Here is a 56,454-nt window from a genome sequence, read left to right on the forward strand (position 1 = left end):
TGATTCGATGCTGCGCCGTCTGGCCGAGCAGTTCATGAACAAACTGCAGGCGTCCAGTGAGTTCGTGAAGACGTATTTCGAGCATACGCATACCCGGTATGCGACTGGGAACTGTGGTGTTTAGTTAGACTGTTAATAACAAGCATCATGAGTCAGCCCCGAGCAACCGACGAAAAAATTGTATTAAATTTTGACAATAAAACCATAAATGTCGGGAAGGCCGAAAATTCAAATATCATCGGTGGCAATGTAACGGACAGCATTGTCAGCTCAATTTAAAAAGGAAATATCATGGTAACAATAAATGTAGGTCACGCCGCCAACTCAATTATTGTTGGGCATGCAACATCGTCCACCCTAGTAACAGGTGGACCCACATCATCTGGAATTGATGCAGCCCTTCAACGCCTCAAAAACGAATGCGAAGCACAAGCAAAAAATCTCCCTCAAAATGAGCTAGATGAGCTTCGTGAAGACTTAACCAAGGTTGAAAACGAAGCACGCCAGAGCAAACCAGACCCAAAAAAAGTCAAGGACACTATGGCAAAAGTGGTGGATCGCATCAATAAAGTCACCGACTTTGCGACCCCAATTGTCAAAATTGCAAAAGATATATTAGAAATAGTTTCGAAACTATCTAACAGCACGACATAAATACAGCGCATGTGACCCGGATAAAAATAGCAAAACTACCGAAGCAATGATCATAACCTCCACCATGAACCCCCGCACTCACACCGAATTGCAAAGCTTCCTGGAAAAGGTGCATCAACTCTTCTCAGAAATTGAATCCTGGTGCGCCAGCGAAAACCTGTCATCCCAGAGAACACCCATCACCATTTCGGAAGAAGAATATGGCCACTACCAGACAGACCAGCTAAAAATAACCACAAAAGACGGCACCCACATTGCTGATGTCACCCCCATCGGCGCATCCATCCTCGGCGCCAACGGTCGCATCGACATCAAAGGCCCGCACGACAAAATCATCCTCGTGGACCTCGACGCCGGCGGCCCGACCACCACAAGAACCACCACCACCGAAGACGGCCCCAGCACCCGGACACGCCACTTCTACAAAGGCATCGACACGCCGGGTTGGTACTGGATCGACAACCGAGCCAGCAGCCGAGGCCACAAGATTGACCGCGATCTCTTCCTGAATTTGCTGGCAGAAGTATCCGATCATGAGCGAAATCAAGTGCTTGACGCGATCTGAACATCCCGCACAGCGACAGACGCCAGACTTGTGAATGCAATCACTTTTCGCTAGCATCACACGGTGAACACCAGACACCGAAAAACGCTCCGCGCCCTCTTCGCCAAACCGACTTCGGCCACGATCGTCTTTGCCGACATCGAGGCGCTGCTGGTGGCCCTCGGCGGTGAAGTGCATGAGCGTGAAGGCTCGCGGGTCAAGGGTCAAGATCATCATCGCCAACGAACAGTGGCGCTGCCACCGCCCACACCCCGGCAAAGAGGCCAAGCGGTATCAGGTCGAGGAGATTCGCGAACTGCTGGAACGAATTGGAGTGCGCCCATGAACACCATGCAACACAAAGGCTATACCGCCCGCATCGACTACGACGAGCGGGACAACATCCTCGTCGGCCGGGTGCTCGGTATCCGCGCCATCATCAGTTTCCACGGGGAAACCGTCTCGGAAGTACGTCGCGAATTCGAGGCAGCCATTGAGGACTTCCTGAACGACTGTCAGGCACAGGGCATCAAACCAGAAAAACCGGCCTCCGGGAAACTCATGCTGCGTGTGCCGCCGCAGGTCCACGGTGCCGCACTCGTGGCAGCGGAAGCAGCAGGGAAAAGCCTCAACCAGTGGGCAACGGAAGTCATCCAGTCGGCTGCTCAACCGCATTGAAGCCAATCGAGCGGCAAGACATTGCACTGGCACTGGAACTCGCTCGAAATCTCCAGGAGTAACGGCCATGCCCAAGTCCACCCACAACGCCGCCACGGTCACTCGAACGGTTGACTACGATGTCGCAGAACAACTGCGTACCCCCGAGGAGATGGCCGCCTATCTCGACGCCTGGCTGACCGAAGCGCCCGACGACATCGCCGGCATTGCCCGTGCGCTCGGCGACATCGCCCGCGCCAAGGGCATGTCACAAGTCGCCAAGGACGCGGGACTGAGCCGCGAAAGCCTCTACAAGGCGCTCAGCGAAAACGGCAATCCCAGCTTTGCCACCATCATGAAAGTCACCCAAGCCTTGGGGATTGGATTGCACGCAGGAACAACAGTCCGGGCGTGAACTGGAGTTCCGCCATGAAAACCCAGTTCTACACCGCCTCCAGCCTCGACGGCTTCATCGCCACCGAAGACGACTCCCTCGACTGGCTGTTCCCGCTGGGTGACATCAACGAAACGGGCTACCCGGCCTTCATCGCCGAGGTCGGCGCCCTGGCGATGGGGTCCAGCACCTACGAATGGATGCTGCGCCACGCCCAGACGGTCACCGCTGAAACCGGCTCGGCATGGCCGTACACCCAACCCACCTGGGTATTCTCGACCCGCACGCTGCCCGCCATCCCCGGCGCCGACCTGCGTTTCGTCCAAGGCGACGTGCGGCCCGTCCACGCCGCCATGCGCAGCGCCGCCGGAGACGACAAGAATCTCTGGATCGTCGGCGGTGGCGATCTGGCAGGGCAGTTCTTCGATGCCGGACTGCTGGACGAAATCATCGCGCAAGTCGGCTCCGTCACGCTCGGCAAGGGCAAGCCGATCTTTCCACGCCGGATCACCCAGCCGCCGCTGACGCTGGCGTCCGTCCGGCAGATGGGGACGGGGTTTGCGGAGTTGCGCTATCAGGTGCCCAAGCGACCCGAGAGCAGTGATCACCGATAAAAGGCAACGCCATGCAGACCCAGCCGATCCAAAGCGAAGCCGATCTTCAAGACGCCTTCAAGCGACTGGAAGCCATCTTCCAGGCAGAAGAAGGAACACCGGAATTTGCTGAAATGCAGGCGCTGGCCACGCGGATCGAGGTCTACGAGCGCACGCACCATCCCATCAGCACGGCAAGCGCGAGTGACGCCATCAGATTCCGAATAGAGCAGCGAACAGCGGCTTTGGACCGTCAGGCCGAATACCTCACGGCCGCCCTGCGAGATGCCGATCCCAGCGTATTTCTGGCCGCCGTCCGAGACGTGGCACGCGCTCGCGGCATGGCGCAAGTTGCCAAGGACGCCGGGTTGAGCCGGTACGCCCTCTACCGGGCTTTGCGTGAGACGAGCAATCCCAGCTTCGCCACCGTTCTGAAAATCGTCACGGCCCTGGGGATCAGGTTGCACGCAGGCACGGCATGAACACATGCCCCGCAACTTGAAGCCGTCCCGCGGCCGATAGCTCCACAGAGCCACCCATCCACACTCGCAGCCCCCGGTAGCTACCGGCGTGGCTCCTCGCCTTCGCGAGGATGACGGCGGTGGCGGCAGCGCGGTCGTGGGTGTGACCTGCGGCCGACCCTTACGGGATTCCCCGTTAACCACACGTCATCATTCATCATACGATAACGCCACTTTTCCTCACCATGACCGACGCCAGGAGACAGGCACATGCAATTCAAGACATGGATGACCGGCACCCTCGCCGCCGCCGCGCTGGTCGCGATGGCGCCAGCACAAGCGGATGAAACCCTCACCGTCTGGTGGGGCAAGGGCTACTACAAGTCCGAGGACGACGCGCTGTTCAACGCGATCAAGAAGTTCGAGGCCAAGAACAAGGGCGTCAAGATCGAGCTGTCGCTCTACGCGCCCCAGGAAATGATCCCGAAGTCGGTCGCCGCGCTCGACGCCGGCAACCCGCCCGACGTGGCCTATGGCGACGTGTACGACTTCCAGGTCACGGCCAAGTGGGCCTATGACGGCAAGCTCGAAGATGTCTCGTCCATCATCGACCCGCTGCGCAACAAGTTCGAGGCGCAGGCGCTGTCCACCACCTTCCTGCTGAACAACGCCGAAGGCGGCAAGCGCGCGTACTACGCCTTCCCGATCAAGCAGCAGACCATGCACATCCAGTACTGGAAGGACATGCTGGCCGACGCGGGCTACAAGGAGAGCGACATCCCGACCGGCTGGAAGGACTACTGGAACTTCTGGTGCGAGAAGGTCCAGACCGGCTACCGCCAGAAGACCGGCAAGCGCGCCTTCGGCACCGGCTTCCCGATGGGCGTGGATTCGAGCGACTCGTTCTTCTCGTTCCTGACCTTCATGGACGCGCACAACGTCAAGCTGGTCAACGACTCCGGCAAGCTGCTGGTCGATGACCCGGCCGTTCGCCAGGGCCTGAACAACGCCGACACCGACTACACCTCGGTCTACACCAAGGGCTGCACGCCGCCGTCGTCCACCAACTGGAAAGACCCGGACAACAACGTCGCCTTCCACAACAAGACCATCGCGCTGACCCACAACGCGACGATCTCCATCGTCGCCAAGTGGCTCGACGACTCGACCAACGCCACGCTGACCGATGCGCAGCGCGCCGAGGCCAAGAAGAACTACACCGAGCTGATCGCCACCTCGGCCTTCCCGACCAAGCCGGACGGCACGAAGATGCAGTACCGCGCCGCCGTCAAGACGGGCGTGATCTTCAAGGACGCCAAGAACAAGGCCATGGCCAAGAAGTTCGTGGCCTTCCTGCTCGACGAGGCCAACCTGACGCCGTACGTGGAAGGCTCGCTGGGCCGCTGGTTCCCCGTCACCAAGGCGGCGCAGGAAAGCGCGTTCTGGAAGACCGATCCGCACCGCGTGACCGTCTACAACCAGTTCAAGGCCGGCACGGTGCCGTTCGAGTTCACCAAGAACTACAAGTTCACGGTGCTGAACAACGAGAACGTCTGGGCCAAGGCCATGAACCGCGTGCTCAACGAGAAGGTGCCAGTGGACAAGGCCGTGGACGAGATGATCGCCCGCATCAAGGCCGTCGCCGGTAGCTGAGAGACCTCGCCGTGACTGCTGCCATCGCTTCTGCCGCCGCGTCCCCCCGGACGCGACCGGGTCTCAGCACCTGGACCTTGTGGGGCCGCGCCCTGCTGGTGCCCTACGTGCTGGTGTTCCTGGTGTTCGTGCTCTATCCGGTCGGCTACGGGCTCTGGCTTGCCCGCCACCCGGACAGCTACGTGCGCCTGCTGGACGACCCGATCTTCTACCGCACCGCCCTCAACACGCTCATCTTCGTGGTGGTGGCGGTCAACGTGAAGATGGTGGTGGCGATGGGGCTGTCCGGCTTCTTCGTGCAGACACGCTGGTGGATCAAGATCGTCTCGATGGTCTTCATCCTGCCGTGGGCCGTGCCGTCGATCCCGACCATCCTGTCGGTGCGTTTCATGCTCAACCCCGAGTGGGGCGTGATCAACAGCACCATCTTCCGCCTGACCGGGCTGGACGGGCCGAACTGGCTCAACGATCCGACGCTCGGGCTGAGTTTCGCGATGCTGATGCACATCTGGAAATCGCTGCCGTTCTGGACGCTGATCCTGGTGGCGGGGCGGCTGGCGATTCCCGGTGAGCAGTACGAGGCGGCGAGCGTGGACGGCGCCACCCGCGGCCAGAAATTCCGCTTCATCACCTGGCCGGCGATGAAGGATCTGTACCTGACCTGCACCATCCTGTCGATGATCTGGACGCTGGGCGACTTCAACAGCGTCTACCTGCTGACCGGCGGCGGGCCTGCCGACCTGACGCACGTGCTGGCGACGCTGGGCATCCGCTACCTGCGGCTGGACCAGATCGATCTGGCGATGGCCTCGCTGGTGGTGGCGCTGCCGCTGGTGCTGCCGCTGGTGTGGGTGATGATGAAACGACTGTCCAAGTGAGCCATCCATGAGCCGCGCCCGCTTCACCCTGAAGTCCATCAGCCGCGAGGCGCAGTTGCTGCTGGTCGGCATCCCCGTGCTGCTGTGGACGCTGATCCCCATCTACCACCTGGTGCTGTTCGCGATCTCGCCGCGCGACAAGGCCACCTCCGGTCGTTTGTGGCCACAAGACCCGACGCTGTCCAACTTCGACGTGGTCTTCAACCAGAAGCATTTCTACCTGCACCACTTCTGGCAGCAGCTCGGCAACTCGCTGTTCATCTCCGTCTCGGTGGGCGCACTCACGCTGTTCGTGGCGACCTGCGCGGCGTTCTCGATCAGCCGGCTGAAGGTGCGCGGCGGGCGCACGGTGATGAACCTGGCGCTGATGACCTACTTCATCCCCGCGGCCTTCCTCGCCGTGCCGATGTACAAGACGATGGCCACCTACGGCCTGCTGAACAACCGCTGGTCGCTGATCCTGGCGATGGTGACGATCGCCTCGCCCTACTGCATCTGGGTGCTCAAGCAGGCATCCGACAAGCTGCCGTGGGAGCTGGACGAGGCGGCGCGCATTGATGGCGCATCCCCGATGCAGTTGTTCCGGCTCGTCTACCTGCCGCTGATGGTGCCGTCGCTGGTGGCCGTCGGGACTTACGCGCTGCTGCTGGCGTGGAACGAGTACCTCTACGGCTTCCTGCTGCTGTCCAACGAGGCTGACCTGACACTGTCCGTGGCCCTCGGCAACTTCCTGGCGGCGGACGACTCGCCCTGGGAGCTGCTGATGGCCACCGGGCTGGTCTACGCGCTGCCGCCGGCCGCGATCTATTACGCCTTCAAGCGGTACATGGTGTCCGGCCTGACGGCTGGCGCAGTGAAAAGCTGAACCGAGAACACACCGATGGCATCCGTCTCCTTTCGCAACGTCCAGAAAACCTACGGCAACAAGGTCAAGGTCATCCACGGCCTGAGCTTCGACATCACCGACGGCGAGTTCGTCGTGCTCGTCGGCCCCTCGGGCTGCGGCAAATCGACCCTGCTGCGGATGCTCGCCGGACTGGAAGAGATCACCGATGGCGAGGTGCTGATCGACAGCACGGTCGTCAACGAGCTGGAGTCCAAGGACCGCGACATCGCGATGGTCTTCCAGAGCTACGCGCTGTACCCGCACATGACGGTCGGCGAGAACATGGGCTTCAGCCTGCGCCTGCGCAATGCGCCGCAGTCCGAGATCGACCGCCGCGTCACCGACGCCGCCAAGATCCTCAACCTCGACGCCCTGCTCGACCGCCATCCCCGCGAACTCTCCGGCGGCCAGCGCCAGCGCGTGGCGATGGGTCGGGCGATCGTGCGCGATCCGAAGGTGTTCCTGTTCGACGAGCCGCTGTCCAACCTCGACGCCAAGCTGCGCGTGGCGATGCGGGCGGAGATCAAGGCGCTGCACCAGCGGCTCAAGACCACCACCGTCTACGTCACCCACGACCAGATCGAGGCGATGACGATGGCCGACCGCATCGTGGTGATGCACGACGGGCTGGTCGAGCAGATCGGCACGCCGCTGGAGCTGTTCGACCGGCCGAGCAACCTGTTTGTCGCGCAGTTCATCGGCTCGCCGTCCATGAACGTCTTCAGCGGCACGGTGCGCGGGAACACGGTCGAGGCGCTGGGTGCAAGCTGGCCGCTGCCACCGGATGCCGCGCGCGCTGCCGATGGCACGGGCGTTCACTACGGCATCCGCCCGACCGACCTGTCGCTGGTGCCGCAGGGCATCGCGGCCCGTGTCATCGTGGTCGAGCCGACGGGCGCCGAGACCGAGCTGCTGGTGCAGGTGGGCGGTGCGCAGCTGGTCGTCGTCATCCACGACCGCACCGAGGTGCAGCCGGACGACACCGTCTACCTGGCGGTCGATGCCAGCAAGGCCCACGTCTTCGACAGCCGGTCGCAGCAGCGCCTGTGACCCCCGCGCCGATGACCGCTGCCCCGCTCCCGGTCGTCGTCGTGATGGGGGTGTCGGGCTGCGGCAAGTCCACGCTCGGTCAGGCACTGGCGCAGGCGCTTGGCGTGCCCTATGTCGAAGGTGACGAGCTGCACCCGCCGCGCAATGTCGCGCTGATGGCCGCCGGCACGCCGCTGACCGACGCCGACCGCGCCGGCTGGCTCGACCGGATCGGCCAGGCGCTGGCGCAAGCCCAGACCGAGGGCAGCGGCACCGTGGCGACCTGCTCGGCCTTGCGCAGGATCTACCGCGACCGGCTGCGTGCCGCGGCACCGGGGTTGCGCCTGGTCCACCTGCACGGCGATCCGGCCCTGCTCGCCGAGCGCATGGCGCGGCGCACCGGCCACTACATGCCCGCCACGCTGCTGCCGAGCCAGTTGGCCACGCTGGAGCCGCCCGACGCCGACGAGGGTGCGCTGGTGCTCGACCTCGCCCACCCACCCGAGGCGTTGCTGGCCGAGGCGCTGCGCTACGCTCGCGGCCCATGAACCCGATCAAGAACGTTTCCGGTCACACCCTCGACCTGCTGGGCGAGGCCATCGTCGCCGGCCGCTACGCCCCTGGCAGCGCGCTCCCGCCCGAGCCGCTGCTGGGCGATGAACTCGGCGTGAGCCGCACCGTGGTGCGCGAAGCCGTCAAGTCACTGGTCGCCAAGGGCTTGCTCAGCACTGGGCCGAAGGTGGGCACGCGCGTGCTGCCGGCGGATCAGTGGAACTGGTTCGACCAGTCGGTCGTCCACTGGCACACGCGGGTCGGGCTGTCGCGCGAGTTCCTGCGCGACTTGCAGGAGCTGCGCCGGGTGGTGGAACCCGCTGCGGTGCGCATCGCCGCCGAGCGCGCCACGGCGGACGATCTCGCCGAGATCGAGACTGCCTTCACCGGCATGAAACACGCCATCGAGCACGGCGGCGACTACGTGACCCACGACCTGCGCTTCCACCAGGGCCTGCTGCGCGCCTGCCACAACCGGATGCTGGTGCAGATGAGCAAGGCGCTTGGCGCACTGCTGCGCACCAGCTTCGAGCTGTCCACCGCCAAGCAGGACGGGCCGGCGCAGTCGCTGCCGCTGCACCGCGCCGTGCTCGACGCGGTGATTGCCCGCAACCCCGATGCCGCCGAACGCGCCGCACTGGTGCTGATCGACGGCGCCTACGCGGACATGCAGGAGGTGCTGGCCTCCCGGCGGGCGCTGCCGTCACTGGTCGCGCAAGCCTCGCCGCTCAAGGCACCCCGTCCGCCTCGCCGCCCCAATCCCAACACCGTCACACCGCCATGAACCTGCTCATCACCGGCGCCGCCGGCTTCCTCGGCGCCCGTCTGGCCCGCACGCTGCTGGCCCGCGGCACGCTCGCCGGTCAGACGATCCAGCGCCTCGTGCTCACCGACCTGTTCCCGCCACCGCCCGACCTGCTCGCCGACGCCCGTGTCGAGGCCCGCACTGGCCCGCTGCTGGCGCAGGTCGCCGCGCTGCGCGACGACGCCACGGCGTTCGACGGCGTGTTCCACCTCGCCTCGGCGGTGTCGGGCGAGTGCGAGCTGGATTTCGACCTCGGCATGGCGTCCAACCTCGACTCGACGCGGGCGCTGCTCGACGCGCTGCGCCACCGGGTCGTGCAGCAGGGCGATGCCCCGACGCGGCTGGTGTTCGCCAGCTCGGTGGCAGTGTTCGGCCCGGACGATGACCACCCGATGCCCGCCCTCGTCACCGACGCCACGCTGCCCACGCCGCAGACCAGCTACGGCATCCAGAAGCACCTCTGCGAGCACCTCATCGCCGACTACACGCGCAAGGGCTTCATTGACGGCCGTGCTGCCCGGCTGATGACGGTCACGGTGCGCCCCGGCCGACCCAACGGCGCGGCGTCGTCGTTCTTCAGCGGCATCGTGCGCGAGCCGCTGGCGGGGCTGGAGGCGGTCTGCCCGGTCGATCCGGACGTGTCGCACCCGCTGACCTCGCCGCGGGCGACGGTGGAGGGGCTGATCCGCGTGTTCGAGTGCAGCCGCGCCGAGTTCGGCGGACGCACGGCGCTGAACCTGCCTGCGCTCAACCTGACGGTGGCACAGATGCTCGACGCGCTGGAAGCGGTCGCGGGGCCGGCGGTGCGGGCGCGGGTGCGCTTCGAGCGGGACGAGCGCATCGCCGGGATCGTGGCGCGCTGGCCGGCCGGCTCGACCGCCGAGCGTGCCAGTCGGCTGGGGCTGCAGCCCGAAGCCTCGTTCGAGGACATCATCCGGCAGTACATCGCCGACCATGCCGACCACCCCACCGCGCTGCAAGGCATGGACCCCGCACAGGCTTGACCCGCACATGAACCAGATCGATCTGAACCGCCGCGTCGCCGTCATCACCGGCGGTGCCCAGGGCATCGGCTATGCCACCGCCGAGCGGCTGCTGCGCTCGGGCGCAACCGTCGTGCTGTGGGATGCGGACGCGGCGCGCCTGCCTGCGAGCTGTGCGGCGCTGTCGGCGCTCGGGCCATGCCATGGAATGGCGGTGGAGCTGACCGACGAAGCCGCCGTGGCCGACGCCGCAGCGCGCACGGTCGCCGACCACGGCAGCCTGGACATCCTCGTCAACAACGCCGGCATCACCGGCGGCAACGGCCCGACCTGGGAGTTGTCGCCCGAGGTGTGGCGCCGCGTGCTGGAGGTGAACTTGGTGGCGCCCTACCTGACCTGTCGCGCCGTGGTGCCGGGCATGGTGGCGCGGGGCTGGGGCCGCATCGTCAACATCGCCTCGGTCGCCGGCAAGGAGGGCAATCCCAACGCCAGCCACTACAGCGCCTCCAAGGCCGGCCTGATCGCGCTGACCAAGTCGCTCGGCAAGGAACTGGCGCAAACCGGCGTGCTGGTCAACGCGATCACGCCGGCCGTGGCCAAGACGGCGATGTTCGACCAGATGACGCAGCAGCAGATCGACTACATGCTCGGCAAGATCCCGATGGGCCGCTTCGTGCAGCCGGACGAGATCGCGGCGATGGTGGCGTGGCTGTGCAGCGAGGACTGTTCGTTCACGACCGCCGGGGTGTTCGACATCACCGGCGGGCGAGCCACCTACTGACCCGCTGACCGCAGCAGTGCGCCGGACTCAGCTCCCGGCGACCATCATCCGGTCCACCAGCACCGAGCCGATCGTCTTGCTGCCCATCGTGTACTCGTCCGCCCCAATGGCGACGATGCCCTTGAACATCTCGCCCAGGTGGCTGGCGATGGTGACTTCATCGACCGGATGCACGATGCGGCCGTTCTCGACCCAGAAGCCGGCCGCTCCCCGCGAGTAGTCGCCCGTCACGTAGTTGACGCCCTGCCCCATCAGCTCGACGACGAACAGGCCGCGGTCGAGCTTGCGCAGCATGGCCTCCAGGTCGTCACCCGCGGCGGTCAGGCGGCTGCGCAGGTGCAGGTTCTGCGAGCCGCCCGCATGGCCGGTGGTCTTCAGGCCAAGCTTGCGCGCCGAGTAGCTGGACAGGAAGTAGCCCTGCGTCACCCCGGCATCGACCACCTTGCGCGCCTGGGTCCGCACGCCTTCGTCGTCGAACGGGGCGCTGCCCTTGGCCTTCAGGATGTGCGGGTCTTCGTCGATGTCGATGTGGTCCGGGAACACCGGTTTGCCCAGGCTGTCCAGCAGGAACGTCGCCTTGCGGTAGAGCGCACCGCCGCTGGTGGCCTGCACGTAGGCACCGAGCAGCCCGGCCGCCACCGTCGATTCGAACAGCACCGGCATCGGCCCGGTCGGGATCTTGCGGCTCTTCAGGCGCGACAGCGCACGCTGTGCAGCGTAGCGGCCGACGGACTCGGGCGAGGCCAGGTCGGCGGCGTCACGCATCGAGCTGTACCACGAGTCCCGCTGCATGTCGCGCCCGCGGCCGGCGATCGGCGAGACCGAGATCGAGTGGCGCGAGCTGGCGTAGCCGCCGCAGAAACCGCGGCTGTTGGCGGTGTAGAAATGCGACTGCTGGGCCGACACGCCCGCGCCGTCGGAGTTCGTGATCATCGCGTCGGTGTCGAGGGCCGCCGCCTCGCAGCGCAGCGCGAGTTCGGCCGCCTGTTCGGCGTTGACTGTCCAGGGGTGGAACAGGTCCAGGTCGCAGTCCGCGGCCCAGCCCAGCGCCAGATCGCCTTGGTCAGGCAGACCGGCGGCGGTGTCCTCGGCGGTGAAGCGGGCGATGTCATAGGCGGCCTGCACCGTCTGGCGCAGCGCGGCGGGCGAGAAATCGGAGGTGCTGGCATTGCCGCGGCGCTGGCCGAGGTAGACCGACACGCCGATCGCCTTGTCGCGGTTGCGCTCGACGTTCTCGATCTTGCCCTTGCGCACCGAGACCGACAGGCCGGCGCCTTCGGACACCTCGACGCCCGCGTCGGTCGCGCCGAGCGACTTGGCCAGGGCCAGCGCGTCCTCGACCAGGGTGCGGAACTGGTCCCGCGTGTAGGAGAAACCGGAATCGGGACGGGTCGTGGCAGTCGTGGCAGTCATGTACGGGTCGGGCCGGTGGTGGTCGCTCGTATCATAGCGGTCGTCCTAACCCCCACCGCCCATGCACCCGAACGACCACTTTGACCACGACGCCGCCGCCCCGGCCCGCGACGACGACTTCGCCGACCGCCCGAGCAAGACCAAGCTCAAGCAGGAGATGCACGATCTGCAGGCGCTGGGCAAGGAGCTGATCGAGATGCCCGACGCGCGCCTGACCGCGATGGGCATGCCCGAGTTCCTGCTCGACGCGCTGCTGCAGCTCAAGCGCACCCGTTCGCACGAGGGCCGCCGCCGCCAGTGGCAGTACGTGGGCAAGCTCATGCGCCGCGTCGATGCCGAGCCGCTGCGCGAGGCGGTGGCATCGTTCAAGGTGCCCGGCGCGCGGGAAACCCTCGCGCTGCACACGGCAGAGCGCTGGCGCGAGCGCCTGCTGGCCGAGGACGACGCGCTCACCCAGTGGATGAGCGAACACCCCGACACCGACGCACAAGACCTGCGCACGCTGATCCGCAACGCCCGCAAGGACCAGCTCGCCGCCGCCGCCCTGCCTGCCGAGGGCACGGCCGAGCGCAAGGGCCGCGCCTACCGCGACCTGTTCCAGCGCATCAAGTCCGCGCTCGAAGCCGCCGCCAAGGCGGATGAGCTGGCCGACCAGGACACTGGCGAGGAAGACGACGATGAGTGACCCCACCACCTCGGCCGTCGCCGCCCTGCCGCCCCCCGAGCCGGTGCGCATCGGCCTCGTCTCGGTCAGCGACCGGGCCAGCAGCGGCGTCTACGAGGACAAGGGCATCCCGGCCCTGCAGGAGTGGATGGCCCGCGCCCTGCACAACCCCGTCACCTGGGTGACGCGGCTCATCCCCGACGAGCAGGACGGCATCAGCGCCGCGCTGCGGGATCTGGTCGACGTGAACCAGTGCGACCTCGTGCTGACCACGGGTGGCACCGGCCCCGCGCTGCGCGACGTGACGCCTGAGGCCACGCTGGCGGTGGCCGACAAGGTGATGCCCGGCTTCGGCGAGCAGATGCGCCAGATCAGCCTGCGCTTCGTGCCGACGGCGATCCTGTCGCGGCAGGTGGCGGTGATCCGCGGCAACGCGCTGATCCTGAACCTGCCAGGCCAGCCCAAGTCGATCGCCGAGACGCTGGAAGGCCTGCCGAACGCGGTGCCGCCGTGCCCGGGGATCTTCGCGGCCGTGCCCTACTGCATCGACCTGATCGGCGGGCCATACCTGGAAACGCGCGACGCCGTCTGCAAGGCGTTCCGGCCCAAGACGGCGCAGCGCCCGGCGCGCGGCTGAGTCAGCGGCCGCGGGTTCACTGCTCGACGGCGCCGAGGTCCGGCGCCGCGCCCTTCGACACCCGCGCCTGTGTGCGCCCGACCGCATCGAGCTGCCAGAGCACCGGCACCGCGGCGAGGCCCGCCGGTGCGGCCGTGGCGGCATCCACCAGCGCACTGCCCGGCAGCGGCACCCAGCCACCCGCCACCAGCGGCGAGCGCAGCCCCACGGTCTGCGCGGCGGCCGTCAGCAGTTGCCCCGTCAGGGTGTGCCACTGGTCGATGTCCTGCCAGCCGACTGACAGCCAGTTGCGCCCGAGGTGGACGATCCCGCCGGTGACCCAGGGTGGCTGCACCGACTGGCCCGCGCGCAGACTCTTCTCGGCCACGGTGCTGGCGAAGACGATGGCGTTGTTCCACACCTCCGCACGTTCTTCCGTGGTGGAGAGCTGGAAGACCGCTGCGCCGCTGCCGGTGACGATCACCGTGTTGTGGAAGAACTGCAGCACCCCCTTGCGGAAGATCGGCTCGCCCCAGAGTGCGCCGAGCGTGCTGCCGTAGTGGTCACCGCCGTAGTGGATGACGCTGCCGGTGTCGCCGTTCTTGCGGATCTGGTTGCCGTAGACCAGCGTCGTGCGGTAGTCGGCCCGGGACAGCGCGAGCAGAGGGAAGTCCTCGGCCTCGACCAGGTCGATGGCGTGCGCGCCCTCCTCGATGCGGTTGTAGCGCACGACCAGTCCTGCCGAGCGGTCCTTGATCGCGTTGCCACGGGCGCCAGCGCGCAGCGGGCCGTAGACGTTGTGTTCGATCACGACACCCAGGCCCTGGGTGTAGGTGTTGTGCTCCGACTCGCTGCCGGCCAGCCCGTTGCCGCGGATCACGTTGCCGACGAGGCGCAGGTTCTCGGTGACCGCGCCGCTGCCGTCGTCGGACGAACGGCTGAAGACGCCCATGACGCAGTCGCTCAGCTCGTTGTCGGCGATGGTGATGTGGTCACCGCGGTCGATCCAGAGGCAGGCGCCGAAGTCCGCATAGGTCTGTGCAACGCCGGCCGCATCGCGGAAGCGGTAGCTCGGGTGGGCCCGGGTGATCTTCAGCCCGTCGATCTGGACATGGGACGGCCGGTCGGTCCAGGCATCCGACGCCAGCGACTTGACCATGACGATGGCGCGGCTCTGGAAGATCTCGCTGCCATTGCCCGCGAAGGCGGCGACCAGCGCACTGCGGGTCGTGGCGTCCTGGCCATCGATCACCGGCCGTTCGCCGTTCGGGCCACGCACGCCGCAGATGCGCACCGGCTTGGCCGCCGTGCCGTGGGCGGCCAGCAGGAACTTGCCGTGGTACGGGGTGGCGCTGTGGTGGATGCGCACCGTGTCACCCGGTGCGAGGCGCTCCCAGGGCACCTGGTCCAGCGCCGTCAGCGCCTGCCCGGGGCCGACCGCGTAGTCGGTGCCCTGCCCGGATGGCACACAGGCCGGCCAAGCCACCAGCGGCCGCTCGTCCGGCTGGGCAAAAGCCGCCGTCATCGGCTCGATGGTGGACGCAGACAAAGCCGCCACGCCGGAGTCATCAGCCCCCGCCTCGGCCTCGGCGCCTCCGCAGCCAAGCTGCATCAGCGCAAGGACGAACAAACTGGCGCCGACTAGGAGACGCCTGCCGATCCTGGATCGACCTGAATGCATGAACTGTCCTGGTACCGTGATGTATCAGGACGTAAGTTACCGCGAAAAACGCCCGGCCACCTTGGCCGGTGCTTTAGCGTACCAGCGGAAAATTGCGCTACTTGACCAAACGGTTCAAGCGTTCGGCGTCGAACTGCTCGGTGGTGTGGGCATCCTGCGGCACGCAGGCGTCTGCGGGCAGCTCGCGCGAGCGGGTCGAGAGTTTCTCGATCGCCTGCCAGAGCAGCGCGATCTGGTGCTCGTGGCCCGAGGCGCTGTCGATCAGGCCCTTCATCGCCTGGGCGACCGGGTCTTCACCCTGCGTCACGCCATAAGCCGAGAAGCCCATGCGGGCGGCGACCGCCTCGCGCTGCGCGTCGAGCTGTGCAGCGATGATGCGCGCCGGGTTGCCCACCGCGGTGGCGCCTTCCGGCACCGGCTTGGTCACCACCGCCCCCGAGCCGACCCGCGCACCGTCTCCGACCGTGAAGCCACCGAGCACGCTCGCGTGCGCGCCGACGATCACGCCCTTGCCCAGCGTCGGGTGCCGCTTGGCGCCCTTCACCAGCGACGTGCCGCCCAGGGTCACGCCCTGGTAGATCGTGCAGTCGTCGCCGACCTCGGCCATCTCGCCGATCACCACGCCCATGCCGTGGTCGATGAAGACACGGCGGCCGAAGGTGGCGCCAGGATGGATCTCGATGCCCGTGAAAAAGCGCCCCAGGTGCGACAGGAAACGCCCGAGCCAGCGCAGCCCGCGCACCCAGCACCAGTGCGCCAGCCGCTGGATCCACAGCGCATGCAGGCCGGGGTAACAGGTCACCACCTCGAACACCGACCGGGCGGCCGGATCGCGTTCAAGGATGCAGGCGATGTCTTCTTTCAGACGACGGAACATGGCGGACTCGGCAGGACGGCAAGGAACGCCCAGTGTAGGCGCGGCGCAAAAACCGCGCCGACCCTGTGCACCGCGTCAGCGCGCCAGAACCCCCGGGCGCAACTTCGGCGCGCTGCGCATGGGGCGGCGCGCTCCAGCCGGATCGATGGCCGCGCGCAGGCGCTTCGACAGCGGCCGCTCGATCCAGCGGTTCACCAGCCACGACATCCCCACCACGCCGGCGACCACCAACAGCACGCGCAGGTGGAAATCGAGGGCCTGCCAGACCGCTAGCGGCGCAGTCAGTGCGAGGTAGCCAATGTTCTGGTGCAGCAGGTAAACCGGGTAAGTCAGCGCGCCAAACCAGTACACCAGTGGCGAGGCCCGCACCGTCCACCATCCACTGATGATGGCCAGGAACACCGCATGGAACAGCGTCAGACACAGCACCACCACCAGCGGCAGCCCCAGACCGACCACCTCGTGACCCAGTTTCGACTCCACTGCCCCGCTCCAGCCATACCAGAGCGTCAGGCTGAAGGCCCACAGCAGCAGCAGGTAGCGCCGGCCGTTCCAGCCCTTGCGGCTGATGCGGTAGAACAGCATGCCGGCGGCGAACAGCGGCGCCCAACGGGCATCAAGCCAGAACTCCAGCGGATACATGCGGCGCACCGCGTTGACGCTGGACACGAGCAGCCAGGCCGCGATCCACCACTCGACCCGGCGCATCTGGCCGAAATGCAGCAGCGCGATCACCAGCAGGTAGAACTGCAACTCCACCGCGAGCGACCAGTACGCCCCATCCACGAACTCGACCTGCACCCACTGCGGCACCATCGTCAGATTGACCAGCACCTGCACCGGCGTCACCGCAAACACCGTGCTGCCCGACCACCACGCCACAGCTGCCGTCAGCAGCACCCCCACCCAGAACGCCGGATACAACCGTGACACCCGCGAAGCGATGAAGCTCCGCACCGTTGCACCTTCGGCCGTCATCAGGATCACGAAGCCGCTGACCATGAAGAACAGGTGCACCCCCAGGTGCCCGAGCGACGCGGCCGACTGCAGCCAAGGCAGCACCGGATCGACCAGCCAGCCGCCCTGCTGTCCGCGGTGCAGGAAGTGGAATGCGACCACGCCCAGGCAGGCCATGCCGCGGAGGAAATCGATCTGGTGGAAACGGGGGACAGCGTTCATTACCGGATCATGTCGGTCCCTTTTCCTTGAACTCGATGACAGATTTTGCAATTCCGCGCAGAACGTGAATTTCTTCCGCTGTCAATTGCGCCCGATTGCACAGTTGGTTCAATCTTGGCAACAGTTTGCGCGGCACGGCCGGGTTCATGAAACCAATGCGGACCAATGCCTGCTCCCAATGCGCCAGCGCACCCTGCACCATGTCCACCGACGCGAGCCGTGGATCGCGGGTGCGCGGCGTGACCTCGAAGCCGCCCAGCGCCTGCCGCCAATCGTAGGACAGCAACTGCACCGCCTGCGCCAGATTGAGCGAGCCGTAGTCCGGATGGGTCGGGATCGACAGGCAGACATGGCAGCGGTAGACGTCCTCATTGGACAGGCCATAGCGCTCGCTGCCGAAGACGAAGGCGACACTGGCCGCGCTGGCGGCGAGTTCCTCGAAGTACGGCCGCGGTGCCACGGTCGGCGGGCCGAAGTCGCGTGGGGTCATTGCCGTGGCGCAGGCGACCTGCACGCCGTCGAGGGCCTCCTCCAGCGTCGCCACGATGCGTGCCCGCACGAGAATGTCCGCTGCACCGCTGGCCATCGCCACCGTTTCCTCCTGGCTGAGCACGTTCCCGAAGCGTGGCGCGACCAGCACCAGTTCGGAAAACCCCATGACCTTCATGGCCCGGGCCGTGGCACCGACATTGCCGGGGTGGCTGGTGTTGACGAGGACGAAGCGGGTGGAATCGGGTGGCAAGGGTGTCGTGTCTGGCATGAAGGGGTCAAAGCACCGTAAAATGGACGGTTATCTTAGGTCCGCAGACGCTCAGCGCATTTGCGAACCACCGCTCTTTCTCTTCGCCAGCCCCTTGCCACGTCGCCACGCGCACCGCGTCGCGGCCATCCGCCGTTCGAGTCCCCCGGAGTCCCCCCGCCATGTCGCAAACCACTTTGCATCCCATGCTCAACATCGCCATCAAGGCCGCGCGTGCGGCCGGAGCGATCATCAACCGGGCCAGTCTCGACGTCGACCGCCTGACCGTCACCAGCAAGGGGCCGAACGACTTCGTCACCGAAGTCGATCAGGCGGCCGAGCGCACCATCATCGAGACCCTGCTGACCGCCTACCCGGACCACGCCATCCTCGCCGAGGAATCTGGCCGTTCGATGGGCTCGCAGACCAGCGATTACGTCTGGATCATCGATCCGCTCGACGGCACCACCAACTTCATCCACGGCTTCCCGCAGTACGCGGTGTCGATCGCGCTGGCGTTCAAGGGCAAGGTCGAGCAGGCCGTCGTCTATGACCCGGCCCGCAACGACCTGTTCTATGCCACCAAGGGCCGCGGCGCCTTCATGAACGACAAGCGCCTGCGCGTGTCCAAGCGCATCCGGCTGGCCGACGCGCTGATCGGCACCGGTTTCCCCTTCCGCAAGGGCGACAACTTCAAGCGGTACATGAAGATCATGGAAGAGCTGATGCCGCTGTGCGCCGGCCTGCGCCGACCGGGGGCTGCGGCTCTGGACCTGTGCTACGTGGCGGCGGGCTGGTACGACGCCTTCTTCGAGACCGGGCTGCACCCCTGGGACGTGGCGGCCGGCTCGCTGATCGTCACCGAGGCGGGTGGTCTGGTCGGCAACTTCACGGGCGAGGCGGATTTTCTGTACCAACGTGAAATCCTGGCCGGCTCGCCCAAGGTGTACGCGCAACTGGTGCCCATCCTGGCGCAGTACACCCGCGTGATCACCGAGGACGACACGGCCCCGGTGGTCACGTCGTCGGCCCCGGTCACGCCCAAGACCCGTGCCACCAAGGTCCGCGCCAAGACCACCGCGACCGGCGCAGCCACACTGACACCGCTGGACGTGTTCATCGCCGAGACGCAACCCGAGCTGGTGGCAGAACTCGCCGCCGAGGAAGCCGCGGAGCAGGCCGCCGAGAAGCCGGTGTTCGACATCCCGCTGTCGCCCGCCGCCGCGCTGGCCGCTGCGTTCGAGCCGATGCCCGATGCCGACGCCGCACCGGCCCCGGTCGTGACGATCCGCAAGCCAACGCGCATCAAGAAGGAAGACATGCCGCCGAAGGAAGAGCCGGCACCGGAGCGCAAGCGCAGCCGCCGCGACGACGCACCGTTCTGAGCGACGGAAGGTTCTGACGTGGCCAGCACCGACCAGCACACGCCGATGATGCAGCAGTACCGGGGCCTGAAAGCCGATTTCCCCGACACCCTCCTGTTCTACCGGATGGGGGATTTCTACGAAGTCTTCTTCGACGACGCCCGCAAGGCGCACCGCCTGCTCGACATCACGCTCACCACCCGCGGCCAGAGCGCGGGCGAGCCGGTGGTGATGGCGGGCGTGCCGGTGCAGGCGCTGGAGAGCTACCTCGCCAAGCTGATCCGGCTGGGCGAATCGGTGGCGATCGCGGAGCAGGTCGGCGAGGTCGGCACAAGCAAGGGGCCGGTCGAGCGCAAGGTGGTGCGCGTGGTCACACCGGGCACGATCACCGACACCGAGCTGCTCAGCGAGCGCGAGGACACGCGGCTGCTGGCGCTGGCCGTGCGCGGCAGCGGGTCGGCGCAGGTGTTCGGGCTGGCATGGCTCGCGCTCGCCAGTGGGCAGCTTGGATTGACCGAGTGCAGCGAACGCGAACTCGGCGCGTGGCTGGCCCGGTTGTCGCCCGCCGAGGTGCTGGTCAGCGGCGAGCTGAACGCCGAGAAGCGACCCGCCGCGCTGCGCCAGCTCACCGTGCCGGTGATCGGCCGACCACACTGGCAGTTCGACCCGGCGCTCGGCGAGCGCAAGCTGCGCGAGCAGTTGAAGGTCGCGCACCTGGCCGGCTTCAATGCGCAGGATCTGCACGCCGCCCACGCCGCCGCCGCCGCGCTGCTGGGCTACGCCGAACACACGCAAGGCCGCGCGCTGTCGCACGTCAACGCGCTGACGGTGGAGCGCGCCAGCGAGCTGCTGGAGCTGCCGCCCGCCACGCACCGCAATCTGGAGCTGACGCAGACGCTGCGCGGCGAGGCGGCGCCGACCTTGCTGTCGCTCCTGGACACCTGCCGCACGGGCATGGGCAGTCGGGCGCTGCGCCAGTGGCTGACGCACCCGATGCGCGACAGGGCCGTCGCCCGCAGCCGCCACGGTGCCATCGCCGCGCTGATCGACACCCGCGCCGCCGAACCACTGCGCGATGCCTTGCGCCACGTCAGCGACGTGCAGCGCATCACCGCCCGCACGGCACTGCGGCAGGTCCGGCCGCGTGAACTCGCCGGCCTGCGCGAGACGCTGGCGACGCTGCCCGGTCTGCGCCAGCGCGTGCCGGACGACGCACCGCTGCTGAAGGCAATGCACGCCGCACTGACCCCGGACGCCGCCATCGCCGACCTGCTCACCCGTGCCATCGCCGAAGAGCCGGCCGTGCTGCTCCGCGATGGCGGCGTGATCGCCGGCGGCTTCGACCCGGCACTCGACGAACTGCGGGCCATCGCCACCAACTGCGACACCTTCCTGCTCGACCTCGAAACCCGCGAGCGGGCGCGCACCGGCATCCACAACCTGCGCGTGCAGTACAACAAGGTCCACGGCTTCTACATCGAGGTCACCACCGGCCAGGTGGACAAGGTGCCGCTCGACTACCTGCGCCGCCAGACGCTGAAAAACGCCGAGCGCTACATCACGCCGGAACTGAAGGCGTTCGAGGACAAGGCGCTGTCCGCCCAGGAACGCTCGCTCGCCCGCGAGAAATGGCTATACGAGCAGGTGCTGGACGCGCTGATCCCGCACCTGAACCCGCTGTCCGAACTCGGCCGGGCGCTGGCCAGCCTCGACGCGCTCGCCGCGCTGGCCGAGCGGGCGCAGACGCTGAACTGGTGCGCGCCCGAGTTCGTCTCGCACCCCTGCCTCGACATTGAACAAGGCCGCCATCCGGTCGTCGAAGCCCGCTTGGCCGAAACCGGCGGCGGCAACTTCATCGCCAACGACTGCCGGCTCGACTCGGCGCGGCGCATGGTCATCCTCACCGGCCCGAACATGGGCGGCAAGAGCACGTTCATGCGGCAAGTGGCGCTCACCGTGCTGCTGGCGGCGGCCGGCTCGTATGTCCCGGCCGCACGCTGCCGCCTCGGGCCGATCGACGCGATCCACACCCGCATCGGCGCAGCGGACGACCTCGCGAACGCGCAATCCACCTTCATGCTGGAGATGACCGAGGGCGCGGCCATCCTGCACAGCGCCACCGAGCACTCGCTGGTGCTGATGGACGAGATCGGCCGCGGCACCTCGACCTTCGACGGCCTGGCACTCGCCGGCGCGATCGCCACGCACCTGCACGACCGCAACCGCGCCTTCACCCTCTTTGCCACCCACTACTTCGAGCTGACCGAGTTCCCCACCCGCCACCGCCACGCCGTGAACATGCACGTCTCGGCGGCCGAGTCCGGCGACGACATCGTCTTCCTGCACGCGATCGAGCCGGGGCCGGCCAGCCGCAGCTACGGCGTGCAGGTGGCGCGGCTGGCGGGGATGCCGGCGGCCGTCCTGCGGCAGGCGCGGCAGACACTCGACACGCTCGAAGCGCAGCAGCACGCGGGCGAGGCGCAGATCGACCTGTTCGCCCCGGCGCCCGAGCCGGAACCGGCTCCGCTGGCGCCGCCTCTGGCTGTTGCGCCGGTACCGACGGACCCGCTCGCCGCCGACGTGCTGCAAGCCTTGCGCGCACTCGACCCTGATACGCTCACCCCACGTTCCGCGCTCGACGCGCTCTATCAACTCCAGGCTCTCGCCACCCGCACCCCATGACGTACTGTGTCGGCATCCGGTTGAACGCCGGTCTCGTGTTCCTCTCCGATTCACGCACCAACGCGGGGCTCGACGCGATCAGCACCTTCCGCAAGATGATGGTCTACGAGAAGGCCGGCGACCGTTCCATGGTGCTGCTGTCGGCCGGCAACCTGAGCATCTCGCAGTGCGTGCGCGAGATCCTGCAGACCGAGAAGATCCCTGCGGCCGACGGCAGCGAACCCATCACCATCTGGAACGCCAGAAGCATGTTCGACGCGACCCGCGTGCTCGGCTCGGCGGTGCGGCGCGTCTACGAAACCGACGGCAAGGCGCTCCAGAACGCTGGCATCGACTTCAACTGCTCGATGATCTTCGGCGGCCAGATCGGCGACGAGGCGATGCGGCTGTTCCTGGTCTATTCGGCCGGCAACTTCATCGAGGCCACCCGCGAAACGTGCTTCTTCCAGGTCGGCGAGTCCAAGTACGGCAAGCCCATCCTCGACCGCGTGCTCACGCCCGACACCCCGCTCGACGAGGCCGCCAAATGCGCGCTGGTGTCGATGGACTCGACGCTGAAGTCGAACCTGTCGGTCGGCCTGCCGCTGGATCTGCTGGTCTACCGCAACGGCGAGCTGAAGGCCGACCGCATTGTCTGCATCGACGACAAGAACCCCTACTTCAAGATGATCCACGACACCTGGGGCCAGCGCCTGCGCGAGGTGTTCGAGGGCATCGACGACCCGGCGTGGAACGGCGATGCCGCCGAGTTCCCGCTGATGCAGGAGTCCGACCGCTACGAATCCATGCGCAAGATCACCCACCCGGGCGAGCGCATCGTCTGACCCAGCCAGGAGCCACCACCATGCAGCCCGGCGTCATTGTCTTCAGCCACGGCAACAGCTTTCCTGCGGGAACGTACGCCCGGCTGTTCGCGCACTGGCGTGCGGCGGGCTGGCAGGTCGAGGCGGTCGAGAAATTCGGCCATGACCCGCATTACCCGGTGACTAGCAACTGGCCGCGATTGCGCGACCAGCTGATCGACTTCGTGGACGGACTGGCGCTGGACGCGCCGGTGGTCTTTGTCGGGCACTCCCTGGGCGGCTTCCTGAGCCTGAAGGCGGCGCTGAAGCGGCCGGACCTGGCGCGGGCCGTGGTGCTGCTGGACTCACCGGTGCTGGCCGGCTGGAAAGCACACAGCGTGCGCGTCGCCAAGGCGACGCGGCTCATCCAGCGTGTCTCACCGGGCAAGACCGCGGCGCGTCGGCGCCACCACTGGGATTCGGTGGACGAGGCCCGGGCACATTTCGCAGCCAAGCACGTCTTCGCCCGCTGGGATCCGCTCGCGCTGGAGGACTACCTGCACGCCGGGCTCGAATCCACACCGCAAGGCGGCGTGCAGCTCGCCTTCGACCGCCAGATCGAAGCGCGCATCTACAACACGCTGGCGCACAACCTGGCGGACGTGCTGCGCCGCCATCCGCCGCGCTTTCCGGTGGCCTTCATCGGTGGCACGCAGTCACGCGAGGTGCGTCAAGTCGGGCTGGCGGCAACGCGGGCGCTGGTGCGCGAGCGTTTCGAGTGGATCGAAGGCACGCATCTGTTCGCGCTGGAACACCCCACCGAGACGGCAGAGCGCGTGCTGGCGCTGATCGGCACGTTCTAGGCGCAGCCGGCGGCACCGTTCAGCCCACGCGCCGCCAGACCACGCACCGGTTGTTCGCCGGCATCGCCCGATCCTCGACCAGTTCCAGCCCTGCCGCACGGGCCAGCGCATCGACCAGCTCGAATTCGCGCACGCCCCGCTGTGGGTCCGACGCGCGCAGCGAGACGTCGAACGCGGCGTTGCTGGCGCTGGTGTGCTCGCCCAGGTACTTGAACGGGCCGTAGGCGATCACCAGCCCGCCCGGCGTCAGCACCGAGGCCACACGCTCGAAGAAGGCCTGCACCTCCGTCCAGCCCATGATGTGCAGGGTGTTGGCGGTGTAGACGGCGTCGTACTGCACCGTCGGCCAAGCACCAGCGACATCCAGACAGAGCGGCGCAGGCGTGTTCGGCAGCGCCGCGTCGGCGAGCCACAGGCAGATGCCGGGGAGGTTCGCGCGCACATCGGATGTCTGCCAGCGCAGGTGCCGGAGCGTTGCAGCAAAATGCACCGCGTGCTGCCCGGTGCCGCTGCCCACCTCCAGCACCGTGTGTCGATCGGCCAGCAAGGCCCGCAGCACCGCGAGGATGGGTTCGCGGTTGCGGTCACAGGCGGGTGCAAAGGGCTTATCGACGGTCATGGTGAGAACATCGGTCAATGGATGGAAGCTGGCACACCGGAAAGTATCACTGCTGCAGTGCAGCAAGGCTGACTAGAATGCCTCAGACCTCTGCAAAACGGGGGTCCGAACCTGAAAAATATTCGCCTGGAGACCCTGATGAGCGTTCACGCCCAGCCCGCCTCGAACTCGAACAGCCGCAAGCCTGCCACCCTGCATTCCCTGCGCGCGATGCACGCACGAGGGGAGAAGGTCACCATGCTGACCGCCTACGACGCCACCTTCGCGCGTCTGGCGGACGAGTCCGGACTCGACACGCTGCTGGTCGGTGACTCGCTGGGCATGTTGCTGCAGGGCCACAGCAGTACCATTCCGGTGACGCTGGACGAGATGGTCTACCACACGCGCTGCGTGGCCAGCGGGCTGCAGGGCGGTGGCGCGGCTTGGCTGGTGGCCGACCTGCCCTTCGGCAGCTACCAGCAGGGTGTGGCACAGGCGATGGCCTCGGCCACCGCGCTGATGCAGGCCGGCGCACAGATGGTCAAGCTCGAAGGCGGGGGCTGGACGGCCGAGGTGGTGCGCTACCTGGTCGATCGGGGCGTGCCGGTGTGTGCGCACCTGGGCCTGACGCCGCAGAGCGTGCATGCGCTGGGCGGCTACCGCGTGCAGGGCCGCGATGCCGACAGCGCAGCCCTTCTGCGGCGCCACGCGAAGGAACTTGCCGACGCGGGCGCAGCGATGATGGTGCTGGAGCTGATGCCGACTGCCGTGGCCGCTGCCGTGCAGACCGACAACCCCGCGATGATCACCATCGGCATCGGCGCCGGCCCGGACACTGCCGGTCAGGTGCTGGTGCTGCACGACATGCTGGGCGTCACCCGCGGCAAGCTGCCACGCTTCGTCCGCAACTTCATGGCCGAAGGCGGCAGCATCGAGGACGCACTGCGCCGCTACGTCGCCGCCGTGAAGGACAGCAGCTTCCCCGACCGGATCGCCCACGCCTACGCCGCCGCCTGACCCCGACGTCCCAGCCTGAACCATGACCATGCGTGTTCTCCACACCCTCGCCGAACTGCGCGCCGCACTGGCCGACAGCGCCCGCCCCGCCTTTGTGCCGACGATGGGCAACCTCCACGATGGCCACCTGAGCCTGATCCGGCAGGCGCGTTCACTGGTCGGTCCGGACGTGCTGGTGGTCGCCAGCATCTTCGTGAACCGCCTGCAGTTCGGCCCGAACGAGGACTTCGATCGCTACCCGCGCACGCTGGCACGCGACTGCGAATTGCTCGAAGGTGCCGGCTGCGACCTCGTGTTCGCGCCCGACGAGCGCGAGCTGTACCCCGCACCGCAGACGTTCAAGGTGGTGCCCGACGCGGCGCTGGCCGATCTGCTGGAAGGGCATTTCCGGCCGGGGTTCTTCACGGGCGTGTGTACCGTCGTGATGAAGCTGCTGCAGTGCGTGCAGCCGTCGGTGGCGGTGTTCGGCCGCAAGGACTACCAGCAGCTCATGGTGATCCGGCGCATGGTGGAGCAGTTCGCGATGCCGGTGCGCATCATCGCGGGCGACACGGCGCGGGCGGGGGATGGCCTGGCACTGTCGTCGCGCAACGGCTACCTGAGCGAGGTCGAGCGCGCCGAGGCGGTGCAACTGTCGATCGCGCTGCAGGCGATGCAGGTGGCGGTCCAGGCCGGCGAACAGGACGTGGCGGCGATCGAATCCCGCGCCATGGCGACGATGGCCGCCCGCGACTGGAAACCCGATTACATGACGCTGCGCCGCCGTGCCGACCTGCTGGCACCGACCGCAGACGATCTGGCGCAAGGCACGCCGCTGGTGGCGCTGGCGGCGGCCAAGCTGGGTGCGACACGGTTGATCGACAACCTGGAAATCTGAGTCCCGGAACACGCTTAGCCGGGGCAGCCGCGGCCCATGCGGGCGGCAATGGCGAAGGCGTTGGCTAGGGCGTCCACATTGGCGCGGCCGAGTCCGGCGATGTCGTAGGCGGTGCCGTGGGCCGGTGTCGTGATGACCACCGGCAGGCCGCCCTGCACCGTGACCCCCTGGCTGAAGCCCATCAGCTTGAGAGCGATCTGGCCCTGGTCGTGGTACATCGTGACGATGGCGTCCAGCTCGCCGTCACGTCCGCGCAGGAAGATGGTGTCGGGCGAAAACGGCCCCACCACTGGCATCCCCAGCCCGTTCAACTCGGCCACGGCCGGCGCGATCACCTCGATTTCCTCCCGGCCGCAGGTGCCGCCGTCGCCGTTGTGCGGGTTGAAGCCGGCCACGGCCACGCGCGGGGCGGGCACCCCATTCGCCTGCAGCGAGCGGTAGATCAGCGTGGTGGCCTCGACGATGCGCTGCTGCTCGATGTACTTCGGCACGTCCTTCAGCGGCACATGCGAGCTGATGCGCGAGGTCCACAGGCCGTTCAGGGTGTTGAACTCGCAGAAGTAGCCAGTCACGCCCAGGTACTCGGCGAAGTGGTGCAACTCGTCGTCGTGCCGCAGGCCGCCTTGTTTCATCGCGTGCTTGTTGAGCGGGGCGAAGGTGATGGCGTCGATCTGGCCGGCCCGCGCCGCGTCCATGCAGCGGTCTAGCACCCGGAGCACCGCCGCGCCACCGGCCGCCTGCGCCTGGCCGCGCTGCACCTGCCCGGGTTGCACGGTGTCCATCGCCAGGAAAGCGGGTTTCTCCGTGTCGGGCCGCCCTCGGACTTCGTCGAACGAGGCCACGGGCGCCAGTTCGACCGCCGTGCCGGCGATGCGCTGGCCCTCGTCCCACAGCCAGCGGTCGCCGACCAGCACGGTGTTGGCCTGCGCCGTGGTCTGCGGCCGGGCCAGCAGCCGAGCGATCAGTTCCGGGCCGATGCCCGCAGGGTCGCCCAGCGTCAGAGCGACGACAGGCGGCGTGGAAGCAATCATGTTCAGGTCTCTCAGTCCAGCCGGATGCCACGTTTCTTGATGACCTCGGCGTAACGCTTGTTCTCGGCCGTGTGGAAGGCGGCGAACTCGGCTTGGCTCATCGGCGCAATGTCGGAGCCGATGGCGGCCAGCCGGGTGCGTGTGTCGGGCAGGGGCAGCAGCTTGTTGACCTCTTCATGCACCCGCTGCTGCACTGTCAGAGGCGTTGCAGCCGGCATGTAGACGCCGTACCAGGCGCTCATCTCGACGCCCTTCACGCCCGCCTCGGCGAGCGTCGGCACGTCGGGCAACTGCGGGTTGCGCTGGGCGGCGGCCACGGCGAGTGCCTTGACCTTGCCGCTGCGGATGTGGCCGATCACCGAAGCCAGCGTGTCGAAGCTCATCTGCACCTGGCCGCCCATCAGGTCGATCAGGGCGGGCGCGCTGCCGCGGTAGGGGATGTGCGTGATGAAGGTGCCGGTCGCGTCCTTGAACAGTTCGGCGGCGATGTGCTGCGTGCTGCCGCTGCCGCTGGAGGCGTAGTTGAGCTTGCCAGGCTGCGCCTTCGCCAGCTTGACGAGGTCGGCCACGCTGCCCACGCCCAGCCCGGTGTTGACCACCAGCACATTGGGCACCGCCCCGACGAAGGCGACCGGCACCAGATCCCGCTCGTTGTCGTAGGCCAGCTTGAGCAGGTGCGGCGCGATCGCGTGCGCGGTGGACACGCCCATCACCATCGTGTGGCCATCGGTGGACTTGGCGACCACGTCGGCCGCCAGCGTGTTCGAGGCGCCGGGCCGGTTCTCGACGACGACGGTCTGCTTCAGCGCCGGCCCGAGCTTGTCGGCCACGGCCCGCGCCATCACGTCCGTGCCACCGCCGGGCGAGGAGCCGACCAGCAGGCGCAGCGACTTGGTCGGCCACTCCTGGGCGTGGGCACTGGGGGTCATCACCATGGTCAGCAGCAGGCTGCCGAGCAGCGTGACGGCCTGTTGGCGTCGGGACAGCATCTTCATCGGGAACCTTCCTTCATGGTCAGGGAGCCATCACGTCGCGGGTGCCGCGGTGGACGTGGTCGAGGTGTTGCTGAACCGCGGCGGCCGCGGCATCCGGGTCGCCGGCGCACAGTGCGGCAACGATGCGTTCGTGGTCCGCGACGCTGTGGGCGATGGCCCCTGGCCGCTGCAGCGCCAGGCGCCGGAATTCCAGCGCGTAGCCGTAGAAGTCAGACACCACGTCAGCCAGCAGGCCGTTGCCGCAGGCGTCGTAGAGAACGCTGTGGAACGCCTGGTCGGAAATCTGGAAGCGCACCGGGTCGTCCAGCATCGTGCGCTGTTCCCCGACCAGCGCCTGCAGGCGGGCCAGTGGCGCGGGCTCGATGCGCTGGGCGGCAAGCCGGATCACCTGCACCTCGACGGCGGCGCGGGCCTCGGCCACCTCCTCCAGCGAGCGGTGCCGGAGCCCGCCCAGCACGCCGACCGACTCGTGCAGCGGCATCGGGCCGGGGCCGAGCACGCGGGTGCGGGCGCCCTGGTTCACCTCGATCATCTGGCGCGCCTGCAGCACGCCGATGGCGGCGCGCACCGTTTCCCGCGAAACACCCAGCGTCGCCGCCAGCTCGCGCTCGGAGGGCAACTCGTCGCCGGCACGCAGCAGGCCGGAGTGGATCATGTAGGCGAGCTTGTCGCTGATCTGCTCCTTGACGGTGCGCTTGGCGATGTCTCCTTTGTCACCGGGGACGCGGGCGATGAGTTCCATGGGGCGGTGGGTTCAAACTGGTCTGCCTATCATGCCAGCAGACCAGTGGAGCGCATTCGGATCAACCCTCAGCCGATGCGGCCGATCTGGTGCGCGGCCCGGTGCAGGTGGGCGATGAAATGCCGCATCGCCGGCTTGAGCGCGGTGTCGGTGCGGGTGATCGCTCCGATCGACAGATCCAGCGTCCCGTCCACCAGCGGCGGCATGACCAGGAACGGCGCCGCCGCCGGGTGCAGCGCCAGCGGGCGTGGCATCAGGCCCACGTAGTCGCCGCTGCCGATCAGCGACAGCAGCCCTAGCGTCGAGTTCACCGTCGCGCCGACCTGTGGCGGCTGCAGGCCGTGCTGCTCGAACAGGCGGCGGGCGTAGCCGGTGACCCCTGACATGCCGGTGTAGACCCAGCGCGCCTCGCGCAATTCGCTCAGCGAACGCGCCTCGGCCAGCGGGCTGCCTCGGCGCACGACCACCACCATCGTCACCGGCATCAGCACCTCGGCGTGGAACTCGCCCGGCGGCAGGTGGTCCGGGATCGGGCCGAGCGCGATGTCCACGTCGCCCCGGCGCAGGTTGGTGAGCTGCTCGATGTACAGCTCCTCGCGGATCTGCAGATGCACGTCGCGGAACTCGCGGCTGAAGGTGCGCACCGCCTCCGGGATCAGCAGCATCACCGCCATCGGCACCGCCCCGATGCGCAGCTCGCCGACCATCTGCCCGCCCAACTGCGCGATCTCCTCGACCGCCCCCGACAGCTCGCGCACCGCCACGCAGGCCCGTTCGTAGAGCACCTTGCCCTGCGTGGTCGGCACGACGCCGGTGGTCGAGCGCGTCAGCAGCGTCGCCGACAGCTCGCGCTCCAGCTCGCGCACCATCTTGGTCAAGGCCGGCTGCGACACCCCGACGCGGCGGGCGGCGGCGCGCAGGCTGCCCTCCTCGATGGCGGCGATCAGGGCGCTGAGGGTGGTCAGTTTCATGCCCGCCATGATAACCACAGGTTATCGCGTGCCGGTCCCTTGCATCTTCTTTGGAACAGGGTGGTTTCCTAGACTTTGCGGTGCATCAAGACCACCGCAGAAATCCCCTTCCAGGAGACATCCCCATGACCGCCTCGCTCACTGCAGCCGCCCCGTTTCACCGCCGCCCGGTCCTTTGCGCCGCGCTGACCGCCGCCGCCCTGTTCGGCGGGTGGTCCGGCACCGCCTCGGCCCAGGAGGTCGTGACGCTCAAGGTCCACCACTTCCTGCCCGCCGGCTCCTACGCCCAGACGCTGTTCATCCAGCCCTGGTGCGACAAGATCGCCAAGGAGTCGGCGCAGAAGATGAAGTGCCAGATCTACCCGTCGATGCAGCTCGGCGGCACGCCCGGCCAGCTCATCGACCAGGTGCGCGACGGCGTGGTGGACGTGGTGTGGACGCTGCCGGGCTACACGCCGGGTCGCTTCCCGCGCATCGAGGTGTTCGAGCTGCCGTTCATGATGCAGAACCCCGAAGCCACCAGCAAGGCGGTCTGGGACTACGTGCAGCAGCAGGCGCCCAACGAGTTCAAGGACGTGCATGCGCTGGCCTTCCACGTCCACGGCGACGGCGTGTTCCACATGCGCGACAAGCCGATCCGCACGCTGGCCGACTTCAAGGGCCTGAAGCTGCGCGCCCCGACCCGCCAGACCAACAAGTTCCTGGCCGCGCTCGGCGCCACGCCGGTGGCGATGCCGGTGCCGGCGGTGGGCGAGGCGATCTCCAAGGGCGTGATCGACGGCGCGGTGGTGCCTTACGAGGTCGTGCCGTCGGTGAAGATCCAGGAGCTGGTCAAGTTCCACTCGGAGACCGACCCGGTCGAGCCGGCGTTCTACACCTCGGCCTTCCTCTTCGCGATGAACAAGGCGCGCTACGACGGCCTGCCCGCCGACCTGAAGAAGGTGATCGACGCCAACAGCGGCCAGGCGCTGTCCGGCCAGGTGGGCAAGACCTTCCTCGCCGCCGATGCCGAAGGCAAGAAGCTCACCGCCCGCAACACCACCAACGTGATCCCGAAGGAAGAGCTGGCCCACTGGAAGAAGGCCGGCCAGCCGGTGATCGACGCCTGGGTGTCGGACCTGAACGGCAAGGGCGCCAACGGCCAGCAACTGCTCGACGCCGCCCGCGCGCTGATCGCCCAGCACAGCCGCTGAACACCGGAGCCTCGCCATGCAAGAACCGATACCCGGCGTCACGGACGCCGGCCCGGGGGCCGAATTCGGCCCTGCGGGCAAGGCCCTGCTCGCCGTGAGCAAGGCCGCCGCCATCGCCGGCGGGCTGATCTTCGTCGCGCTGGTCGTGATGAGCATCGTCTCGATCGTGGGCCGCAAGCTCGCCTCGATGCCGGTGCCCGGCGACGTGGAGGTGCTGCAGATGTGCGCGGCCTTCGCCTGCGCCGCCTTCTTCGCCTACTGCCACCTCACGCACAGCGACGTGAAGGTGGACTTCTTCACCGCCAAGGCCAGCCCGGCCACCGTCCACCGCCTCGACGCCTTCGGCTCGCTGCTGTTCGGCACGGTCGGCGCGCTGCTGGCGTGGCGCTCGGCCGCCGGGGCGCTGGTCGTGCGGGCGTCAGAAGAGACCAGCATGATCCTCGGCTGGCCGCTCTGGGTCGCGCAGGCGCTGATGGTGCCGGGGCTGGTGCTGATGGCGCTGGCCGGTTTCTACATGGCGGTCCACCACCTGGTGCAGGCCGGCCGTGACACGGGGAGCGCAGCATGAGCGGCATCGCCATTGGAGGATGGATCTTCGCGGTGCTGATGGTGCTGCTGGTCCTGCGGGTGCCGATCGGCATCGCGATGTTCGTGTCGGGCGCGGGGGGTTACCTCTACCTGACCGGCGACAGCGCGCCGCTGCTCAACACGCTCAAGCAGACTGCCTACGCGCGGCTGTCGAACTACGACCTGGTCGTGATCCCGCTGTTCCTGCTGATGGGTCAGTTCGCCACCCACGGCGGGCTGTCCAAGGCGCTGTTCCGCTTCGTCGCGGCCTTCATGGGCCACTGGCGCGGCGGGGTGGCGATGGCGTCGATCGGCGCGTGTGCGGGCTTCGGCGCGATCTGCGGCTCGTCGCTGGCGACCGCCGCGACGATGGGCCAGGTCGCGCTGCCCGAGCTGAAGCGTTACGGCTACGCCGGCAGCCTCGCCACGGGGGCGCTGGCCGCCGGCGGCACGCTGGGCATCATGATCCCGCCGTCGGTGCCGCTGGTGATCTACGCCATCCTGACGCAGGAGTCGATCGGCAAGCTGTTCATGGCCGCCGTGCTGCCGGGCGTGATCGCGATGCTCGGCTACATGCTGGTGGTGCAGATCATGGTGCGCCTGAACCCGGCCGCTGGTCCGGCCGGCCCGGTCGTGCCATGGAACGAGCGGCTCAAGGCGCTGGCGCAGGTCACGCCGGTGCTGCTGGTGTTCCTGGTGGTGATCGTCGGCATCTACGGCGGCTGGGCCAACCCGACCGAGGCCGCCGCGATCGGTGCCGCCGCCTGCGGCGTGCTGGCCATCGTGTCTGGCGGTCTGCGCGCACGCGGTCTGCTGGCCTGCGCATTGGGCACGGCACAAGCCACCGCGATGATCTACCTCGTGCTGCTCGGCGCCGACATGCTCAACAGCGCGCTGGCCCTGTCGCAGATGCCGGTCGAACTCGCCGCCTGGGTGCAGGCGCAGCACCTGCCGTCGATGCTGGTGATGGTGGTGATCCTGCTGATCTACATCTTCCTCGGCTGCGTGATGGACTCGCTGGCGATGATCCTGCTGACCATCCCAATCTTCTACCCGGTGGTCATGGGCCTGGAGTTCCACGGCCTGAGCGCCACCGACAAGAGCATCTGGTTCGGCATCCTCGCGCTGATGGTGGTCGAGATCGGGCTGGTGCATCCGCCCGTGGGCATGAACGTCTACATCATCAACCGGCTGGCCAAGGACGTGCCGCTGACCGAGACCTTCAAGGGCGTGATTCCCTTCCTGCTGTCGGATCTGGTGCGCATCGTCGTGCTGCTGGCCTTCCCCTCGATCGCGCTGGTGCTGGTGCGCACCTTCGGCGGCTGAGCGACAGCTCGGCAGCACAGACCACAGGAGACCAGCACATGGCCCGCATCATCGGAGGCCTCGGCGCCTCGCACTCGCCCACCATCGGCTTCGCCAAGGACACCGGCAAGCAGGACGACCCGGCCTGGAAGCCGATCTTCGACGGCTTCGACGTGCTGCGCGACTGGGTACACGCGCAGCGCATCGACGTGATCTTCATGGTCTACAACGACCACGTCACGTCCTTCTTCTTCGACCACTACTCGGCCTTCGTGCTGGGCATCGACGACCAGTACGCCGCCGCCGACGAGGGTGGCGGCCCGCGCGAAGTGGCACCCGCGCGCGGCCACCTCGGGCTGTCGCAGCACATCGCGACGGCGATGGTGGCCGACGAGTTCGACCTGTCCTTCTTCCAGGGCAAGCCGGTGGACCACGGCCTGCTGTCGCCGCTGTCGATGCTGGGCGACGCCAGCGACCCCTGGCCGGGGCAGATCGTGCCGCTGCAGGTGGGCGTGCTGCAACTGCCCGTGCCCAGCGCCCGGCGCATGTGGAAGCTGGGCCAGACGCTGCGCCGCGCCGTCGAGAGCTACCCCGAGGACTTGCGGGTCGCCGTCATGGCCACCGGCGGCCTGTCGCACCAGGTGCATGGCGAGCGCGCCGGCTTCCTCAACGAGATCTGGGACGCCGAGTTCCTCGACCTGCTGGAGAAGTCGCCCGAGACGCTGGTGAACATGCGCATTGCCGAGTACGCGGCCAAGGGCGGCATGGAAGGCGCCGAGGTCACCATGTGGCTGATCATGCGCGGCGCCCTGTCCCGTGACGTGCGCCTGGTCCACAAGCAGACCTACGCGCCCTCGGTGACCAACATCGCCACGCTGGTGTTCGAGGATCTGGGCGGCGCACCCGACCCCGACGCCACCGCCGCCTACCGCCGCCACATCGGCCGCGAGCTGGAAGGCACCGACGCCCTGCCCGGCACCTACCCGTTCACCCACGCGCGCAGCCACGCCAACCTGCGGCTGAACGCCTTCCTGCACGACCTGGTGATCCCCGCGCACCGCACACGCTTCGTTGATGATTTCGAGGCCCTGGCCACCGAGCGCGGCCTGACCGAGGACGAGAAGGCGCTGGTGCGCGAGCGCCGCTGGATCGAGATGGTCCGCCGGGGCGTGAGCTTCTTCGTGCTGGAGAAACTGGCTGCCGTGCTGGGGGTGCCCAACCCTGCCGTGTACGCCGCCTTCCGGGGCGAGACCCTGGCGGAGTTCCTGGCCACGCGCAAGGTGCCGCTGACCTACTCGGTGGCCGGTGGCAGCAAGGCCAAGGCCATGGACAACCGCTGAGGCCGACCGCTGAGGTCATCCGTCCTCCCCCTTTCCTTTTCCCTTCGATTTCATCAGCAGGCCGCCAACGGCCAAGGAGACAACACCATGAACTTCCTGAACTTCCCTTCTCAACGCCGGGCCGTGGCCCTGGCGATCACGGTCCTGGTCGGCGGCGGACTCAATGTCGCCTGCGGTGGCGGCACCGACACCACGACCCCCACGACCGAGGTAGCCGGCGCCGGCGTCTACGACAGCCAGTTGGCCTTTGACAAGACCAGGTACACGACGATCACCGTCACGCTCGACGGCGTCGCCACGCCCGTGCGCTGGTACCGCGAGGTCTGCTACGTCGGCAAGCCGATGAAGCTGGCGCCGACACAGGCCAATCTGGGCGCCCCGCTGGCCGTGGACAACCAGACCTGCGGCTACCAGAACATGAACATCTTCGTTCGCGAGGTGGATGCGGCCAAGCAAGACAACGCCATCTTCCTGAACGTCAACAACGCTGGCTGGTTTGCCAGCTACCAGGGCGGCCTGAGCGGCTGGAATGGCACGGACGCCATCACTGCCACCAACTACAAGGGCGCCGACATCGTCAACGGCGGCACCTACGTCAGCAACAACGACACCGACAAGAAGGGGGCCGCACTCGCCCGTGGCTTCGTGTACGTCACCATCGCGTCGCGCAGCCGGGGTGCCAGCGCGCCAGCAGGCGTCTTCGACGACGGCCTCTACCAGGGCAAGGCCCCGGCGGCCATCGTCGATGCCAAGGCGGCCGTGCGCTACCTGCGCCTCAACGACGGCCTCATGCCGGGCAACGCCAGCCGCATCGTGGTGAACGGCACCAGCGGCGGCGGTGCGCAAAGCACCCAGCTCGGCGCCACGGGCGACCATGCGGACTACCTGCCCTACCTGAAGGCCATCGGTGCCGCCGGCGTCGATGCGAGCGGCCGGAGTTCGCTCAGCGACAGCCCCTACGCCATCGTCGCCTACTGCCCCATCCAGGACATGGGCAGCGCCGACCTGGCCTACGAATGGATGTTCAACGTGCTGAACACGCGCGCGCTGGTCTCGGCCGACCAGAAGGCGGGGCTGATCGTGGACACGACCGGCGCTGAACTGGTCCGCGCCGCGAATCCCGATCCCACCGGCAGCCGGGAACTGATGAACAAGTTCGTGGCCTACCAGGCCGGCCTGGGTCTGAAGACCGCCGATGGCACCGCGTTGACCACCGACAACATGCTGGCGGCACTGCAAAGCGAGATCCGGAGCGCGGCCAGTGCCTACGTCAAGTCGGGCAAGGCGATCGTCGCCTACAACGCCAACGGCACGGCTGCTGCCAATGGCGTGGCCGGCGGCAGCGGCACGCTCGCCTACAAGAACGATTTCATCGACGTGGATGCCAGCGGCAACGTCACGTACTTCAATCTGTCGAACTACCTCAAGTTCGTGGCCAAGCAGGCGCGGTTGAAGGCCATGTCGAGCTTCGACCAGGTCGGGCAGACGGCCATCCTGGCGACGACGGCGACGGCCGACACCACCAGCACAGGCGCTGTCATCTACGGCAACTACCACGGCGGCGAGTCCAACCTGTTCGGTACCGCGGCCCAGGTCTATTCCAACTTCACCGAATACGCCTGGAACAACAACAACGGCGGCGATGCCGTCAACGCCGCGCAGAGTGACGTGGGCTTGCGCAACACGGGTTACACCTGGGCCGGCAACCCGCAGAAGGACTTCCTGCTGAACCAGTACAAGCTGATCAACGCACTGCCCTATGTCGGCAAGACCGAGGGCATCACGACGCACTGGCGCATCCGCAATGGCGCGCGTGACCGCGACACGTCCTTCACCGTGGCCTACAACCTCAGCCGCGCACTGAAGGCGGATGCCAAGGTCAAGGATGTCGATTTCGCCCTGCACTGGGACCAGGGGCACGCCGGCAACTATGACGTGCAAAGTGCCTTCACCTGGATCGACCAGCGGCTGGCCTCCGGCAACTGAGGCCCGGCGGGTCAGGACGCGGCCGGCACACAATGAGGCCATGCACCTCTTCGACGAACCCAAGATCGACAGCCACTGCCACGTCCTCGACCCGGCCCGTTTCCCCTACGCGCAGGACGTGGCCTACCGCCCGGCCGGGCAGGAAATGGGCACGCTCGACCAGTACGTCCAGGTCATGGACGCCTACGGGATTCGCCATGCGCTGCTGGTCGGGCCGAACTCGGGCTACGGGCTGGACAACCGCTGCCTGCTCGACGCGCTGCAGCGGCACCCGGACCGCTTCCGGGGCATCGCCGTCGTGCGCAACGACACGTCGCTGGGCGAGCTGAAGCGGCTGCGCGAGGCGGGCGTGGTCGGCGTGGCCTTCAACGCGGCGCTGCTCGGCACCGCGTTCTACGCCGACACCGGCCCGCTGCTGCGCCGGCTGGCCGAGCTGGACCTGTTCGCGCAGGTGCAGGTCGAGCACGACCAGCTCGTCACGCTGCAGCCGATGCTGGTCAGCAGCGGCGCCCGCCTCCTGATCGACCACTGCGGCCGACCCGCCCCCGGTGCGGGACTCGACCAGCCTGGTTTCCAGGCACTGCTGTCGCTGGCGCGCACGCGGCGGGTGGCAGTGAAGCTCTCCGGTTTCCAGAAGTTCTCGATCCAGCCGCCGCCGCACAACGATGCGCTGGTCTACGTGCGCGCCCTGCTCGATGCGTTCACGCTGGATGCGTGCTTCTGGGCCTCGGACTGGCCGTTCCTGAAGGCGCCGCAGCGCATCGACATGGGGCCGCTGATCCAGCAGGTGGAGCGGCTGCTGCCCGATCCGGCCGAGCGGGCGCGGCTGTGGTGGGAGACGCCGCGGCGGTGGCTGGGATTCTGAGCGCCGTCAACACCCTGCCCTGCATTCACCTGCGCCCCAACGCCACATCCCACAACGCCCCACCACCCCGCCACCGATGAACCACCTCGACCTGCGCTACGCCGACACCTCGCCCCGGCATGTCCTCGACCTCTACCTGCCCGACACCTCCCCGCCGCCGGGCGGCCACCCGCTGATCGTCCACATCCACGGCGGCGCCTGGCGGGTGGGCGACAAGCGTGACCGCCAGTTGCACGCACCCCAGCAGATGCTGGCGCAGGGCTACGCGCTGGCAGCGGTCAACTACCGACTCTCGGGTGAAGCGCAGTTTCCGGCACAGATCCACGACGTGAAGGCCGCGATCCGCTGGCTGCGCGGGCATGCGGCCGAGTACAGGATCGACCCGCAGCGCGTGGCGGCCTGGGGTGGCTCGGCGGGCGGGCATCTGGCATCGCTGGTCGGCACGAGTGTCGGGGTGGCGGAACTGGACGACCTGACGCTCGGCCATCCGCACGAGCGCAGCGACGTGCAGGCAGTCGTCTCGTGGTTCGGACCGACCGATTTCCTGAAGATGGATGTCTACCTGCGCCAGACCGGCTGCGGCACGCCCGACCACGGCGCGTCGGATTCACCCGAGAGCCAGTTGCTCGGGGCACCGATCGCCGAGGTGCCGGACGCCGTACGGCGCGCCAATCCCGAGAGCTGGCTGCGGCCAGACTGCCCGCCGTTCCTGCTGCAGCACGGCACACGCGACCACCTCGTGCCCTACCAGCATTCGGTGCGGCTGGCGGATCGGATCGACGAGGTAGCGGGGGCGGGGCGGGCGCGGCTGACGCTGCTGGAGGGGGCGCGGCATGGGGGGGCGGCGTTCGAGTCGGCGGAGAATCTGGTGATCGTGGCCGGGTTCCTGCGCGAACACCTGGGCTGACCTGCCGGGTCAGGGTCGTTGTTTCATTTCAGCAGCGATGACACCAGGGAGCTGAAGCGCCATCCGCTCATCTGTTCACCTTCATGGCCCGTGCCTTGATCGACCCAGGGCAGATTGAGCACGTCGTAGACCGGCCGCCAGATGAACCGATCCCCGTCTGCCGGGCTGCCATCGGGTGCCAGCACGCGCAACTGCATCCGCGGATTGGGCAGGTAGTACCCGTTCATGATTCGCGCCCAGAGCTGGCGTGACGGCCGGTAGCTGCTGTCGATTTCGGCACGGGCCAGCACGCTGCTGACGTAATCGCGCTTGCGCCGCTGGGCCGACCACAGGTGCAGCGGCAGCCGGTCGAGCGTCAGGCGCAGGTGGTCGTTGAAGAAACCTCGGCGGTAGACATAGGCCGGCTCGGGTCGCTGCAACACCCTTGAACCGAGCGTCTTGAAGCCGGCCAGCATCACCGACAGCACCCAGTACTCGGCCTGCTGCGGCACCAGCCGGACCAGCCGCTGCGCCGTCTGCACGTCCAGCGCCGCCGGCATCAGCCGCTCGGCCAGCCCGGTCAGGGCGCGCTCGGCGAACGCGGCGTCCTCGCCCGCCCGGTTCAGCGCCAGCCACCAGGCGGTGTGGCCGTACTCGTCGCGCTGGTCCACATCGGCGCCCCGGGCCAGCAGCGCATCGACGAGTTCGAGGTTGCCCGACCGCGCCGCCATCATCAGCGGGGTGGCGCCTTCCGGGACGCGGTGGTCCACGCCGTACTGGTCGCACTGGCGCAGCACGTCCTTGAACTGGCGACCGGCCCACGGCTGCAGGTGCCGCTGGCGCACGGGGTCGGGGCCGCGCAGTGTCGGCGCAAACGTGGGCACCGCCGTGACGATCGCCTCGATCGGGCGGTGCTGGCCATGCCACTGGGCGTATTCATAGACCGCGTTGCGCTGCTTGGACGACGGGTATTTCGGATCGACCACCTTCGGCAGCAGCTCCCGCGCCCACGCCTCGGACCACGGCGTCCACGGCGGTGTCGGGCGCTTCAGGAACGCCTCGCGGATCGCTTGCGCCTGCTCCTGCTTGCCCTGGAGTTCGAGCCGGCGGGCTTCCTGTGCCCATTCCTCCTTCGACGACGTGGCCACCGCGCCCGTCATTGCCACCTCGCCCGGCTTCAGGTCCAGCAGTTGCAGCAGCGGGTGCCCCGTGTCCTGCTCGACCAGCGTCAGTGTCTCGACTGCGCGGGTGAGCGCGACGTAGAAGGCGTTGACATAGAACTTGTACAGCTCCAGCGACTTGTCGGCCTTGTCGCGGGCGCGGCGGTAGGCGAGGTCTTCCCCCTGCAGGTCGGCCGGGGTCACGCCGTCGCAGAGGTCGGCGTAGGCGGTGCGCTGGTCGGAGACGAGGCGGTAGAGGATGACGTGCGGGTACTCCAGCCCCTTGGCCTCGTGGACGCTGAAGACCAGCGGCGTGTGCAGCACCTGCCGGGCGGCGGCCTTGTCCTCGTCGCGCAGCACGATGACGGGGTGGCGGGCGGTGGCGCGGGTGGGGGTGTCGAGGTCGCGCAGCAGGCTGTCCTTCGTCGGAATCAACCGCACCGACCCTTCCTCGGTGGTCGCCGGCCGGACCAGGAAATTGCTCTCGCGGTCGATCGAGCCGAAGCGGGCGTGCTTGATCTTCAGCACCGCGTTGGCGAGCTGCGTCACGGCGCGGGTGTTGCGGAAGTTGGCCTGCAGCACCGACAAGTCCTGGCGCTGCGCGGCGGCACCGGCCAGCCCGTGCCAGAACAGCGTGCGCACGGCGGCCCACGAGAAGAAGTTCGGATGCACGATCTGGTTCGAATCGCCGCACAACAGGAACTGCCCCGGCACCTTCAGCAGCGCCAGCACCAGCGCGAGCTGCACAGGCGTCAGATCCTGCACCTCGTCGATGAGCACGAAGTCGTAGGTGGGGGTGGCCAGCGCGTGCCACTCGTGCGCGACGAGGTTGAGGTCGAACTGGCCGGTTTCGCGCAGCCAGTCGCGGTACTTGCCGAACAGGCCATGCACGGCGTCGCGGGCATCGGGGCCGAACAGCGACTGGCGCGGGCCGAGCGTGCGGTAGGCGTCGAGCGTCAGCGGCCCGCCCGCCGCGCTGCCGATGACACCACGGAATTCCTCGAACAGCGCGTGGGCATCGGCGTCGCCGAGCGTCGTGCGCAGGGCTTGGCGGTGGCGCTGCACCCACGCCGCGAAGGCCAGGTAGCTGACCTCGCGCCCGTCCGGCACACGCAGCGTTTCCAGCAGCTCGCGGTAGCTGAGGAACTCCGGCTCCTGGTGCGGGTTCTCGTAACCGTGGCTGGCGTAGAGGGCGCGGGCCGACTGGGCGAGGTAGGCCGAATGCGTCACGTACAGCACCGACCCGCTCGCCTCGCGCAGCTTGGACAGCGTCACCGCCGTCTTGCCCGATCCCGCCGAGCCGACCACCACGACCGGCACGGGCAGGCGCCGCACGGCCTCCTGCGTCTCGTCGAAGAAGATCGGCTTGTCGAGGAGTTCGAAGGTGGGGCCGGCTGCGGCCTTGGTCGTCGGCGTGGTCGCACTGGGCAGCCAGCGTAGCGGCACGACCTCGGCCGCGGGCAGCGTGGCGAGATCGGCGGGCGGCGGCTCGGCGTCCAGCTTGGCCTCATCGATCACGGTGCCGCGCAGGAAACGCGATTTTTCGTAGGCATGGTTCTCGATGACTTCAAGCGCCAGACAGACCGTCTCGTCCCCGCGCCGGGCGAACTGCAGCAGCAGGCGGTTGCTGTCGTCGAGCTTGGCGCGCCAGTACGGGGCGGGGCCGGAACCTGCCGAGAGCTTGCGGATCTGGGCGGAGCGGAAGTCGCCGGATTCGATCGCCTTGCGGAACTTGTCGAAGGCGGGGCGCACGCGGCGCAGGTTCAGGTCTTGGTAGGTGAGGACGCGCATGGGGCGGGATCGTAGCGGCAGAATTCACTCTCCACATGACCTACGCCCGCGTCTTCCAGTCCGGCAACAGCCAAGCCGTGCGCCTGCCCAAGGACTTCCGCTTCGAGGTCGATGAGGTCGAGATCCTGCGCCAGGGGGAGGATGTCGTGCTGCGGGTGCCGAGGCGGTCGGCGGCGGTGGCGTTCGATGCGCTGGCCGCGATGCCGGAAGATTTCATGGCGGAGGGACGAGACGATGCGCCGCCGCAAGAGCGGGACTCCAGCGTGCCGCCCATGCCCTCCACGTAGTGCCGCAGCCAAGTCCTCTTGCGTCTGCTCGGTGGCGGTGCGCAGATCCTTGAGCGTGGCCAGTTGCTGCGCCCGCTGCTCGATGCGCGCCCTGCGTTCTGCGGGCAGCGCGGCAATCACGTCATCGAGTTTTCTTGCCATGGCGAGGCTACTGTCGGGGGTTGGAAGTGAGGATCGAACGCGACTGCGACGCGCCAGACTTGACCTTGCCAGTCGAAGCGCATCTCTTTCATGTTGGTGTGCGCCGAACCCTTCAGTCAGCCGACGGACAGTCCGGCGCCACCGTTGCGGGCCACGTCGACGGCGACCTCGCGCACGAGCAGGGCGATCTCCCGAGCCGCGCGGTCGCCGGATTTTCGGGGGGCGTGCACCAGGCAGACGTGCCCGATCATCGCGGGCTCGACCACCCTGGCTGCGCTCAGGCGGCCAGCACGGACGTCATCAAGGATCGAGATCTCCAGCAACAGCGCGTAGCCGCCGCGCCGAGCGACGAGGGTCTTCATCAGATCCAGCGAATCCACCTCAGCGATGACGTCGAGCGTCACGGATCGCTTGCGCGCCGCCTCTGCAAGTGCCTGCCGACTTGATGCTGGGCCAGGCAGGATCAGCGGCACCTCGTGCAAGCTGGAGAACGCGACCTCGCCGGTCCGGGTAAGGCGATCGCCCGGAGCGGCGACGACGCACAGCGGAGAACTCATGACCAGCAGGTGATCGTCCGCCAGCCCGCTGTCGGTGCCATGCCGAATCACGAAGCCCAGGTCGACGCTGCCATCGGCAACCCATTGTTCGATCTGTCCGCTCATGCCTGTCACGACATGGAGGCGCACCTCGGGATAGCGCTGGCGGGCCAGCAGCAGCACGGGGGCCAGCAGGCGTGCGGCCAGGGTCGCGACGCAGCCGATGTGCACGACACCACGGCACACGCTGGAGGCACAGGCAACGCCTTCCTTGAAGCGCTCGGCCTCCTGCAGCAACGCCTTCGCATTCGGCAGGATGCGTTGGCCCAGTTCGGTGAGGGCGACACCGCGTCCGGTCCGGTGCAGCAACCTCCCGCCGCACTCGGTTTCCAACGCCGCGAGCTGCCGGCTCAGCGCCGACGGACCCACATGCATCAGCGTGGCCGCCTTCGACAGGCTGCCGCATTCAGCGACCAGGACGAAGATCTCCAGCTTTTCGAAATCCATGAGCGTAGTGGGAAGGCGGCACGAACGCCAATCCTACTGCTGGCGAGGGTGGACTTCGCGTGAGTTCAGCGCAGCGGCGAGCAGGGGATCGGCATCAGCAGAGTCTCGTCCACGCTCTCGACCGCGCGGTGCAACCTTCCGAGCAGCGACTGGACTTCAGGGTCCGACGCGGCCGCCCGATGTGCACGATCGCGTACAGCGCCGGATTCGTAGGCGGCCAGGCGCAACAGCTGGTGGCGGTTACCGGTGTCCGGAGTCGCGTAGAGGATGACGTCCGGGCTGTGACGATCGATCAGCACCGCGCCCTCGTCGGCCATGGTCTGCAGGGCCTCGTCGGCGGTGTCCGGCCAGAAGGTCCACGTGGTGAACTCGAAAAGCCTTGCGCCTGCATCGGCGGACATCTTGGGCATGTCACCCCGGAGCAGACCGCCCACTGGCGAGTAGCTGGTCGGGACCAGCAGGGCATTGCTCTGCTGGAGCAGGGCATCGCTGTCGATCTTCACGAAGTCAGCCCACGCAGGGTCGGCAATCATGCCCGCCCGGCAGCGGTCACGATGGTCCGAGTCTTCGTACATGAAGAACTGGAAGGTGCGGTTCTGGATGCCGCTTTCCGAACGAAGCACACCCAGCGTGCTTCCCAGGTGCTTGCTCGTCAATGCGAACCCGACTTCCTGGTAGCCCTTGAGGAATTTGCGGAACTTTCCAGGCAGATAGGTGTAGGTGCGAAGGTCGATGATCATGGGTATCACTGCGAGTGAAATGCAGCGCCAGTCTAGGAGTCGGCATCAGGCCGCACCGGCCACGCGCGGCAAACCAGATTTGCCGTTGCCGCACGGCACTCGCGGGGGGGCGCCCAAATAATGGCTTCATCACAAACGAGGCTGACCCCATGTCGCAGCTCTATACATGTCGGGGGCTTTCGGCGGCTCACAACGCCGCTCCCGCGCTCCCACTTCCAAACCGGCCGCTGGTGGTCGACTTCCACTGCCACATGGTCGTGCCCGCGGCCGAAGCCTTGGCCCGACCCCATCAGCCCTTGACGCCGGAGCCGGCGCACCTCTACTCCAGCGGCGAGACCCGCAAGGTCAACCTCGCGATGCTCGAGCGCATCCGCCAGCAGCTGACCAGCGTCGAGCGGCGCTTGGCGGACATGGACGCGGCCGGGGTCGACATCCAGGTGCTGTCACCTTCGCCCGGCCACTACTGCTACTGGGCCGAAGAGGACCTGGCTCTGCAGATCGCGCGGACGGTCAACGATGCATTGTGCGAAGTGGCGGCCAGCAACAGCCGTCGGATGGTGGCGCTGGGCACGCTGCCGATGCAGTCGCCGCGGCTGGCTGTGCAGGAGCTGCGCCGCTGCGTGCTGGAACTCGGCATGCGCGGCGTCGAGATCTCGACCAACGTCAATGGTGCTGAGCTGGCCGATCCGCGCTTCGAGCCCGTCCTGGCGGCCGCCGAAGAACTGGGAGCGATCGTTTTCCTGCACCCGGCCGGCTTCACGCACGGCCAGCGCCTGACCGACTTCCATCTCAACAACGTGATCGGTAACCCGCTGGAGACGACAGTCGCCCTGAGCCACCTGATCTACGGCGGCAGCCTGGACCGCATGCCGGGCCTGAAGCTGGTGCTGGCCCATGGCGGCGGCACGCTTGGCGCGTACACCGGCCGGTTCGACCATGCCCACCATGCACGAATCGATTGCGCCCACTGCAAGCACCCGCCGTCGCACTACCTGCGACAGATGCACTTCGACAGCGTGGTCTTCGACCCGGTCGAGCTGCAGCACCTGATCGGCAAGTTCGGTATCGACCGCATCCTGGCCGGCACCGACTACCCCTACGACATGGCCGAGCCCGATCTGCTCGGCTTCATCGGCCGCGCCGCCCTGTCCGCGGATGACGCGGCGGCGCTGCTCGGCCGCAACGCGGCGCGCCTGCTCGGCCTGGATCCAGAAGCAGCTCGGCTCGCGGCTCGCGGCTCGCAGGCTCTTCGCCTGATGGGCAGGTAAGTCAGATGGATCTGGAGAAACTCAAGACCTTCGTGCGCATTGTCGAGTCGGGCAGCCTGTCGGCGGCATCTCGTCACCTGGGACTCGGCCCGTCGGCGCTGAGTCGGCAGATGGCGGTGCTCGAGTCCGAGATGCGCGGTCGTCTGCTGCACCGGACCGGTCGCGGCGTCGAGATGACCGACCTCGGCGAGCGCATCCTGCCGCGTGCACGCAGACTGATCGAGGAGGCAGAAGCGCTTGAGGCGGAGGTGGCCGCGTCGTCCGGCGTATTCCGCGGCAACGTGCACGTCGCCGCCGTGCCCGCCATCGCGGGTTCCATCATGACCAAGGTGGTCTATCTGGCGCGCCAGAAGTATCCCGACGTCGTCATCCATGTCATGGTGGGGCTGACCGGTCAGGTCGAACAGTGGATACAGGAAGGCAAGGCCGATCTCGGATTCGTCCTCAAGACCGCACCAATGGACGACCAGGTGCCGCTGGCCTCTTCGCGCATGCTGCTGGTGGGAAAGCCTGGCGATCACTTTACCCAGCCGGCCGAAATCGCGTTCCGGCGACTCAATGGCGTGCCACTCATTCGGCCGGGCGGTCCCAGCGGATTCAGGCGCAAGCTCGAGGACATGGCCCTGGAGCAGGACGTGACTCTCAATTTCGTGGCCGAGATCGACTCTCACGAGTTGACCAAGCAGATGGTCTCTGCGGGTGTCGGCTACGCCTTGATGGCAGAACTGGCGGTCCAGCAGGAGATCGAGGACGGTCGCCTCAGCGCCAGCGCCATCGTGCAGCCGGGGCTGCCGGCGCTGTTCTACCTGGTGCACGGATCCCAGAAGAACACCGGCCTCGCCACCCGTGAACTCTCACGTTTCATGAGGAACGTCGCCGAGGAAATGTCGCGCCTGGGCACCTGGCGCTAGCGAGCAAGCCGACTCGCCACAGCCTCGCCGAATCGGCACGGCTGCTTTGCCGGACTGGACATTCCAAGCTTCGCGCCGGCCACTAGATTGACGCTTCACAGCCGCGGCATGGTTCCGTTTCATCTGGAATCCCGCATTTACCGCTCTGTCATCACAGGAGACAACATGTTCAACCGCAGATCCGTGCTGACCCGCATAGCCGCCCTGGCATTCGCAACCTTGCTCGCGAGTTCGGCCGCAACGGCCCAGCAGGCCACGCTGCCTTTCAAGCTCTATGACTCGCACACGCACTTCGTCTCGGGCGATCAGGTGAAGTACCCGCTGCGCAAGGACTTGCCGCCACTGCCGCACGAGCGGGAAATGCGCGAACTCCAGATCCAGAACCCGACCACCGCACAACGTGTCTTCGGGCTCTGGGACGCAAATGGCGTCGAGGCTGGTGTCGCTGTGCAGTACCGCTCCACTTACAACATGGACAACAGCTATGTCGTCGACACGTCGGTCGCCCATGCGGATCGCGTGAGTGGCATCGTGATCCTCGATCCGTCCGACGAGGCGACGCCGGTCACGCTGCGCAAGTGGGTCAAGGAGAATCGAGTCGCCGGCATCCGGACGATCGGCGGCAAGAATCCGGCCGGCGAGTACCCTGCGCTGGAATCGGCCGCGGCTCACCGCTCGTGGGCGGTAGCCAACGAACTGGGCCTCGTCGTCGTGATCATGACGACGCCGGTCTACAAGGCCGATGCGGGCGCCCTGGAACGGATCGGCGCGCTGGCGTCGCGCTATCCGAACATCCGCATCGTCCTCGATCACCTGGGCTGGCCTGACATCGAGTCAGGTGCGGCAGGTTTTGGCTTCACGCCGGCGCACTTGGCACTGCGCTCGCGTCCGAACGTCTACTTCAAGTTCACGACGCTGAATCTGCAGACGCTCGAAAAGGCGAAGGTTCCCGCGGCCGACTTCGTCCGGGCTGCCGTGGACACCTACGGTGCTGATCGCCTCATGTGGGGCTCGGACTTCGGCAATACCAAGCGCGAATACGCGGATCTGGTCAAGGCGGCCGTCGAGTCGACGGCCAAGCTGACACTGCCAGAACAGCGTCAGATGCTGCGCGAGACGGCCAGGGGCGTGCACACGCCTGGCGGCCGACCCTGATCGCGCGGCCTACATTGCCTCAGCCTGAGCGCCGTCGAGGTCTATTCGGCTTGGCCGTCCTGTAGTCCGATGTCCCATCTGAACGCTCACCCCGCATTCTTCCTGTCCATCATCCAAGGAGAAACCATGTCATTCAACATCAACATCAATCGCCACGCCCAGTCCTGCTCGCGCAAGCGCTGCCCGTCGATCCCCCGTTCCGTCGTTGCTTCGCTGGTGCTGCTGGCTGCAACCACAGCCGCGATAGCGCAGGACGCCACCTACCCCGACAAGCCGGTGCGCATTGTCGTGTCGGTGCCGCCTGGCGGCGGCATCGATTCCTTGGCTCGGGTGTTCGGCGAGAGCCTGAGCAAGCGCACCGGCAAGGCCACGTTCGTCGAGAACAAGCCCGGTGCGACTGGCGCCATCGCGATCCAGTACGTCCTGAAGCAGCCGGCCGACGGCACCACGCTGTACCTCGCCCCGGACGCGGCGCACACCTTCGTGCCGGTCATCAGGAAGATGCCCTACCGTCCGATCGAGGACTTCACCTTCGTCGCCCGCATCGCCTACACGCCCAATGTGATCGCGGTGGCCAACAAGATCCAGGCGACGACCCTCAAGGAGTTCGTGGCACTGGCCAAGAGCAACCCGGGCAAGTTCAACTACGGCACGATGCTGGGCATCCCCGCGCAAATGGACTTCGAGTTGCTCAAGCGCGGCACCGGCACCGACATCGTCTCGGTGCCCTATACCGGCGGCGCAACCATTGCCACTGGCATCCTCGACGGCTCGGTCGACGTCACGCTGTTCCCGATCACGCCGCTGTCGTCGCAGATCAAGGGCGGCAAGATGCGCGCTCTGGCGGTCACGTCGAGCAAGCGTCTGCCTTCCTTGCCTGACGTTCCGACAGTGGCCGAGGCGGGCTTCGGCAACCTGGGCCTGACCGAAGGTGGGTACTTCGGGATCGTCGCGCCGGCCGGCGTGTCCGCCCCGGTGCTGACCAAACTGCGAGCACTGGTGGCGTCGATCGTGGCCGATCCGGAGTTCAAGGAAAAGATCGCGGTCAACGACTTCGAGGTCGCCATGATGGACGGTGAGCCCTACAAGCAGACGCTGGTGCGGCAGCTGTCCGAGAACGAGAAGCACGTGAAGTCAATGAACATCAAGTTCGAATGAGAACTCGGCCAGCGTTGACGCTGGCCGTGCCTGTTCGAGTAGCCACTATAAGGAGACCGGTGTGATCCCTCAATTTTCTGCATGTGCCGAGCAGCACATGCATTCGACCCCTGCTCCCGGCTGGATGGCTCGGTCATTGACTTGCGTTTTGGCCGTGATCGCCCTGAGCGGATGCTCACTGCGGCAGTCGACGTCCGATGCTGTTGGAGCACATCCACCTCAACGTGCCTGCGTCGGTGGCGGCGATGGGCAGGCCGCTGCCGTGGCCGACAAGGCGAACGCCTTTGCCGCTTTGCTGAGCGATCGACAGCGCGCGGCATTGGTCCAGGAGTTCACCCTCCAAAACGCCATACGCTGGTCGAACCTGCCCATCTCCATCCCTCGCCTAGGTGTGAAGTTTGGTGACCTTGACGCGACCCTGGCCGCCGCCGCGCGCGACGTGGTCGCGGTGGCCATGAGCTCATGCGGGCTGAAGGTGTTCGACGAGCTTCGGCTGGCCGATTCCGTGGCCGGTCCGAAGGTTCCACAGTTCAATCTCAAGCCCGAGAACTTCTTCATCTCGTTCCTCGGAAAGCCCTCCGCCACGACGCCGTGGATGCTCAAGCTGAGCGGGCATCACCTGGCTTACAACATCACGTTCAACGGCCGCCAGGCCAGCGCTACCCCATTGTTCGACGGCGTGGAGCCCGAACGCTTCACGATCGGTGACAAGACCTACGAGCCACTGAAGTCGCAATCGGTAGCCCTGTCACGCCTGGCGCATGCCGTGTCTGCCTACCCGGATGCCAAGCTCCCGGGCACGTTCAACGATCTCGTCAAGAGCGTCGTCTTCACGCTTCGGGTGGGCGCGCCGCCACTCGGCGGCCATGACACGGGCTTCCCGCACACCTATCCGACCGGTACCGAAGATCGTGGCGTGCGCTATGGCGCACTGACGAAGGCCCAGCAGCAACTGGTTTCCGACGCGGTTGGGAGTTACCTGGAACTTCCCGGACGTGCCGTGGCCACGCCTCTTCGTACGCAGTACCTGGATCCCGCTGCACTGGCAGATACATACATCGGCATCTCTGGTTCGCCGGACCTCAAGAAGGCGGGCTCGTACGTGCGCATCGACGGGCCACGCGTCTGGATCGAGTTGGTGGTCCAGACCGGCGTTGCCTTTGTCGATGAGGTCCACTTCCATTCTGTGTGGCGTGACAAGGTGGCCGACTATGGCGGTGAGTTCACGCGCTAGCCGGAGGGCCTGGATCGTCTGCGCGAGTGTTTTCTTGGTTCTCGGACTGGGCGGTCTGGCGGTGGCCCACCCGGCTCCGAACTCGACTCTCCAGATCGACATCGGGCAGACATCGGTCGGGATAGAAGTTGCCATTCCCATCGTCGAACTGGAAGCTGCGTTGCGACCGCAACTCGGCGAGCAGGCTCGTGGCATCGTCGAATCGGACCGACCGGCGATCGGCCGCTACCTGCTGGACCACGTGGGCGCCCGCAGCCCGGATGGCCGGGCCTGGGCGGTGCAGTTGCGCTCGCTCTCAACCGGCAACCTCGGCGACCACGACGCCCTGATTGCCCGGCTGGATCTGCGCGTGCCGCCAGGCGCCGGTTCTCGGCGCTTCGACCTCCGTTTCGATGCCATCACGCACGAGGTGATGAGCCATGTCGTCGTGGTTCTGCTGCGCAGTGACTTCTACAAGGGCGAACTGCTTGTCGAGCCGCAGCTCGTCGCCGGGCTGCAGCATCCGGTCACGTCACTGCACATCGATCGGGGTCAGGCCCGCTCCTGGCTGGCCGGGCTGATCGCCGCCTTCAATCTGGGTCTGCAACACATTGCCGAAGGCACGGACCACCTGCTCTTCCTGTTGACGTTGACGCTGGTGGCGCCCGTGGCTGCCAGGGACCGTCGTTGGGAGATCTCAGTTGAGTGCCGCGCGCCTGCGCTCAAGCTGTTGTGGGCGATTGCCGCGTTCTCGGCGGGTCACTCACTGAGCGTGGTTCTTGGTGTGGGCCTGGAATGGCGGTTTCCGTCGGCGCCCGTGGAACTGCTGGTCGCAGTGTCGATACTGGTCGGCGCCATCCACGCTTGGAAGCCGATCTTTCCGAATCGTGAACCCTGGGTGGCGGGCGGCTTCGGCTTGGTGCATGGGGCCGCGATCTCCACGGCCATCGGATCCTTCGGGCTCGACGCGATGGCGAGGTCGATTGCGCTGGTCGGGTTCACAGCCGGCATCGGCGCCTTGCAAGTAGTGCTGGCGGCAGTCGCGCTGCTGACCTTGATGATGCTGCGCACGAGCTTTGCATTCAGCTTCGTTCGGCATGTGCTCATTGCGCTGAGCGCGGTCGCTGCGGTAGGGTGGATCGTCGAGCGTGCGCCGGCAGGACTGTCCATTTCCACCGCCGCTCTGTCCGAACGCGATCCGCGCGGTTCATGGGTCGCGCTGACTCAGCGGCAGAGGTTATTCGGACCCTCGGAACGATGCGATCGGACCGTGCGGCATGCAGGTCGTTCAGACCCGCATGTCGAGAGGACTCGCGTTCAGAAGTCGTGACGCAGCACCACGTCGTACGCCATCGTGGAAGTCAGCGTCGAGAGGTCCTGTTTGCCCTTGGCCAGGGTGGGCGTGATCGACGTACGCTTGCTCAGCGGGTAGGTGTACCCGACCGCCAACTTGCTGCGCAGGGCGCCTCCCGCGGCGGCGCTGGCGTTGAGGTTGCCGCTCTGGGTGTCGGGGTCGAAGGTCTGGTAGACCGCCTTGACGACGCCCGGTCCGACCGGTGCCGTGAGGGCCAGGGCGATGCTCCGGCCATGGTTGCCTGAATGGCGCGATGTCGAGTACCACGCTGCAGGTCGGATGAAGCCGAAATCGTAGGCTGCGGCGATGATCGTCACCCGGTTGAGATCGTCGGTGTGGCTCACCCCGATACCAGCGTAGGCAGGGCCCGCGGCGTATTCGATGTTGGCGCCATTCGTGTTGGGTGCCGTGCCTTCGCCCAGACTGGTGGCCAGACGGGCAGAGAATCCGCCAAAGGACGGCGTCTTGTAGCCGAGCATGTTGGGACCGCGTGAATTGAAGCCGAGCGTGTAGCCCGCCCAAGCCTGAGCCAGCAGGCTCCCCACGGATCCGTCGTAGCCGAACGGGTCCACCTTCACGCCCGGATAGAAGGCGGGGAGGTAGTCTCGGCCCAGATAGACATCACCGTATTGACCGGACAGGCCGACGATGCTCTTGCCTTCCCAGAAAGCAGTCGCGGACTGCGTGCCGTTCTGCGTCTTGAACCGGTGTTCCAGGACGAAGTAGGCCTTGAGGCCACCGCCCATGTCCTCCGTGCCGTTAAAGCCGAACCCTGAGCTCAGGCCGTTCATCGACGTGCCCAACGCCGTTGGGATGTTGGCTCCCGCCGAGGTGCCACTGTCGCGATGTGCCACCTGCATCACGACCTTGCCGAAGATGGTGACGCTCGATTGAGCGAAAGCTGCGCATGCGGTGGACGACAGCAAGGCTGCCACTGCGTATCGATAGGTTTTCAAGAGATGTCTCCTTAGTTAGGTTCGTGCGAACAATCCGGATGGACGGCTGGCAATTTTCTGAAGCCTTCCCACCGCGGGCGCTGAGCAACTGGCAAACCTGCTTTTCCTCAGGCGGGCAGTCGGAGGGCATACAGAGTGGTGGCGTGGGCACGTGCCGTAGATCGACGTCGTCCCACGCATGCCGTGCAGTGAGCGCTACTCCGGCGTGATGTTGGCCTTCTGCGCCACGTGCTTCCAGAACGCCGCTTCCTTGGCGATCAAGCGTTCCAGTTCGACAGACGTTCCCGTCATCCGTTCCAGGCCGAACTTCGTCACTTGCGCCACGGCCTCGGGTGTGCCGAGCGCAGCGCTTGCGGTATCGGCCACTGTCTGAGCCAGCGCAGGCGCGAGTCCCGCCGGACCGAACAGTGCATACCACTGCCAACCCGTCAGCATCGGCATGCCTTCTTCAGCGACGGTGGGAACGGTCGACAGGTCGCGCAGCCGCCGGTCCGAGGTGACCACCAGTGCGACCAGCTTGCCCGATCGCACCTGCTCGACCACCAGACCCGTGGCGTCGCCGACCAGCAGGTCGATCTGATCGCCAATCAGATCCTGCATCGCCTGTGGCAGCCCCTTGTAAGGCACCTTCAGCAGGGGGGCTGACAGCTGCTGTGACAGCAGTTCGGCCAGCAGGCGCGGATAAGCGCCGATGAAGCCGATGCTCAGCTTGCCGTCATTGCGCTTCAGCGCTTCGCTGATGCCGCGTAACGTCGTGATGCCCGTCCGCGGCCGGGTGACGAACACCTCGGCCGTCTGCGCAATCGCGCACAGTGGCACCAGGTCGCGTGCCGGATCGAAAGGCTGTTTCGCGATGGCCGGTGCGACGGTCATGGCGCCCTTGAGGGAAACCAGCAGCGTGTGCGCGTCGGGAGCACTGCGCATCGCCGCAGTGACCGCAAGATGGCCATCGGCGCCCGCGCGGTTCTCGACGATCACCGGCTGCGGCAGGCGCTCGGACAGTGCGTTGGCCAGAACGCGCGCCACGTTGTCCACCGACCCACCCGCTGGGTAGCCGACCAGCAGCTTCACCGGCCGACTGGGCCAGGCCGTTGCAGGGCTTGCCCCGTGCGCGAAACGGACCTGCGGCGCAAGCAAGGCAGCGCATCCGCCCGCCAGCACAGCTCGTCTGTCGAGCCGGTGCGTCATGGTGCCTGCTCGACGCGCGCCACGCACCGGCCGAAGCCGATGCGGGGCAGGCCAGGCCGCTCGCAGAAGGCGGTGATCGAGACTTCGTCGCCGTCTTCCAGGAAGCGCCGTTCTTCGCCGCTGGGCAACTGCAGCGGCTTGCTGCCGGCCCGGGTCAGTTCGAGCATGCAGCCTTCGCTGCCCACATCGGGGCCGGACAGCGTGCCGCTGCCGAGCAGGTCGCCCGGACGCAGGTTGCAGCCGTTGACCGTGTGATGCGCCACCATCTGAGCGAAGGTCCAGACACTGTCGCGGCTGAAGAGCGAGCGGGACACGACCACGGCCGGCAGGCCACGTTCACGCATGGCCTGGGTCGACAGGCGGGTCTCGAGGTGGATCTCGTAGGTCCAGTGCTCGCCGGCAGGTTGCAGGTAGGCATCCAGTGCGGGGGCCTCCGGACGACGCGGTGCGGGCTCGGTCCGGTAGGGCGCCAGCGCCTGGGTGCACACGACCCAGGGTGACAGGGTGGTGGCGAAGTTCTTGCCCAGGAACGGACCCAGGGGTTGGGTCTCCCAGGACTGGATGTCGCGCGCCGACCAGTCGTTGAGCACGCACAGCCCCACGACCTGCGCGCCGGCCTCGTCGACCGGGATGGCGTGGCCACGTCGATTGCCGGGGCCGATGAAGGCGCCCAGTTCGACTTCGAGATCGAGCCGTGCGGTCGGGCCGAACCGTGTGTCGTTGGAGCCGTGGGCCACACGCTGAACGCCACGTGGGCGGTACACCGGCTCGCCGCTGACCAGCAGCGACGAGGAGCGGCCGTGGTAGGCGATCGGGATGGTGTGAAAGTTGGGCAACACCGGATCGTTCGGCCGCAGCATCATGCCGACGTTGTAGGCATGGTGGTAGGAGCTGAGGAAGTCGGTGTAGTCGCCGACCTGCGCCGGCACGGTGTGCTCGACCTCGGCCTGGGCCAGCAGACAGCCGGCGGTCTTGTTCGTGTCAGGCGCTTGCTCGGCCAGCAGGTCCTGCAGCCGCGATCGCAGGGCGCCCACTGCGTCGGTGCCGAGCGCGAACAGCGCGTTCAGGCTCGGCTGGCTGCAGGCCTCGATCAGTGCGGCCGACAGAGGGTCGAGCAGGCCGGCCGTGACGGCCGCGCGCAGGTCCAGGATTTGCGTGCCAATGCCGGCGCCGATGCGCCAGGCCTGCACGCTGCCGGCGCGGCGGAAAACGCACAACGGAAGGTTGTCCAGCGGAAAGTCGGTGGCTTCGTCTTGGGCAGAAGCGACCCAGCTGAGACGCCGGCTCATTTGTGCGGCTCCACGCGCTGCGCCAGCGGACCATGCTGCAGGTCGATGCCCGCCATCTTCTGCGCCAGCTCGCCAGTGAAGCGGCCATCCAGCAGGATGAAGGCGATGCGCGCCACCTGGTCGGAGCGGTTCTCCCACGCATGGTCGGTGCCGCGCTGGATCACCACGTCGCCGGGGTTCAGGCAGACCTCGGCCTTGTCGTCGAGGATCATGTGGATCTGGCCCTGGATCAGGATGCCGTAATCCAGCGTCTGCGTGCGGTGCATGCCCGGGTGGCGACCGTCATCACGAGGCTGCCAGGCCTGCACGTGACCGGGGTGGATGTCGAGGATGCGGATCACCGAGCCGTTCTCGTCGGGCGGCAGGCGCAGCGGGCGTTCGTTGGGCTCGTTGGCCTCGACGTTGTCGAGCGGCACTGGCATCTGGGCGGTGTGCCAGAGCTCGTGGAAGCGCACCAGGCCTTGCTGGCGGTTGTGGTGCTGCGGGGCCGGGCCGGTCGACAGGAAGACCGACTTGCCGTTGGCGTCATGGCCCGTGACGATGCGGTTCGGCGGAGCCAGGGTGGGGGTGGTTTGCGTGGTCATCAGTACATCTCCACGAGCGCCTTGTGCGATCGCGTCATGATTTCGTTGAGGGTGGCGGCCGGCTCGTGGCGCATCTCGGCATCGCCGATGGCCACCGAGTTCTTGACCACCAGCGTGCAGCGAGGGACACGCCGTTGCGTGTGCGCGGTCAGTGCGGCGTCGAGCGTCTCGTGCGTGCTCAGCGAGTCCGCGAGCACCAGGGCATCTTCCATCGCCATGCCGGCGCCGGAGGCCAGGTGCGGCGTGGTGCCGTGGGCGGCGTCGCCCAGCAGCACCACACGGCCCTTGTGCCAGGGTGCTTCCATCAGGAAGGCCTCGAGCGGGCGGTAGTTGACGTTCGATTGCGGGCCGATGTTCTGGCGCACCTCGACCAGATCGCCGCCGAAGGGTTCGAGCAGCTCTCGCAGCAGGGCCGGTTGTGCGGCGGGGTCGACCCAGGGGTTGTCCGGCACATGCTGAAGCACCCAGACGTACATGTGGGTCGGCGAGCAAGGCACGGCACCGACCGTGACCGGGGCGCCGACGTAGAAGGTCGGCCGGTCGATGGACGCGGGCCGTTCCGCGATCAGGCGCCAGCAGCCCTGTCCGGTGAAGGCAGGCTTGACCGCCTCGGGCCACAGCGTGCGGCGGGTGCTCGACATCAGGCCGTCGGCCGCGACGACCAGATCGTGGCGCGAGCTGGAACCGTCGACGTAGCGCACTTCAACGTCGTCGGCCGACTGCAGCAGCTCGGACGCGGCCAGGCCCACGTGCGTCAAGATGCCGACCTCACGCAGGCGGTTTGCCAGGATGTCGTGCAGCACGGGTCGCAGGATGCCGCCGGCGGTCGGCAGGTCGAGGCCCGGCAGCCGGTGGCCGTCGCGCTCGACGATGACTTTGCCCTGGGCATCGAGGATGCGGCTGCCCGTCGCGAAGTTGCCGGCATCGCGCACGGCGGGCCAGACGCCCAGCTTGTGCAGCGCGCGCAGCGCCGGGCCCATCAGGGTCAGCCCCGAGCCTTGCGCACTGAGTTCGGACTGCGCTTCGCACAGATCGACGTGGTAGCCCTTGCGTGCCAAGGCGATGGCGGCACACATGCCACCGATACCCCCGCCAAGGACCAGAATTCGTTCAAGTTTGACCATGTTGTCCTCTCATTCGCGGGAATCGCGAATCACCGTTTCGGGCCGATGGCGGCGAACGGCATCGTGGTGGGTGGAGTCGTGACCCATGTACACGCCACGCTCCCATTTGCGCTTCAGCGGGTCGTGAACCTTCAGGCTCATGCGGCCGATGCCGTGGATGCAGATCTCCACGGTCTCGCCGTCCTGCAGGAAGCCCAGGCCTTCGTGGTTGGTGCCGCAGGACAGGAGATCGCCGCTGTTCAAGGTCATGACCTGGCTGGCGAACTCGACGATCTCGGGCACCGGGTGCTCCATGTCGTCGGTGCTGTAGTTGTGGCGAAGTTCACCGTCGTTCCAGAACTGCACATGCAGTTGATTCGGGTCGGGAATCTCGTCGGCGGTGACGATGCACGGGCCGATCGGTGCGAAGGTGTCGAATGACTTGCCCAGCCAGCTCATGATCGGACCAGGCCAGGTGAAGCGGCCCTCGCCACGCGCGGTGACGTCGATCATGCAGGTGTAGCCGAACACGGCGTCGCGCCACCGGTCGCGCGGCACTTCCTTGGCTGGACCCTTGATTACCACCGCCAGCTCGGCTTCGTGCATGAAGCTCGACGGCGCGGTGAAATTGGGCAGGCAGATCGTGTCACCCGGGCCCACCACGGCGTCCGGGTTCTTCATGAACATGTTCAGCGGCTTGGACTCGCGCTGCGCATGCTCCCAGTAGTTGCCGATGCACGCGAGGATCTTGCCCGGCCGCGGCAGCGGCGGACAAAGCCGCACGCTGGCCGGATCGAGCACAGGGGCGGTCTGGACATGGCGTTCCAGCGCACTCTTCAGGTCGTCGTAGCGGTCGATGATCGACACCATCGTGGCCTGCGGCGACTCGCTGCAGCCGACCACGGCACTGATGTCGACGATGCCCTTGTCGGTGAGCAGTCCGGGCAAGGTGGCCGGACTCGATGGACGGTTGAACAGGACGAACTTCATCGCTGTCCTCAGTGCTTGGC

General features: G+C 67.1%; 56 protein-coding genes and 1 pseudogene (1 of these 57 only partly in view). 37 read left to right on the top strand and 20 right to left on the bottom strand.

Translation table 11 applies throughout. The features are described from left to right. Positions 1–291 precede the first annotated feature (291 nt). The 15 genes from RMP06_RS02360 to RMP06_RS02430 all read left to right on the top strand — a co-directional run bounded on the left by RMP06_RS02360 (position 292) and on the right by RMP06_RS02430 (position 10,870). Entirely contained in the window at positions 292–654 is a 363-nt protein-coding gene (locus tag RMP06_RS02360) for a hypothetical protein (protein ID WP_310460175.1), read from the top strand. 64 nt (positions 655–718) lie between these two features. After that, complete coding sequence (locus RMP06_RS02365; protein WP_310460176.1) at positions 719–1,219, top strand: hypothetical protein; 501 nt, start codon at positions 719–721, stop codon at positions 1,217–1,219. A 175-nt stretch (positions 1,220–1,394) separates the two neighbouring features. Then, positions 1,395–1,544 (top strand): hypothetical protein, encoded by a 150-nt coding sequence (locus RMP06_RS02370; protein ID WP_310460177.1) that lies wholly within the window; start codon positions 1,395–1,397, stop codon positions 1,542–1,544. Then, a complete protein-coding gene (locus tag RMP06_RS02375) occupies positions 1,541–1,876 on the top strand; it encodes a type II toxin-antitoxin system HicB family antitoxin (RefSeq protein WP_310460178.1) in 336 nt (111 codons plus the stop codon). The genes RMP06_RS02370 and RMP06_RS02375 overlap by 4 nt, the downstream gene beginning before the upstream one ends. A gap of 67 nt (positions 1,877–1,943) precedes the next feature. Continuing rightward, complete coding sequence (locus RMP06_RS02380; protein WP_310460179.1) at positions 1,944–2,270, top strand: addiction module antidote protein; 327 nt, start codon at positions 1,944–1,946, stop codon at positions 2,268–2,270. Between the two features lie 14 nt (positions 2,271–2,284). After that, on the top strand, positions 2,285–2,863 hold the full coding sequence (locus tag RMP06_RS02385) for a dihydrofolate reductase family protein (protein WP_310460180.1): 579 nt from the start codon (positions 2,285–2,287) through the stop codon (positions 2,861–2,863). Positions 2,864–2,874: 11 nt separating this feature from the next. Beyond that, the gene (locus RMP06_RS02390) at positions 2,875–3,324 is read left to right on the top strand and encodes an addiction module antidote protein (RefSeq protein ID WP_310460181.1); all 450 of its coding nucleotides are present in this window, start codon (positions 2,875–2,877) and stop codon (positions 3,322–3,324) included. Positions 3,325–3,573: 249 nt separating this feature from the next. Further along, positions 3,574–4,956 carry an ABC transporter substrate-binding protein gene (locus tag RMP06_RS02395; RefSeq protein ID WP_310460182.1) on the top strand — a complete coding sequence of 461 codons (1,383 nt, stop codon included), beginning with the start codon at positions 3,574–3,576 and terminating at the stop codon, positions 4,954–4,956. Between the two features lie 11 nt (positions 4,957–4,967). Further along, positions 4,968–5,834 (top strand): carbohydrate ABC transporter permease, encoded by an 867-nt coding sequence (locus tag RMP06_RS02400; RefSeq protein WP_409050081.1) that lies wholly within the window; start codon positions 4,968–4,970, stop codon positions 5,832–5,834. 7 nt (positions 5,835–5,841) lie between these two features. Then, complete coding sequence (locus RMP06_RS02405; RefSeq protein WP_310460183.1) at positions 5,842–6,699, top strand: carbohydrate ABC transporter permease; 858 nt, start codon at positions 5,842–5,844, stop codon at positions 6,697–6,699. Between the two features lie 15 nt (positions 6,700–6,714). Next, positions 6,715–7,770 (top strand): ABC transporter ATP-binding protein, encoded by a 1,056-nt coding sequence (locus RMP06_RS02410; RefSeq protein ID WP_310460184.1) that lies wholly within the window; start codon positions 6,715–6,717, stop codon positions 7,768–7,770. Positions 7,771–7,781: 11 nt separating this feature from the next. Beyond that, the gene (locus tag RMP06_RS02415; protein ID WP_310460185.1) at positions 7,782–8,297 is read left to right on the top strand and encodes a gluconokinase; all 516 of its coding nucleotides are present in this window, start codon (positions 7,782–7,784) and stop codon (positions 8,295–8,297) included. Continuing rightward, positions 8,294–9,085, top strand: a complete 792-nt coding sequence (locus RMP06_RS02420; protein ID WP_310460186.1) for a FadR/GntR family transcriptional regulator — start codon at positions 8,294–8,296, stop codon at positions 9,083–9,085. The genes RMP06_RS02415 and RMP06_RS02420 overlap by 4 nt, the downstream gene beginning before the upstream one ends. Further along, on the top strand, positions 9,082–10,110 hold the full coding sequence (gene denD, locus RMP06_RS02425; RefSeq protein ID WP_310460187.1) for a D-erythronate dehydrogenase: 1,029 nt from the start codon (positions 9,082–9,084) through the stop codon (positions 10,108–10,110). The genes RMP06_RS02420 and denD overlap by 4 nt, the downstream gene beginning before the upstream one ends. 7 nt (positions 10,111–10,117) lie before the next feature. Next, positions 10,118–10,870 (top strand): SDR family NAD(P)-dependent oxidoreductase, encoded by a 753-nt coding sequence (locus RMP06_RS02430; protein WP_310460188.1) that lies wholly within the window; start codon positions 10,118–10,120, stop codon positions 10,868–10,870. A 27-nt stretch (positions 10,871–10,897) separates the two neighbouring features. Here the strand turns inward: RMP06_RS02430 and pmbA are convergent, their stop codons facing one another. Beyond that, positions 10,898–12,283, bottom strand: a complete 1,386-nt coding sequence (gene pmbA, locus RMP06_RS02435; RefSeq protein ID WP_310460189.1) for a metalloprotease PmbA — start codon at positions 12,281–12,283, stop codon at positions 10,898–10,900. Positions 12,284–12,344: 61 nt separating this feature from the next. On the opposite strand from pmbA, the gene yjgA reads away from it, so the two are divergent. Both yjgA and mog read left to right on the top strand, forming a co-directional pair. Next, positions 12,345–12,968, top strand: coding sequence for a ribosome biogenesis factor YjgA (gene yjgA / locus RMP06_RS02440; protein ID WP_310460190.1), 624 nt, complete (start codon positions 12,345–12,347; stop codon positions 12,966–12,968). Continuing rightward, on the top strand, positions 12,961–13,584 hold the full coding sequence (mog, locus tag RMP06_RS02445; RefSeq protein ID WP_310460191.1) for a molybdopterin adenylyltransferase: 624 nt from the start codon (positions 12,961–12,963) through the stop codon (positions 13,582–13,584). The genes yjgA and mog overlap by 8 nt, the downstream gene beginning before the upstream one ends. A 16-nt stretch (positions 13,585–13,600) precedes the next feature. On the opposite strand, the gene RMP06_RS02450 is transcribed toward mog, so the two are convergent. The 4 genes from RMP06_RS02450 to RMP06_RS02465 form a co-directional block, all read right to left on the bottom strand. Beyond that, positions 13,601–15,193, bottom strand: a complete 1,593-nt coding sequence (locus RMP06_RS02450) for a right-handed parallel beta-helix repeat-containing protein (RefSeq protein WP_310460192.1) — start codon at positions 15,191–15,193, stop codon at positions 13,601–13,603. 148 nt (positions 15,194–15,341) lie between these two features. Then, entirely contained in the window at positions 15,342–16,121 is a 780-nt protein-coding gene (gene cysE, locus RMP06_RS02455) for a serine O-acetyltransferase (RefSeq protein ID WP_310460193.1), read from the bottom strand. Between the two features lie 75 nt (positions 16,122–16,196). Next, positions 16,197–17,300, bottom strand: coding sequence for an acyltransferase family protein (locus tag RMP06_RS02460; protein ID WP_310460194.1), 1,104 nt, complete (start codon positions 17,298–17,300; stop codon positions 16,197–16,199). Between the two features lie 7 nt (positions 17,301–17,307). Further along, the gene (locus tag RMP06_RS02465; protein WP_310460195.1) at positions 17,308–18,042 is read right to left on the bottom strand and encodes an RNA methyltransferase; all 735 of its coding nucleotides are present in this window, start codon (positions 18,040–18,042) and stop codon (positions 17,308–17,310) included. 179 nt (positions 18,043–18,221) lie between these two features. Between RMP06_RS02465 and RMP06_RS02470 the strand changes: the two are divergent. The 4 genes and pseudogenes from RMP06_RS02470 to RMP06_RS02485 all read left to right on the top strand — a co-directional run. Continuing rightward, positions 18,222–19,056, top strand: a pseudogene (locus RMP06_RS02470) (inositol monophosphatase family protein); the annotation flags it as partial. Between the two features lie 413 nt (positions 19,057–19,469). After that, entirely contained in the window at positions 19,470–22,085 is a 2,616-nt protein-coding gene (gene mutS / locus RMP06_RS02475; protein WP_310460230.1) for a DNA mismatch repair protein MutS, read from the top strand. Further along, positions 22,082–22,909: a proteasome-type protease gene (locus RMP06_RS02480; RefSeq protein ID WP_310460196.1), complete on the top strand. Its 828-nt coding sequence runs from the start codon at positions 22,082–22,084 to the stop codon at positions 22,907–22,909. Before mutS ends, RMP06_RS02480 begins: the two co-directional genes overlap by 4 nt. A gap of 20 nt (positions 22,910–22,929) precedes the next feature. Next, on the top strand, positions 22,930–23,730 hold the full coding sequence (locus RMP06_RS02485) for an alpha/beta fold hydrolase (RefSeq protein WP_310460197.1): 801 nt from the start codon (positions 22,930–22,932) through the stop codon (positions 23,728–23,730). 19 nt (positions 23,731–23,749) lie between these two features. Here the strand turns inward: RMP06_RS02485 and RMP06_RS02490 are convergent, their stop codons facing one another. Then, positions 23,750–24,349 carry a DUF938 domain-containing protein gene (locus RMP06_RS02490; protein WP_310460198.1) on the bottom strand — a complete coding sequence of 200 codons (600 nt, stop codon included), beginning with the start codon at positions 24,347–24,349 and terminating at the stop codon, positions 23,750–23,752. A gap of 138 nt (positions 24,350–24,487) precedes the next feature. On the opposite strand from RMP06_RS02490, the gene panB reads away from it, so the two are divergent. Continuing rightward, positions 24,488–25,345 (top strand): 3-methyl-2-oxobutanoate hydroxymethyltransferase, encoded by an 858-nt coding sequence (gene panB / locus RMP06_RS02495; RefSeq protein WP_310460199.1) that lies wholly within the window; start codon positions 24,488–24,490, stop codon positions 25,343–25,345. A gap of 28 nt (positions 25,346–25,373) precedes the next feature. Continuing rightward, on the top strand, positions 25,374–26,222 hold the full coding sequence (gene panC / locus RMP06_RS02500; RefSeq protein WP_310460231.1) for a pantoate--beta-alanine ligase: 849 nt from the start codon (positions 25,374–25,376) through the stop codon (positions 26,220–26,222). A 14-nt stretch (positions 26,223–26,236) separates the two neighbouring features. Here the strand turns inward: panC and RMP06_RS02505 are convergent, their stop codons facing one another. The 4 genes from RMP06_RS02505 to RMP06_RS02520 all read right to left on the bottom strand — a co-directional run bounded on the left by RMP06_RS02505 (position 26,237) and on the right by RMP06_RS02520 (position 29,961). Beyond that, positions 26,237–27,253, bottom strand: coding sequence for a 4-hydroxythreonine-4-phosphate dehydrogenase PdxA (locus tag RMP06_RS02505; protein ID WP_310460200.1), 1,017 nt, complete (start codon positions 27,251–27,253; stop codon positions 26,237–26,239). Positions 27,254–27,264: 11 nt separating this feature from the next. Then, complete coding sequence (locus RMP06_RS02510; protein WP_310460232.1) at positions 27,265–28,188, bottom strand: Bug family tripartite tricarboxylate transporter substrate binding protein; 924 nt, start codon at positions 28,186–28,188, stop codon at positions 27,265–27,267. 79 nt (positions 28,189–28,267) lie between these two features. Beyond that, the gene (locus tag RMP06_RS02515) at positions 28,268–28,990 is read right to left on the bottom strand and encodes a FadR/GntR family transcriptional regulator (protein ID WP_310460201.1); all 723 of its coding nucleotides are present in this window, start codon (positions 28,988–28,990) and stop codon (positions 28,268–28,270) included. Positions 28,991–29,058: 68 nt separating this feature from the next. Then, entirely contained in the window at positions 29,059–29,961 is a 903-nt protein-coding gene (locus RMP06_RS02520) for a LysR family transcriptional regulator (protein WP_310460202.1), read from the bottom strand. 125 nt (positions 29,962–30,086) lie between these two features. On the opposite strand from RMP06_RS02520, the gene RMP06_RS02525 reads away from it, so the two are divergent. From RMP06_RS02525 to RMP06_RS02555, 7 genes are all read left to right on the top strand, one after another. Continuing rightward, positions 30,087–31,154, top strand: coding sequence for a TRAP transporter substrate-binding protein (locus RMP06_RS02525; protein ID WP_310460203.1), 1,068 nt, complete (start codon positions 30,087–30,089; stop codon positions 31,152–31,154). A 16-nt stretch (positions 31,155–31,170) separates the two neighbouring features. Next, positions 31,171–31,722 carry a TRAP transporter small permease gene (locus tag RMP06_RS02530; protein ID WP_310460204.1) on the top strand — a complete coding sequence of 184 codons (552 nt, stop codon included), beginning with the start codon at positions 31,171–31,173 and terminating at the stop codon, positions 31,720–31,722. Continuing rightward, positions 31,719–33,047, top strand: a complete 1,329-nt coding sequence (locus RMP06_RS02535; RefSeq protein ID WP_310460205.1) for a TRAP transporter large permease — start codon at positions 31,719–31,721, stop codon at positions 33,045–33,047. The genes RMP06_RS02530 and RMP06_RS02535 overlap by 4 nt, the downstream gene beginning before the upstream one ends. A gap of 38 nt (positions 33,048–33,085) precedes the next feature. Next, positions 33,086–34,366, top strand: coding sequence for a gallate dioxygenase (locus RMP06_RS02540; protein WP_310460206.1), 1,281 nt, complete (start codon positions 33,086–33,088; stop codon positions 34,364–34,366). Between the two features lie 87 nt (positions 34,367–34,453). Then, a complete protein-coding gene (locus RMP06_RS02545; RefSeq protein WP_310460207.1) occupies positions 34,454–36,352 on the top strand; it encodes a subtype B tannase in 1,899 nt (632 codons plus the stop codon). 40 nt (positions 36,353–36,392) lie between these two features. Further along, positions 36,393–37,217, top strand: a complete 825-nt coding sequence (locus tag RMP06_RS02550; RefSeq protein ID WP_310460208.1) for an amidohydrolase family protein — start codon at positions 36,393–36,395, stop codon at positions 37,215–37,217. A 76-nt stretch (positions 37,218–37,293) separates the two neighbouring features. After that, complete coding sequence (locus tag RMP06_RS02555) at positions 37,294–38,124, top strand: alpha/beta hydrolase fold domain-containing protein (protein WP_310460209.1); 831 nt, start codon at positions 37,294–37,296, stop codon at positions 38,122–38,124. A 23-nt stretch (positions 38,125–38,147) separates the two neighbouring features. Here the strand turns inward: RMP06_RS02555 and RMP06_RS02560 are convergent, their stop codons facing one another. Then, positions 38,148–41,054, bottom strand: a complete 2,907-nt coding sequence (locus RMP06_RS02560; RefSeq protein WP_310460210.1) for a UvrD-helicase domain-containing protein — start codon at positions 41,052–41,054, stop codon at positions 38,148–38,150. Between the two features lie 35 nt (positions 41,055–41,089). Here RMP06_RS02560 and RMP06_RS02565 point away from each other — a divergent pair, with 35 nt between their 5' ends. Further along, complete coding sequence (locus tag RMP06_RS02565) at positions 41,090–41,341, top strand: antitoxin (RefSeq protein WP_310460211.1); 252 nt, start codon at positions 41,090–41,092, stop codon at positions 41,339–41,341. A gap of 257 nt (positions 41,342–41,598) precedes the next feature. Here the strand turns inward: RMP06_RS02565 and RMP06_RS02570 are convergent, their stop codons facing one another. Both RMP06_RS02570 and RMP06_RS02575 read right to left on the bottom strand, forming a co-directional pair. After that, positions 41,599–42,525, bottom strand: a complete 927-nt coding sequence (locus RMP06_RS02570) for a LysR family transcriptional regulator (RefSeq protein WP_310460212.1) — start codon at positions 42,523–42,525, stop codon at positions 41,599–41,601. Between the two features lie 65 nt (positions 42,526–42,590). Continuing rightward, positions 42,591–43,265, bottom strand: a complete 675-nt coding sequence (locus tag RMP06_RS02575; RefSeq protein ID WP_310460213.1) for an NIPSNAP family protein — start codon at positions 43,263–43,265, stop codon at positions 42,591–42,593. A 149-nt stretch (positions 43,266–43,414) separates the two neighbouring features. Between RMP06_RS02575 and RMP06_RS02580 the strand changes: the two genes are divergently transcribed. The 6 genes from RMP06_RS02580 to RMP06_RS02605 all read left to right on the top strand — a co-directional run bounded on the left by RMP06_RS02580 (position 43,415) and on the right by RMP06_RS02605 (position 50,300). After that, positions 43,415–44,533, top strand: a complete 1,119-nt coding sequence (locus RMP06_RS02580; RefSeq protein WP_310460214.1) for an amidohydrolase family protein — start codon at positions 43,415–43,417, stop codon at positions 44,531–44,533. A gap of 5 nt (positions 44,534–44,538) precedes the next feature. After that, the gene (locus RMP06_RS02585; protein WP_310460215.1) at positions 44,539–45,444 is read left to right on the top strand and encodes a LysR family transcriptional regulator; all 906 of its coding nucleotides are present in this window, start codon (positions 44,539–44,541) and stop codon (positions 45,442–45,444) included. A gap of 165 nt (positions 45,445–45,609) precedes the next feature. After that, positions 45,610–46,599 (top strand): amidohydrolase family protein, encoded by a 990-nt coding sequence (locus tag RMP06_RS02590; RefSeq protein ID WP_310460216.1) that lies wholly within the window; start codon positions 45,610–45,612, stop codon positions 46,597–46,599. A gap of 126 nt (positions 46,600–46,725) precedes the next feature. Then, positions 46,726–47,757 carry a Bug family tripartite tricarboxylate transporter substrate binding protein gene (locus tag RMP06_RS02595; RefSeq protein ID WP_310460217.1) on the top strand — a complete coding sequence of 344 codons (1,032 nt, stop codon included), beginning with the start codon at positions 46,726–46,728 and terminating at the stop codon, positions 47,755–47,757. Between the two features lie 154 nt (positions 47,758–47,911). Then, positions 47,912–48,991, top strand: a complete 1,080-nt coding sequence (locus RMP06_RS02600) for a DUF3500 domain-containing protein (protein WP_310460233.1) — start codon at positions 47,912–47,914, stop codon at positions 48,989–48,991. A gap of 34 nt (positions 48,992–49,025) precedes the next feature. Next, on the top strand, positions 49,026–50,300 hold the full coding sequence (locus RMP06_RS02605) for a HupE/UreJ family protein (RefSeq protein WP_310460218.1): 1,275 nt from the start codon (positions 49,026–49,028) through the stop codon (positions 50,298–50,300). On the opposite strand, the gene RMP06_RS02610 is transcribed toward RMP06_RS02605, so the two are convergent. From RMP06_RS02610 to RMP06_RS02640, 7 genes are all read right to left on the bottom strand, one after another. After that, a complete protein-coding gene (locus RMP06_RS02610; protein ID WP_310460219.1) occupies positions 50,288–51,280 on the bottom strand; it encodes a porin in 993 nt (330 codons plus the stop codon). The genes RMP06_RS02605 and RMP06_RS02610 overlap by 13 nt on opposite strands. A 195-nt stretch (positions 51,281–51,475) precedes the next feature. Continuing rightward, positions 51,476–52,468 (bottom strand): Bug family tripartite tricarboxylate transporter substrate binding protein, encoded by a 993-nt coding sequence (locus RMP06_RS02615; protein ID WP_310460220.1) that lies wholly within the window; start codon positions 52,466–52,468, stop codon positions 51,476–51,478. Then, the gene (fahA, locus tag RMP06_RS02620) at positions 52,465–53,757 is read right to left on the bottom strand and encodes a fumarylacetoacetase (protein ID WP_310460221.1); all 1,293 of its coding nucleotides are present in this window, start codon (positions 53,755–53,757) and stop codon (positions 52,465–52,467) included. Before fahA ends, RMP06_RS02615 begins: the two co-directional genes overlap by 4 nt. After that, positions 53,754–54,341, bottom strand: a complete 588-nt coding sequence (locus tag RMP06_RS02625) for a cupin domain-containing protein (protein ID WP_310460222.1) — start codon at positions 54,339–54,341, stop codon at positions 53,754–53,756. Before RMP06_RS02625 ends, fahA begins: the two co-directional genes overlap by 4 nt. Further along, positions 54,341–55,465 (bottom strand): FAD-dependent monooxygenase, encoded by a 1,125-nt coding sequence (locus tag RMP06_RS02630; protein ID WP_310460223.1) that lies wholly within the window; start codon positions 55,463–55,465, stop codon positions 54,341–54,343. Before RMP06_RS02630 ends, RMP06_RS02625 begins: the two co-directional genes overlap by 1 nt. Positions 55,466–55,474: 9 nt before the next feature. Beyond that, positions 55,475–56,434, bottom strand: coding sequence for a fumarylacetoacetate hydrolase family protein (locus tag RMP06_RS02635; protein WP_310460224.1), 960 nt, complete (start codon positions 56,432–56,434; stop codon positions 55,475–55,477). 8 nt (positions 56,435–56,442) lie between these two features. Further along, positions 56,443–56,454, bottom strand: partial view of a VOC family protein gene (locus tag RMP06_RS02640; protein ID WP_310460225.1) — the 3' end only. The gene runs 897 nt beyond the window's last position; the window shows 12 of its 909 coding nt (coding positions 898–909); its start codon lies beyond the right edge, outside the window — the gene reads right to left on this strand; its stop codon occupies positions 56,443–56,445.

This window comes from Sphaerotilus sp., assembly GCF_031429695.1.
Taxonomy (GTDB): domain Bacteria; phylum Pseudomonadota; class Gammaproteobacteria; order Burkholderiales; family Burkholderiaceae_C; genus Sphaerotilus.

Coding starts and splice junctions, on each gene's coding strand:
- RMP06_RS02390 (WP_310460181.1), top strand. CDS start 2,875: ATGCAGACCCAGCCGATCCAAAGCGAAGCCGATCTTCAAGACGCCTTC.
- RMP06_RS02555 (WP_310460209.1), top strand. CDS start 37,294: ATGAACCACCTCGACCTGCGCTACGCCGACACCTCGCCCCGGCATGTC.
- RMP06_RS02510 (WP_310460232.1), bottom strand. CDS start 28,188: ATGGTGATGACCCCCAGTGCCCACGCCCAGGAGTGGCCGACCAAGTCG.
- mog (WP_310460191.1), top strand. CDS start 12,961: ATGAGTGACCCCACCACCTCGGCCGTCGCCGCCCTGCCGCCCCCCGAG.
- RMP06_RS02570 (WP_310460212.1), bottom strand. CDS start 42,525: ATGGATTTCGAAAAGCTGGAGATCTTCGTCCTGGTCGCTGAATGCGGC.
- RMP06_RS02490 (WP_310460198.1), bottom strand. CDS start 24,349: ATGACCGTCGATAAGCCCTTTGCACCCGCCTGTGACCGCAACCGCGAA.
- RMP06_RS02550 (WP_310460208.1), top strand. CDS start 36,393: ATGCACCTCTTCGACGAACCCAAGATCGACAGCCACTGCCACGTCCTC.
- fahA (WP_310460221.1), bottom strand. CDS start 53,757: ATGAGCCGGCGTCTCAGCTGGGTCGCTTCTGCCCAAGACGAAGCCACC.
- RMP06_RS02580 (WP_310460214.1), top strand. CDS start 43,415: ATGTCGCAGCTCTATACATGTCGGGGGCTTTCGGCGGCTCACAACGCC.
- panB (WP_310460199.1), top strand. CDS start 24,488: ATGAGCGTTCACGCCCAGCCCGCCTCGAACTCGAACAGCCGCAAGCCT.
- RMP06_RS02405 (WP_310460183.1), top strand. CDS start 5,842: ATGAGCCGCGCCCGCTTCACCCTGAAGTCCATCAGCCGCGAGGCGCAG.
- RMP06_RS02370 (WP_310460177.1), top strand. CDS start 1,395: ATGAGCGTGAAGGCTCGCGGGTCAAGGGTCAAGATCATCATCGCCAAC.
- RMP06_RS02395 (WP_310460182.1), top strand. CDS start 3,574: ATGCAATTCAAGACATGGATGACCGGCACCCTCGCCGCCGCCGCGCTG.
- yjgA (WP_310460190.1), top strand. CDS start 12,345: ATGCACCCGAACGACCACTTTGACCACGACGCCGCCGCCCCGGCCCGC.
- RMP06_RS02460 (WP_310460194.1), bottom strand. CDS start 17,300: ATGAACGCTGTCCCCCGTTTCCACCAGATCGATTTCCTCCGCGGCATG.
- RMP06_RS02365 (WP_310460176.1), top strand. CDS start 719: ATGAACCCCCGCACTCACACCGAATTGCAAAGCTTCCTGGAAAAGGTG.
- RMP06_RS02635 (WP_310460224.1), bottom strand. CDS start 56,434: ATGAAGTTCGTCCTGTTCAACCGTCCATCGAGTCCGGCCACCTTGCCC.
- RMP06_RS02430 (WP_310460188.1), top strand. CDS start 10,118: ATGAACCAGATCGATCTGAACCGCCGCGTCGCCGTCATCACCGGCGGT.
- RMP06_RS02615 (WP_310460220.1), bottom strand. CDS start 52,468: ATGACGCACCGGCTCGACAGACGAGCTGTGCTGGCGGGCGGATGCGCT.
- RMP06_RS02535 (WP_310460205.1), top strand. CDS start 31,719: ATGAGCGGCATCGCCATTGGAGGATGGATCTTCGCGGTGCTGATGGTG.
- RMP06_RS02420 (WP_310460186.1), top strand. CDS start 8,294: ATGAACCCGATCAAGAACGTTTCCGGTCACACCCTCGACCTGCTGGGC.
- panC (WP_310460231.1), top strand. CDS start 25,374: ATGCGTGTTCTCCACACCCTCGCCGAACTGCGCGCCGCACTGGCCGAC.
- mutS (WP_310460230.1), top strand. CDS start 19,470: ATGATGCAGCAGTACCGGGGCCTGAAAGCCGATTTCCCCGACACCCTC.
- RMP06_RS02375 (WP_310460178.1), top strand. CDS start 1,541: ATGAACACCATGCAACACAAAGGCTATACCGCCCGCATCGACTACGAC.
- RMP06_RS02590 (WP_310460216.1), top strand. CDS start 45,610: ATGTTCAACCGCAGATCCGTGCTGACCCGCATAGCCGCCCTGGCATTC.
- RMP06_RS02480 (WP_310460196.1), top strand. CDS start 22,082: ATGACGTACTGTGTCGGCATCCGGTTGAACGCCGGTCTCGTGTTCCTC.
- RMP06_RS02515 (WP_310460201.1), bottom strand. CDS start 28,990: ATGGAACTCATCGCCCGCGTCCCCGGTGACAAAGGAGACATCGCCAAG.
- RMP06_RS02360 (WP_310460175.1), top strand. CDS start 292: ATGGTAACAATAAATGTAGGTCACGCCGCCAACTCAATTATTGTTGGG.
- RMP06_RS02410 (WP_310460184.1), top strand. CDS start 6,715: ATGGCATCCGTCTCCTTTCGCAACGTCCAGAAAACCTACGGCAACAAG.
- RMP06_RS02385 (WP_310460180.1), top strand. CDS start 2,285: ATGAAAACCCAGTTCTACACCGCCTCCAGCCTCGACGGCTTCATCGCC.
- RMP06_RS02560 (WP_310460210.1), bottom strand. CDS start 41,054: ATGCGCGTCCTCACCTACCAAGACCTGAACCTGCGCCGCGTGCGCCCC.
- RMP06_RS02540 (WP_310460206.1), top strand. CDS start 33,086: ATGGCCCGCATCATCGGAGGCCTCGGCGCCTCGCACTCGCCCACCATC.
- denD (WP_310460187.1), top strand. CDS start 9,082: ATGAACCTGCTCATCACCGGCGCCGCCGGCTTCCTCGGCGCCCGTCTG.
- pmbA (WP_310460189.1), bottom strand. CDS start 12,283: ATGACTGCCACGACTGCCACGACCCGTCCCGATTCCGGTTTCTCCTAC.
- RMP06_RS02525 (WP_310460203.1), top strand. CDS start 30,087: ATGACCGCCTCGCTCACTGCAGCCGCCCCGTTTCACCGCCGCCCGGTC.
- RMP06_RS02585 (WP_310460215.1), top strand. CDS start 44,539: ATGGATCTGGAGAAACTCAAGACCTTCGTGCGCATTGTCGAGTCGGGC.
- RMP06_RS02505 (WP_310460200.1), bottom strand. CDS start 27,253: ATGATTGCTTCCACGCCGCCTGTCGTCGCTCTGACGCTGGGCGACCCT.
- RMP06_RS02575 (WP_310460213.1), bottom strand. CDS start 43,265: ATGATCATCGACCTTCGCACCTACACCTATCTGCCTGGAAAGTTCCGC.
- RMP06_RS02380 (WP_310460179.1), top strand. CDS start 1,944: ATGCCCAAGTCCACCCACAACGCCGCCACGGTCACTCGAACGGTTGAC.
- RMP06_RS02415 (WP_310460185.1), top strand. CDS start 7,782: ATGACCGCTGCCCCGCTCCCGGTCGTCGTCGTGATGGGGGTGTCGGGC.
- RMP06_RS02545 (WP_310460207.1), top strand. CDS start 34,454: ATGAACTTCCTGAACTTCCCTTCTCAACGCCGGGCCGTGGCCCTGGCG.
- RMP06_RS02630 (WP_310460223.1), bottom strand. CDS start 55,465: ATGGTCAAACTTGAACGAATTCTGGTCCTTGGCGGGGGTATCGGTGGC.
- cysE (WP_310460193.1), bottom strand. CDS start 16,121: ATGTTCCGTCGTCTGAAAGAAGACATCGCCTGCATCCTTGAACGCGAT.
- RMP06_RS02530 (WP_310460204.1), top strand. CDS start 31,171: ATGCAAGAACCGATACCCGGCGTCACGGACGCCGGCCCGGGGGCCGAA.
- RMP06_RS02485 (WP_310460197.1), top strand. CDS start 22,930: ATGCAGCCCGGCGTCATTGTCTTCAGCCACGGCAACAGCTTTCCTGCG.
- RMP06_RS02625 (WP_310460222.1), bottom strand. CDS start 54,341: ATGACCACGCAAACCACCCCCACCCTGGCTCCGCCGAACCGCATCGTC.
- RMP06_RS02565 (WP_310460211.1), top strand. CDS start 41,090: ATGACCTACGCCCGCGTCTTCCAGTCCGGCAACAGCCAAGCCGTGCGC.
- RMP06_RS02595 (WP_310460217.1), top strand. CDS start 46,726: ATGTCATTCAACATCAACATCAATCGCCACGCCCAGTCCTGCTCGCGC.
- RMP06_RS02520 (WP_310460202.1), bottom strand. CDS start 29,961: ATGAAACTGACCACCCTCAGCGCCCTGATCGCCGCCATCGAGGAGGGC.